The sequence below is a fragment of the Thalassotalea sp. PLHSN55 genome (assembly GCF_052030545.1).
In the GTDB taxonomy this organism is placed as follows: Bacteria; Pseudomonadota; Gammaproteobacteria; order Enterobacterales; family Alteromonadaceae; genus CANMXU01.
Map to the genome: position 1 here is coordinate 1 of NZ_JBPDIH010000007.1, position 57671 is coordinate 57671.

Here is a 57671-nt window from a genome sequence, read left to right on the forward strand (position 1 = left end):
GACGCGTAGCTCAGCTGGATAGAGTACCTGGCTACGAACCAGGCGGTCGCAGGTTCGACTCCTGCCGCGTCCGCCACATATATCTTGGTGTTATATACACTGAGAGTAATTAAACCTAGCTTCGGCTAGGTTTTTTTATACCTGAAATATAGTGATAGCTATGATCATTGCTGTAATACTACTTCTTTATAGTCGAGTGGTTGTTATTTCACCGCTTGTTTAAATTCCTCTCATTTACATATCGTATTAAATAAGTACAAACTGTGCTAATAGTGGTGCTTTATTTACCGCGAACATTCCCATAAGCGACACATCCGTTTGATTTAATATTGCACTTAGCTCATCGGCTTTTATATGTTGAAAACCCGTTATAACTTTACTTACTATTCGGTTATGTTTTGCAACTTTGAGCATTAAATCTGATAGTTTTCATTCGTTGTTTTTATATTGAGTAAACGGCCATATATTTTCATGCTATGCAATAACGCCATCTTTGTGATGCATATAAATATTCACTAAATGTGCATAATTAACTGGTTATGGATATTGTATGCAAAATAATATATTTGGCTTGAGATGCTTATTTTTAGTGTATTTAATATTGTATACAATAATTTTGTATACAAAAATCATTTAAAATAGTGCGTAAAAGTCTGCATATTTTGAAAAATAAGGGTTTTTAGGTATTGACTGTATTTTTTTTTTCTGAAACGCAAAGAAATTGATTGATCTTTGACTATTGGAGTGATTATTCTAATTACATAATTTTAAGGTTGAGAATAACAATGGAAAATTTAGGACAATCATTTGTTGAAGCTGGAACTCTAATGTTAGCGGGTATGGTTTTCGTATTTGCTTTTTTAGGGTTATTAATTGTATTTGTTAATACCGTTTTAGCACCACTGGCAAAAAAGTATCCTGACCCAGTTATTCAAACAACTCCATCACGAGCTAGTAACTCAAAACAAAAACAAGTATCAGGGCTTTCTCCTAATATTGTTGCAGCGATTTCGTCTGCAGTTACTAAATATCGTCAACAGCACAACCAAAAATAAGGGCCCCCCATGACAAAGCAATTAGGCATTACCGAGGTCGTCTTACGAGACGGACATCAGTCTTTACTAGCGACACGACTTCGTTTAGAAGACATGTTACCTATTGCATCAAAACTTGATGAAATAGGTTATTGGTCAATCGAATCGTGGGGTGGAGCGACATTTGACTCGTGTATTCGTTACTTAGGTGAAGATCCTTGGGAAAGAATTCGCGCATTAAAACAAGCGATGCCAAAGACTAAGCAACAAATGCTATTTCGTGGTCAAAATATTTTAGGCTACCGTCACTATGCTGACGATGTTGTTGAGAAATTTGTTGAACGTGCTCATATCAACGGTATTGATGTGTTCCGTATTTTTGATGCAATGAATGATGTTCGTAACCTACAAACGTCAATTAAAGCGGCTGTTAAAGTTGGCGCACATGCACAAGGCACATTAAGCTACACTGAAAGCCCAGTACATACGCTTGAAGGCTGGTTAACGATGGCTAAGCAACTTGAAGATATGGGTGCACATTCACTGTGTATCAAAGATATGTCTGGTTTACTTAAGCCTTATGATGCTGCTGAATTAGTTGGTAAGCTCAAAGAAACCGTTTCATTACCAATTGCGCTTCATTGTCATGCAACAACTGGTTTAAGTATTGCCACTCAAATGAAAGCAATTGACTCAGGCGTTGATGTAATTGATACGTCTATTTCCTCAATGAGTATGACCTACGGCCATTCACCAACAGAAACCTTAGTTTCTATGGTTGAAGGTCAAGAGCGTGATACTGGTTTAGATATGGTTAAGCTTGCTGAAGTTGCTGCTTACTTTAGAGATGTGCGTGCTAAATACGCAAAATTTGAAGGTAGCTTAAAAGGTGTTGATGCGCGAATTTTATTAGCACAAGTACCTGGTGGCATGTTAACTAACATGGAAAACCAATTAAAAGAGCAAGGCGCTGCAGACAAATTTGATGAAGTATTAACTGAAATTCCAAAAGTGCGTAAAGACTTAGGTTATATTCCTTTAGTTACACCAACATCACAAATTGTTGGTACACAAGCAGTATTAAACGTATTAACGGGCGAGCGTTATAAGTCGATCACCAAAGAAACGGCTGGTGTATTAAAAGGTGAATACGGCGCAACGGCTGATAAAGTAAATGAGGAATTACAAGCGCGTGTACTAGATGGCGCTGAAGCAATCACTTGTCGTCCAGCTGATTTATTAGATCCTGAAGTTGAAAAATTATCAGCGGAACTAGAAGGTTTAGCGGCTGAGAAAAATATTTCGCTTGCGGATGAAAAAATTGATGATGTATTAACATATGCATTATTCCCGCAAATAGGTTTGAAATTCTTAGAAAATAGAAACAACCCTGAAGCGTTTGAGCCAGTACCTACTGCAGAGCCAGCTAAAGAAGCACCAGTAGCACAGCAAGCAACAGCAACTGAAAACTACGCAGTAAGTGTTGATGGCAAAGTCTACGACGTTGTCGTTGCACCAGGTGGCTCAATCGATAGTGTTACACCAGCCGCGGGTGACGAAGCAATTAAACAATCTGCCACGGTTTCTGCTGAAGAAACCTTAAACGCACCATTAGCCGGTAATATTTTCAAAGTATTGGTAAGCGAAGGTGATGTAGTCGAAGCGGGTGAAGTGGTCATTGTGATGGAAGCAATGAAAATGGAAACTGAGATCCGTGCTGTTAAAGGTGGTGAAATAGTTGCTATTCATACTAAAGAAGGTGACTCAATTGCAGTTGGCGCACCACTACTTAGCTTGTCGTAGGTGAAATAATGGAATCATTACATACTTTATGGCTCTCTACTGGCTTAGCTAACTTCACGGTTGGTCAAGTCGTTATGATGCTAGTTGGCTGTGGCTTATTGTATTTAGCCATAGCACGCAATTTTGAGCCATTATTATTATTACCTATGGGCTTTGGTGCGATATTAACAAATATCCCAATTGCAGGGCTTTCTGAAGTTGGTGGCATGCTGCATTATATTTATTATGCAGGTATCGATACTGGGATCTTTCCATTAGTGATATTTATGGGTGTTGGTGCCATGACCGATTTTGGCGCCTTAATTGCTAACCCTAAAATGTTGTTATTAGGGGCAGCCGCTCAGTTTGGTATTTTTGCTACCTTGTTTGGTGCTATTGCGCTTAATGCGATCCCTGGCATTGAATTTACCTTAAAAGATGCGTCAGCCATCGCTATTATTGGTGGTGCTGATGGCCCTACAGCAATCTTCTTAGCGTCTAAACTTGCACCTGAGTTATTAGGGGCGATTGCGGTAGCTGCCTATTCATACATGGCGTTAGTACCAATTATTCAGCCGCCAATTATGCGTGCGTTAACTAACGAAAATGAACGTAAAATTGAAATGGCACAGTTACGTAGCGTAACGAAAATTGAAAAAGTGATGTTCCCATTAGGTGTATTGCTGATGACGATTTTCTTCTTACCAGCGGCAACACCGTTAGTTGGTATGTTCTGTTTAGGTAACTTAATGCGTGAGTCGGGCGTAGTTGACCGTTTAAGCTCTACGGCACAAAATGAACTGATTAACATTACGACTATTTTCTTAGGGTTAGGTGTTGGTTCAAAACTAAGTGCAGATGCTTTCTTAAATGTGGAAACATTAGGTATTTTAGGTTTAGGTGCGGTTGCCTTCTCAATTGGTACAGCGTCAGGCGTACTAATGGCGAAATTAATGGGTAAATTCTCATCTACGCCAATTAACCCATTAATTGGTGCGGCGGGTGTTTCAGCGGTACCAATGGCAGCTCGCGTAGCAAATAAAGTTGGTTTAGAGTCTAACCCACATAACTTCTTGCTAATGCATGCAATGGGGCCAAACGTTGCAGGTGTACTTGGTTCAGCGGTTGCAGCAGGTATACTACTAGCGCTTGTTGGCTAATCTATTAGTAAATAACTACCAATAAGTTGTAAACAAAAAAAGGGACAATGAATTGTCCCTTTTTTATTGCGTCTTTAAAATTGGTGGTAATATGCTTCTAGCTTCTAGCTTGGTTATGGGTGCAATTTAAACTGTTGCCAACTGTCATCTTGTTTTTCAAAACAAATACGATCGTGTAGGCGACTTGCACGACCTTGCCAAAACTCAATATAACGAGGCTTTACCCGCCAGCCACCCCAGAACTCAGGTAAGGGGACTTCTCCTTGTGAAAACTTTGTTTTGAAGTGTTTTACTCGCTCTTTTAACTCGTCTGGGTAGGCAAGTTTTTCTGATTGCTTGGATGCCCAAGCACCCACTTGGCTGCCATGATCACGACTATGAAAGTATTGCTCTGCCTGAGCTTGGCTTACGCGCTCAACTTTGCCTTCAATACGAATTTGGCGTTGTAATACATTCCAATGAAAAAGTAATGATATTTTATTGTTGTACTCAAGCTCTTGGCTTTTTCGACTACCAAAATTGGTATAAAAAACAAAACCGTCTTGATCATATTCCTTTAGTAACACCATGCGAGAACTTGGTTGCCCGTCTGCAGAGCAAGTACTAACCGACATTGATTCGGGCAATAAAATACCTGATTGGTTGGCTTCTTTAAACCACTGTTCGAATAATGCTAACGGTTGAGTTTCTGGTGATATTTCTGGAAGCGGTAACGCGACCCCTTGGCCAAATGTTAATAGGCAGCGCAGTTTTTCGTAAAGAGTCATAATATCGTAATTGTGAATACTAAAGGTCTATTGTAGCAGTTTTACATGGCTAGCAAAGTGGCATTCGCTAAGAATTGATGATTTTATTACAACACAGAAAGTCCATTTTCTCTGTAAAAAATTAGGTGCTGTATTAATACTTATAAGGTGATGAAGTGGGCGTTAAATAATTAACTAATTAACTAATTGATCGTTAATATATAGCGATTTAGGACTAAAGATCCCAATCGTCGTCTGTGCCTTCTAATAGCTTTTTAAGTCTTTTCTCTTCCATTAAGTCATCAAGACGTTTATGCAATTTGGCGTTTTTTATGGCAACTTCACCATCAGGTAAGTCTTTCTCATAATCCAAAGGATCATTATTTTTGCGGATATCATCGGTTGAATTGATGCTCATACATGTCCTCTTTTAAGTTGTAGTTTTTACCTTTATATTTGCTCATTTTAAAAGGTTAAAATCAACGTGAACATTGTTATTTTATTCTTGATATAGCAATCAGTTAGTAAAATAATATTGTTCTTATCATTCACTTTAACCGAATTGGAGATGATTTTATTTGTCTCCGCTAAGGTAAAAAATAGAAGCCGTTTATTCTTTGAACATAGGCAATGTTTATATTTTTTTCAATGAAATTTTAACAAATTTTTTATCAATTTTAAAAGCTACACCAAAAAAAACACCCCGTTAATACGAGGTGTTTTAGATTGATGTTATTGAGCTAAAAGGTTAATCCCAACCTTCAACACCTTTCATGTCTGGTAACTCATGTGCGATACCTTTATGACAATCGATACAAGTTTTATCGCCACTTGCGAGTGAGGTTGAATGTTGCTTAGAAGCGCGACTACTTTGTTCGGTAAAGTCCATGTAATCGAAATTATGGCAGTTACGACATTCAAGTGAATCGTTCGCTTTTAAGCGGGTCCATTCATTTTGCGCGAGTCGTTTACGATGCGCTAAGAATTTTTCACGCGTATCAATCGTGCCAAATATCTTACCCCAAACTTCTTTAGACGCTTGCATTTTACGTGCAATTTTATCGGTCCATTTATGTGGAACGTGACAATCAGGACATGTCGCTCTAACACCTGAACGGTTTGAAAAGTGAATGGTTGTTTTCATCTCTTCATACACGTTGTTTTCCATTTCATGACATGAAATACAAAACTCTTCAGTGTTAGTGACTTCTAGTGCGGTGTTAAAACCACCCCAGAAAATAATACCTGAGATGAAACCACCAATCACTAAAGCACCTAAGCTATAATAACCACTTGGTCTTCTTAGTGTTTGCCAGCCAATTTTTAATAAGTTTTTCATCTCGGCTCCTATTTTTTAGTCGCTGATTTTTGCTTCATTAAACTGTGCATATCAATAAATTCATTCTCAACTAGAGGCTTAGCATCAAGCTGAGTAACGTGGCATTGGTCACAGAAATAACGACGAGGTGAAATTTCCGCTAAGAAATTACCATCACGGTCCATGTAGTGAGTCACACTAACCATAGGAGCTTGTGACTTCTCTGTTTGGTTACGGCTGTGGCACGACATACATTTGTTGGTATTTAAATTAATATAATAATTTCTCGTTGAATGAGGAATTATTGGTGGTTGCATCGGGTAGTTACGACCTTGTTTGATATCCTTATTATTCACTTTAGGAATAATGTCTGGAGTATTCTGTACATCAAGCGCAGTGTTATCACGTAACGTTGCAATATCTTTAGCTGTTTCTGCACTTGCCGCAAGAGGTGAAAGAAGTACCGTTAAAATCAAACCGCTCTTTACTAATGTTTTGCATTTATTAATTAGATTGCTCATGGTTCTTCTCCTAAACTTTCACAACTTTAACAGCACATTTCTTAAAGTCAGTTTCTTTAGATAGAGGATCTGTTGCATCTAAAGTTACTTTGTTGACTAAGCGACTAGCATCAAACCAAGGCATAAATACTAAACCTTTTGGTGGCTTATTACGGCCTCGAGTTTCAACACGAGTTTGAACTTCACCACGACGTGAAACAATTTTCACTAAATCGCCACGGCGCATTTGTCGTGCTTTTGCATCGTCTGGATGCATGTAAACCAATGCATCTGGTACAGCTTTGTATAGCTCAGGAACACGTTGAGTCATCGAGCCTGAATGCCAATGCTCTAATACTCGACCTGTTGATAACCATAAGTCGTATTCTTCGTCAGGAGACTCAGCAGCAGGCTCATACGGAAGTGCAAAAATTACAGCACGACCATCAGGCTTACCGTAGAAGTCAAAATCACTGCCTGGTTTAACGTACGGATCTTGTCCTTCTTTAAAGCGCCATAACGTTTCTTTACCATCAACTACTGGCCAACGTAAACCACGGGTTTTATGGTAAGTATCGTAAGGTGCTAAATCATGTGCTTTACCACGACCGAATTCGGCGTATTCTTCAAATAGACCTTTTTGAATGTAGAAACCGAAGTCGCGAGATTCATAATTTAGACGATCTTCAGGGATCTCATCTAACTTATATTTGTCAACTTTACCGTTGGCGTAAAGAATATCGAATAAGGTTTTACCTTTATATTCTGGCTTTTTAGCAAGCAATTCTGCTGGCCATGTTTCTTCTACTTTAAAGCGTTTAGAAAATTCAACTAATTGCCATAAATCAGATTTTGCACCTTGTGGTGCTTCAATCATTTGGTACCAAGCTTGGCTGCGACGTTCCGCATTACCGTAAACACCTTCTTTTTCAACCCACATTGCTGTTGGTAAAATCAAATCAGCAGCTTGTGCTGTAACGGTAGGGTAAGGGTCAGAAACAACAATGAAGTTTTCTGGGTTACGGTATCCTGGGTAACCTTCTTCATTCATGTTAGCGGCTGCTTGCATATTGTTATTACATTGCACCCAGTAGAAGTTTAGCTTACCGTCTTTAAGCATACGGTTTTGAAGAACCGCGTGGTAACCTGGTTTTGGCGGAATAGTGCCTTCAGGTAATTGCCATTTTTCTTCAGAAAAATCACGGTGTTTCTTATTCATTACCACCATATCTGCAGGTAGACGGTGAGCAAAAGTACCTACTTCACGCGCTGTACCACAAGCCGAAGGTTGGCCTGTTAATGAGAACGGGCTGTTACCTGGAGTTGAGATTTTACCTGTTAACAAGTGAATGTTATAAATCAGGTTATTTGCCCAAACACCACGTGTATGCTGGTTGAAACCCATGGTCCAGAAAGAACATACTTTACGATTAGGATCTGCATATAATTCAGCTAGTTCTTTCAAGTTAGCTTCTGGCACGCCTGATAACTTTGAGGTGTACTCAGCGGTGTATGTGCTAACGAATTTAGCGTATTCTTTAAAGCTAATTTCGCTTGAACCACCTGCTTTATCATTGTTTTTAGCTTTTTGCTCTAATGGATGCTCAGGGCGTAAACCGTAACCAATATCAGTATTACCTTGTCTGAAATTAGTGTGCTTGTTAACAAAATCTTTGTTTACACGGTCGGTTTGAATAATATAGTTAGCAATGTAGTTTAAGATTGCTAAATCGGTTTGTGGCGTGAAAATCATGCTGTTATCAGCAAGTTCAGAGCTACGGTGTTCAAAAGTTGATAATACAGCAACTTTTACATGAGGTGCACTTAAGCGACGGTCAGTAATACGCGTCCATAAAATAGGGTGCATTTCTGCCATGTTTGAACCCCATAATACCATCGCATCAGTGGCTTCAATATCATCGTAACAACCCATTGGCTCATCAATACCGAAAGTACGCATAAAGCCTACCACCGCTGATGCCATACAATGGCGAGCGTTAGGATCAATGTTATTACTTCGAAAACCCGCTTTGTATAATTTAGCTGCAGCGTAACCTTCTTGAACAGTCCATTGGCCTGAACCGAACATACCTAAACCAGTTGGGCCTTTGTCTTTTAATGTTGCTTTGGCTTTTTCTTCCATCACATCAAAAGCTTGTTCCCAAGAAATTGGCGTGAATTCACCATTTTTGTCATATTTGCCATTGCTCATTCTTAATAATGGCGTGGTTAAGCGGTCTTTTCCGTACATGATCTTAGATAGGAAGTAACCTTTAACACAGTTTAGGCCTTTGTTGACTGGTGATTTAATATCACCGTGGGTAGCAACAACTTTGCCATCCATTACACCAACATTAACACTACAGCCAGTACCACAAAAGCGACAAGGGGCTTTGTCCCACTTGAGCTTAGTCATGTCACTGCTAGTAATTAAATTTGAAGCAGCAACAGGTACTGAAACACCTGCGACGGCTGCGGCGGCAGCTACTGCGTTAGCTTTGATAAATTCTCGGCGATTGATCGTCATAGTCTCACCTTCTATTAGTTTTAGTTTGATTATTCATTTAAAAATTGATGGTACACCGGAGCAAGGTTTAGCAAACCTTTATGGTGTCGTATTGTGTCGATTAAGTTGGCAATTTTTTTTTGGTTTGTTGCCTCAAGTGTGAAAACGATTTTGCCGATATCGCTTGTTGCATGAATTTCAGCACCTTCAAGCTGATTGATTTCATGCTGAATTAATTCGATTTGGTCAGGCATAGCATGAGCGACATAGCTCGCCACATGATACTCTTCATCGTTTACAATTTGTTCAGACATATGGGGTTTCCATTTCGTCAATAAAGTTAATTGCATCTTGTGGGCAAGTTGTAATACAAGCGCCACAGGAGGTGCAATCAGTTAAGTTGAGCTCCGGTTGGGGAATGCTGCTATTTACAAACTTAAAGCGTATTGCTCTAGTTTCACAAACATCTTGGCAACTTTGACAATAAATATTGTTGGTCGCTAAGCATTTGTTTGAAATATTAATGTGTGCAGGCCATGGCGCAGAATTTTTTTCTTCTTTAAAAAGAGGTTGTTCGCAGGCTTCAACACACGCATTACAAAAAGTGCATTCTCCACGATTAAAATCAATTTTCGGAAATCCTTGTTTATCACGAACAATAATATTGGTTTCACAAACACTTAGACAGTCTTGGCATTGATTACAATGCTGAGTAAAGACATCTTCGCTTACTACCCATGGTAACCTTAGTGCATGTTCTTGCTTAATTTTGCCGCGAAATAGGTTTCGTCTTGATGGATTTTTAATCGTTTCCATTTGAAATTAGCCTAGGCTGTAGGTGGACCGAATAGTATTTGGCTAATCCAAACCAAAAAGCCAAATCCGCCAACGATAATCACGGATAAGATTGGGGCTAAAAATACTGCAAGAAACATGAAAGTATTACGTTCATGTTTGCGTTGAGTTTCATCATTTTGTGCTTCGCTCATAATATTCTCGCAAACGTGTTAATAATTGTGTGCAATTGTGACAGTAATTGTTCAAATTCAGTTGATCAAGATCAATATCACATTCATTTCCACATTATTTATGTGGGATAATTTACTTTATTTTTGGGTTTAATAGAGTTTAGTTCAGATTTTTGGCTTTGCTTGCTAAACTGTTTTTTTTTATAGACTTAGTTATTTTTATGCATCAGTCCTTTTTAGTATGGCTTAACCATCTTACAGATTTGTTACAAATAAGAAAACACCGAAGTTTAGTGATTTTAAAAGGTGACAATTTATGGTTGAAAAATCAGCTATTGTCAGCCAAGTTGATTACTGAAAAAGGGCATGCAAATGGGCAGGGTATTGGCATATTTTCTGACCATAAAGATATTGTCGGCAATATTACGCGTCAAACTTATCGTTCTTTACTCGGTACCGAACAAAACCAGCTTGTTTATTGTGATAGTCAATTTGATATTGATGCTTTGGCGGCTTTGTCGGGCACCTTAGTTGCCGGTGGTGTGATGTTAGTTGTGCTTTCTGAGGCGCAATGTAGCTCGCGATTTGTTGATCGATTTTTAAACTTGTTAGCTGCCGAAGACACTAATTTTTTAATTGAGCAAGGCAAACCTTTACCGTCATTAGATGAACTGGATAATAAAAAGCTGAAGCAAGGTGACGATAATTCGAGCGAGCAATTAAAGCCTTCACACCCACTTTGTTATTCAAACGAACAAGAAAATGCGGTTAAATTGGTATTGAATGTCGTCACCGGACATAGGGATCGTCCGTTAGTATTAACCGCAGATCGCGGTAGGGGAAAGTCAACAACTCTCGCTATTGCATGTATCGACATTTTAGCGCAAGCAAAACAATTTCAACATATTGTGGTAACCAGTGGCAATATTTCAGCCTTGTCGGTGTTTTTCCGTTTCATAAAGCAACATTTAGCGGATGCGGAAATTACCAATAATAAAGTTGAGCACAAAAATGGCATTATTGAATTCTTGCCGATTGATCAGTTGCTAGAGCATCCACAAGCCATTGCTTTATTGTTAGTCGACGAAGCCGCGGGAATTCCTGTTTATTTATTAGAAAAGCTACTACTTAAATATCACCGCACAGTCTTTGCCTCAACGGTTCATGGGTACGAAGGTGCAGGGCGTGGATTTACCTTAAAATTTGCCAAAATTTTAGCTAGCTTGCGCCCACAGTGGAGAAAAACGAGTTTAACATCGCCTATTCGATGGGCTGCTAACGATCCCCTTGAAGGTTTCATTTTTAAAAGCTGTTTACTCAATGCTGAACTTGGCGCATTGAATAACAGCGAAGTCGTTACTGAGTCATTAACCTCTTTAAGCTTTCGGATCGTCGGTGCTGATGAACTTGCCACTAAACCGGCTTTGCTGAGTGAAATTTTTGCAACCTTAGTAACTGCTCACTATCAAACAAGCCCGAGTGATTTAAAACAATTGCTGGATAATGACAAGGTTAGTATTGCCGTATTAACATCAAATGAAAAGGTGGTTGCTGTTGCGATGTTAATGGCAGAAGGCTTATGTTGCGGCGAAGATGTATTAGCGGTTAAAAATAGTCAAAGGCGATTAAAAAACCAGTTTTTACCGCAGTCGTTATTTAGTCATTGCGGTATAGAAAACGCCTTTGATTTCCATTATTTAAGGGTGATGCGCATTGCCGTTCATCCGCAGCTGCAAGCACAAGGCATTGGCAGCCATTTTATTAGGCACATTGTCGACTACGCTAAAATTCATCATGTTGATTTTGTTGGCTCAAGCTTTGGTGTTAATAAAAGCTTATTGAATTTTTGGCTTCAAAACCACTTTTCATTAGCGCGTATCGGCTTTACTAAAGATAAAGCCAGTGGTGAACATTCGGCACTTGTGCTTAACGCGTGTTCAGCAAAAGCTCAGGCTATTTTTACTGAAATCACGACACTGTTTTATCGCCAGTTCGACTATTTGTTAACTGACGAGTATCAACAATTAGATGCCGAGTTAGTTTGGCAAATTCTCCATGCCATGCCGAAATCTGATCAGCGCATTTTAACGAACTTTGATATCAACACAGTGCAAGATTTTTCTGAGTGCACTCGTCTATATAGCGCCTGTGTATATTCACTGCACTTGTGGTTAGTTAACCATTGCCAAGACGAATTTTCGGTTGATGTTCTGCCCTTAATTACACGTATTTTGCAAAAAGAGTCAATCAAGCATACCTGCCAGTTATACGGATTTACCGGTAAAAAAGCGCTCAACCAACACTTAGTTAGCTATATTGGCAATGACATCGATAAATCACTCAATCGCTAGATTATTGGCAACCCAGCGCCAGTATTTTTGCATACGTAAATACTGATAATAATTATCGGGATCGCTCTCTAGTGCCAAGTGAGTTAAACGCTCGGTGTAATAACAAATGACATGTGCTGAACGTTTACAAGGCGCTTTGCGAAAGCTATTCATTAAAATAGTTAACCAAGCTTCAATATGTTGAAAGTTATGATGGGCTGTTACATGCATGACTTTTGCTCCGCTGACAGACTAGTGGTTAATAATGATTGCCATAATACTCGTTTAGTATTTGCGTCTAGGCATTTGCACTCAGCGACTTTTAACAGTCCTGAATTTAACAAGCTCGCTAACACCGTTGATGAGATCTCAAGTTTGACTTTATTTGAGCCATTATCAGCTCGATTTTCGGTATTCATCTACGACTCCAATTACTATTTGTTTGTATAAAGTAGAAGAAAAAAACACCAATTGCAAATGATAATTATTATCATTTGTGTTTTTTTGTTACAGCTCAATAAAAAGTTTATCGGACATTGATAGTGCAGCGCATTTCCTTGTCAGTAGAGACTCGTTACAATAGTGCATAATACAAAGTAAAATTACCTAAAGGATACTGCATGCAACCTGTTATCACGGTTGAAGCTCTCGTTAAAACCTATAAAGATGTTGTTGCGGTAAACAACATTAGTTTTAACATTGAAAAAGGTCACTGTTTTGGTTTGTTAGGGCCAAATGGTGCAGGTAAAACCACTACCATAGAAATGCTTGAAGGGATTATTTCGCCAACAAAAGGGCAAATTTATTACCAAGGCAAAGTATTAGATAAAGCCATGTTGGCTAAAATTGGCATTCAGTTTCAACATACTGCGCTGCAAGACTTTCTTACTGTAAAAGAAACCCTAAAGTTATTTTCATCGTTTTACGATAATGCGCTGCCATTGTCTGAATTAATTAACTTGTGTGACCTAGGTGACTTTCTTGACCGAGATAACCGCAAATTATCGGGCGGTCAACGACAACGTTTGTTGCTAGCTATCGCCTTAATCAATGATCCTGAAATTGTCTTTCTTGATGAACCAACAACTGGGCTTGACCCACAAGCGCGCCGTAACTTTTGGCAGCTAATCAAAAATATCAAAGCCAAGAATAAAACCGTTATTCTGACCACGCATTATATGGATGAAGCTGAGCAGCTGTGCGATGATATTGTGATCATGGACAAAGGTGAAATTATCGCATCAGGTACACCACGTCAGTTACTCGATAAGCACTTTGACGATGTCTTTATTTATTTACCCGTCACACAAGTTAGCGATGAATTGATAACGCAATATCAGTGGCAAGTGCAAGACGATCGGGTTGAAATAGCGACCAAAAACGTTGAACAAACCTTGCAAACGTTAATGTCGCACAATATTTCATTGCAAGGTTTACATGTAAAGTCGGCTAATTTAGATGATTTGTTTTTAAAATTAACCGGTCATTCGTTAAGGGAATAGTTTTGATAAATTTCACTCGTTTTTTTGCTGTTGTTAAAGCACGTAACCTTGAATTTTTCCGTGACAAGTCGTCGTTAGGCTGGAATTTATTTTTCCCTGTGCTGTTACTAGCAGGGTTTTCGTTAGTATTTTCTGGCGAAGGTAAGCCGGCTTATCAAGTTGGCGTAATAAACCTTGAGCAAGTTGAATCGCCATTTATCCAAACGCGTTATATCGACTTTATTAATTATGATGTACTTGAGCAGGCGAAAACAAAACTCGAACAACACAAAATAGATTTAGCAATCGATTTTAGTCAGCAAACCTATTGGTTAAATGAAAATTCACCGAGTAGTTATTTAGTTGAAAAAATCTTTTTAGGCGAGCATAACAATTTTACCCGCGAAGTGACTCAAGGTCGGCAAATTCGCTATGTTGATTGGGTATTGCCGGGCATACTTGGCATGAACATGATGTTCAGCTGCTTATTTGGTGTTGGTTACGTGATTGTTCGTTATCGTAAAAACCACGTACTAAAACGCTTAAAAGCGACGCCGCTAACAGCACTAGAATTTGTCTCTGCGCAGCTAGTCTCGCGTATGTTCATTGTTATTTTTATGTCGAGCGTTGTTTATACGGGCTGTAATTTTATGTTCGACTTTTATATGTTGGGCAGTTACTTCGATTTACTGGTAGTGGGAATGCTTGGCGCATTTAGTTTACTGTCGATGGGGCTATTAGTGGCGAGTCGCAGTAAAAGTGAAGAGCTAATTGGTGGTTTGTTAAACCTTACTTCATGGCCGATGATGGTGTTGTCAGGTGTTTGGTTTAGCTTAGAAAGTGCGCCGGATTTTGTTAAAACCCTCGCTGACTTTCTTCCGCTTACCCATATAGTGACAGGGGCGAGAAAAATCATCACCGAAGGTGCAAGCCTAGCGGATATTAGTTATCACCTATCGGTACTTGGCATTATGAGCACGATATTCCTATTATTAGGGGCTTATTTTTTCAGTTGGAATACCGAGCGTTAAGCGTCGGTATTTAAGCTTTTGTTTGGCGCTTTACCAATTTTTAGTGCTCTAGCAATATTTAACGCTCTAGCAATATTTAACGCTCTAGCAATATTTAACGCTCTACCAATATTTTGGATCATCAAGGGCGCTAACACATTTTGCTGGTTCGTTAATTTTAGCAATCGGCTCATGGTTAAGTGATTGCGCTAGCCAGCCATGCGGAAAGCTTAATGGTTGCGGCGCTTTAATGATGCTTTCATCAATCGGCTCAAAACCTACTTTATTGTAGTAATTAGGGTCGCCATAGGTAAATAAAATTTCAACACCGTCCTGAGTTAATTGCTCAATTCCAAAGCGAATTAACTGTTGCGCAATACCTTGTTTTTGATGGTTTGTGGCTACAGCAACCGGCGATAAAATAAAGGCACTTTTCTGGTTTGCTAACGTTATTTTGCTAAAGAATATCGCGCCAACCAGCTCACTTTGCGGATGTGCGGTAAACCTATTGATACCAATTTGGTTAAATAAATGATCACTCAGCTTGAGATAAAACGCTTTAATGCAAGGCGCTTGTTTTTAGGAAGGGTTATTCCCTTTCAAAAATAAGTAACAAGGCAGTAAAGTGTTTTTGCCAAGCCGTTTCGGAGCTTTTCAGCGGCCCGATAACAACACTAAATTTATCTGATATAGAAATGACTATACCTGCAAAAATTTAGCGAGTTCTAGCACAGCTGAAATAGCTCTGAGTTGATCATGTTATTAATCAGATTGGTATAAGTCATCGGCCTTGGTGGTTTGAATTAACTCGCTAACAAGTTCACCGATTAACCTTCCTTCTGTCTCACCTTCTGAATCTGAAAATACTTGCTGAAAGTGTGCAATAACCACTGGTGATTGTCCTGAATCAAATTGTGCTAACTGCACAATAAACCTCTTTAGCTTAAGGCCGTTGATGAATAAATAATGCACTTTAGCACAAAGTTTCCGTGCGTGTTTTTACAAAATGTTCGCAAAAAGCGAGTGGTAACTGATAGTTATTTGGGGTTATTCATCTGTTGTTGGCTGTAGTGACAACATGCTAGTAAATAGCGGCTGTTTTCTGTTTAAATGATGCAAAGTCGGCAAAAAATAGTGCGAATTATTGGGAGCAAAGTAGATACTGCTTGTTTGAAAGCTCCAAGCGTAGAAATTGTTATTTATATGCGTGGGTGCTATAGAAACTGCTGAATGTTTATCGTTAGTATCTGCCGTTTGTGATTGTTCATAAAAGTAGCCGTAGGTGAATACAATCGTTAATACAATAAGGTAATGAGGAATAAAATCTTTCCACGTACGTTGCATGTTTTTTAAAATATGTTGCTGCCCTGCAGGCATTTTTGCTAACGGTGTGTGTTGCGTATTTTCAGCAATAGCATGGTCGTCATCTAACTGAGAGTTTGGGCTATTTTTCATTAAAAAGTCGTTTATATACGGGATAAGATGGCTGAGCGATTGTAGCAAAGCTGACTTTGAAAGGTGAGCTTTTTTATTTGCGAAGTGCTAGGTTTGTGTTCATGACAACGACTGTAATGAAAGCCGGCTAAGTTTAATTCTTAACCAGCTCTAAGTAATTACCTGTTAAAACTGATAAGAAATATTCGCAGAAATAGAACGTCCTGCTTCAGTAACATCTTCCAAGGTTGAGCTGTCAGCGTGACCTGCGCCATTGACATAACGCACATATTTTTTGTCGGTTAAGTTGGTGGCGGCAAAATTGACTTTTAACTGATCGTTAAACGCATAACTTACTAATAAATCGACTGCGCCGTAACCCGGTAGAGCAACATTGCCATCGTTAACTTTATTCATGCTAGCTGCCCAATTGAGGATCAAATCAGCTGATAAACTTTCTTGTTCAAAGCTAATGCCCGTTACGCCAGATAAAGGTGAAATGCTTTCTAAATAGTCACCCGTTTCCTTATTTTCACCGTCTTGATAGGAAGCATTGGTAAATACTGAAAAGTTATCGTTTACATGGTAGCGCAACGACGCTTCAATGCCTTTAATGGTAACCGCATCAATGTTTTGATATTGATAAACCAATACTTGCGACTCTTGTCCGGTATAAGGGTTCATTTGGCTTTCAATATCAATAAGCTGTGTTGCTAAGAAGTTATCGTATTTACTATAAAATACTGCGGCACTGAAAAAGAAGTCGTCAACATGACCACGTAAACCCAGCTCAAAGGTATTGCTTTCTTCAGGTGCTAAATCATCACTTGGCACAATTTTATAGCCATAGAGTGAATTGTCATGATTAATGTAAGCTAGGTCATACGCGGGCACTTTAAAACCTTGGCCGTATTGGGCAAACGCGGCAACAGTATCGCTAAATTTGTAAAGTGCGCCAATGTTTAATGAAATATTGCTTTCATCAAACTTTTTATAAGCTTCACCGTCTTCTTTTAGTGCGCCGTTAGGGTCCATTTCATATTGGTCAAAACGTGCGCCTGGCGTCACGATTAAGGTATCGTTGAGTAATGAAATTTCATCATTAATGAAAAAGCCAGCACGAAAAACATCAGTGGTTGGGAATTTCTCGCTTTCTTGCGGGTAACCAGGTTTTGGCTCGCCTTCTACTGCGTACAGTTTCATTTCTGTACGAGTTGAGGTTGAGTCTTCCACGTCTAATCCATAACCTAAGGTATGGTGTTGATTTAAGGTTTTACTGGCGTGTGATAAAAAGCCTTGGGTTTCTTGCTTATAAATCGAACTTTTCCACATATCGCGTATTTCGACAATTGGGAAACCAAAGTTTGCATCTATGTCTAACTGGCCATATTCAACATCGTTTTGCTCAGTATCATTGCTGTAAATCGACACTGATAATAAATCGTAAAACGCGGTTTTTGTTTCGCTGTGGTAACGAAGCTGTATCGAGCGGTTGTCTTGTTCGCTTTTGCTGCTTTCATCTAAAATGGTGTAACCTTCTAAATCGCGAAAATATTCAAGTAAACCATAAGCGATATCACCTTTAACGTCTTGATTCCATTGATCAACTGTTAGACTAAGATAGTCATTATCATTAATGTTATATTTGCCTTTGTAGAAAAAGCTTTTAGATTCAATATCTAAACTTGGCTTGGTATTGTCGTAGCTTTGCGCTTCTTCACCATCACGTAGTGAAATATTCAGTAAGTGTTCGATAGCACCAGTTTCAAGGGCTAATGTACCGGCGACACTGCTTTGTTTGCCTTGATCGTCGTAACCGAATTTGATTTTACCACCAACTTTGTCACCTTCACTTAGATAGTCGCTGGCATCTTTGGTGGTAAATACCACAATGCCGCCAAGCGCATCTGAACCATATAATGACGACGCAGCTCCTTTTGCCACTTCAACTTGTTTTAAGATATCGGTTTCAATAAAACCACGGCCAACAATATCGTTTAAGCCGTCAGCGCCATAACCTTCATTCATGCGCATGCCGTCTTTGATCATTAAAACACGATCTCCGCCCATACCACGGACTATAAAGTTCTGTGCGCCGCCAACACTGCCGCTAACTTGAATACTCGGGTCATATTTAAACAATTGGTTCATGCTATTAACCGCTTGTTTTTCGATATCTTCTTCGCTAATTACAGAGATACTACCAGCAACATCTTTTAAGGCTTTTTCGGTTTTTGTACCGCTAATAACAATGACTTCTAAGTCACTATTAACGATATCGTCAGAAAGTGAACCGTCGGGTAGGGTTTGGGCAAAACTTAATGGGCTAAGCACGCTAACAGAAGCCATCGCTGTGGCTAGGAGTGTGCGCTTGAATGTGAACATCTTTTTTCCTATCAAAATTTATATCGCTCGCAAGCCGTTTATTTTCGCGAAGGAATCGCGACTACTAACACTTAAGCGAGTGGATATTTGGGCTGCATTTTCAAATCTTTTTTACCATACATAGATCAAATATAAATGTAAACACAAATGATAATAATTATCATTTGAATTCTGGTTTGTGTGGTTGTACAATCTCAGCGCTTAAAATAAATGAGGTATTTAGCAAGGTGACAATTCAATTTTTAGAACTAACCATGGCTCAGGCGTCTGAGCTACTTATGGCGCCAGTCATTATTTTAATTTGTGCATTAGCCGTGTATGCGCTTTACATGGTTGGGCGTTTTTGCTCGCAGTGGGTGTTGCGTAAAAAAGCGCGTTTAGATTACAGCAGGCAAATACATCAGCTAGATAAAGTGCAGATAACCACACACGCGGGTTACCCCATTCATAACTATTTTATCAATAACCCGAGCGCTAGCGACGACGAGCTAGAAGTGGTTGCCTTAAAGCAGTTAGAAAACCTGCGCATAGTGACGCGTATTGCGCCAATGCTGGGCTTAATTGCCACCATGATCCCAATGGGGCCAGCTCTGCAAGCCTTAGCCGATGGCAATATTCAAGGCATTAGTGAAAACTTAATTATTGCCTTTGCTGCGGTCATTTGGGGCTTAGCTATTTCAACCGTAACCTTTTGGCCGGCGTCGGTTAAAAAGCGTTGGTGTGCTAACGAATTGATTAATATTAGAAAAATCAAAGAGGCGATGTAATGCGTTTTTTAGATGAAGATGAAGAGTTAAATCCGATCGTCAGTGCCGTGAATTTAGTGGATGTATTTTTGGTGATTATTGCAGCACTGCTGATTGCGCTTGCGCAAAATCCATTAAATACCTTTTCCAGTGATGACGTTACCGTGGTGAAAAATGCCGGTAAACCGAATATGGAAGTTATCGTTAAAAAAGGTAAAGAAATCAAACAGTATAAATCAACCGGCGAAGTTGGCTCTGGCGAGGGCATGCGCGCTGGTGTCGCTTATACCATGGCTGATGGCAGTTTTGTTTATGTGCCAGAAGACGGTACATCTTCATCAAAGCAAAACAGTACGAGTAAATAAACATGTTAAAAAATATAATCTTAGTAGTGGCAACGCTAATAACACTAGTAGGTTTTAGTGTCTCGGCGAATGACAAACCGACCGTATTGTTGATGATGTCGTCGCACGCATCAAAACCTAAAGGTGAGTTACTGCTTAAACTTGCCAGTGAGCAACCGTTTAATTTGGTGAACTTTGTTGCAACCGGAAAATCTGACGAGGAAATTAATCAAGCATGGTCACAGGCCAAGTTAGTGATGTTAGATGGCATCAACCCTGAGCTGTCAAAATTTATGTTTGCTAAATATCAAAGCAAACTGAGTCAATTTCCAAAGGTTGCAGTGATCTCACTAGGCGATCTAAAAAATAGCGCAATGAATCAAGGCTTAACCGCCGCGCAAAGTAGGCAATTAGGTGGCTATTTCAATAATGCTGGCAGTGATAACTATGCCAATATGATGCAGTTTATTGCCAGCGACTTTTTGGCTTTATCATCAGTTAACGCGCCAGCACCGATAGACGTACCAGAGGTAGGTTTATATCACTATAACTATGCGGGCAAAGTGACTGCCAATGCCGATGATTTTTTTAATTTTATTAGCGCTGGAAAAAATCAACCGGTGATCGCAATCGGCATGCATCGCAGTGTGGTTGATTATCAGCAAAGCCAAATTGTTGATGCACTAATTAAAGGGCTAGAAGAAAAAGGCGCTAAAGCGTTTGGTTACTTTTTTGAAGGTGAAGACAAAGCGCTTAATTACACTGATTTATTAATGACTGAAACCGACAATGGCTTATCTTCTCGGGTTGATTTAGTGATTAATTACCGCTCGCTGCATTATGTTGAAAAACGCAGACAAGAGTTTGAAAAACTGGGTGTACCGGTTTTGCATGCCCTTAATTACACTGAAGGTGATCAAGCTGCGTTTGAGCAAGACCATGCCGGTGTTTCGCCATCGCTTACGCCATTTTTTTTAGTGATGCCAGAAGACACCGGTAGCGCCGATCCAACCATTATTGCTGCCAATGATAAAGGCACTAAAGTGGCGATAGATTATCAATTGAATGCTTTAGTTGAGCGTGCATACAATCACGCCAATTTAATTCATATTGCAAATAATGAAAAAAAAGTTGCTACCTTTATTTGGAATTATCCTCCGGGTGAGAAAAACATCGGCGCCGCGTTTTTAGATGTGCCGTCATCAATTGAAAACATTAGCCAAGCGATGCAAGCGCAAGGTTACAACGTTGAAGTGCAATCTCATCAAACCTTAATTGAAAATGCCGGCAAATTATTACGCCCTTATTATCGCGGTGAAGATGCTGAAGCCTTGATCGCTCAAGACTTAGCAGAGTACATGCCGTTATCAACTTATTTGAACTGGTTTAATGCGCTGCCAGCATCGGTTACCGCACCTATTGTTGAGCGTTGGGGCAAACCTGAAGAAAGCGGCATGTTACGTAGCGCCACGATTAATGGCGAAACCGCACCAGCTTTTGTGATTCCGCGGATGAATTTAGGCAATATGGTGGTCTTGCCGCAAGGCGTACGTGGTGAAAATGCTAAAGAGCATGCGAATTTATATCACAGCACCAAAACACCCATTAATCACAGCTATTTGGCGATTTATTTATTTGCCCGAGAAACCTTTGGCGCTGATGCTTACATTCATTTAGGCACCCATGGTTCACAAGAGTGGTTAACGGGGAAAGAACGTGGTTTATCTGTTTATGATGCGCCAAGTTTAGCACTTGGCAACTTACCGGTATTTTACCCCTACATTATCGATAATGTGGGTGAAGCGATGCAGGCAAAACGCCGCGGCCGAGCGACTATGATCAGTCACTTAACGCCTGGGTTTGCCAAAGCCGGTTTATATACCGAAGTTGCTGAGCTAAATGAAAAAATCACCAACTATTTAATGTTATCTGACGGACAAACGCGCGCTAATACCCAAGCTGAAATTATCGACATGGCCGAGCAGCTAAATATGCTTAATGATTTAGCGATTGAAAAAAGCGAGTTAGCGGCTAACTTCGAACAACATATTGCGAAAATACAAGATCATTTAAATGCATTGGCGCAAATGAGCCAGCCGTTAGGTGTGCATATTTTTGGTGACTTGCCGCAAGAGTCTCACTTGTTTAGCACCATGTTGCAAATGTTGGGTGACGATTTTACCGAGCGAGCAGCAACTTACGAGCAAGCGCATCAATTAGCGGTGCCAGCGGCTCAGCAGTTTGACCAGCGCAATGTTAAAAACTTAGCAGCGCTTGACGGTTTTCAGTTGCTTAAAACCTACATTAATGCGCCAGAGTCGCTAACCGATTTAGATGAAAGCTTACAGCAAGACCTACAAACGGCTCAGCAATATTGGCAAAATTTTCAAGCCATTGCTGAAACACAAAACTTGCTTGGTGCATTGTCCGGTCAGTACATTCCGGTCAGTTATGGTAACGATCCTATTCGTAACCCAGAGGCTGCGCCAACAGGGCGAAACTTGATCGGCTTTAATCCGGCGAAAGTACCATCAAAAGAAGCTTATGATGCGGGTGTAACTTTAATGGAGCAAACCATTGCTGCCTACCAAGAAAAACATGGTAAATACCCAGAGAAACTCGCGTTTTCGTTATGGTCACTTGAAACCATGCGTCACCAAGGCGCGTTAGAGGCGCAAATATTACATGCGCTCGGTTTAAAGCCTAAATGGAACCGCCAAGGCAATGTGGTTGATGTTGAAGTTATCCCGTATAGCGAGCTAAAACGCCCACGCATTGATGTGGTAATTTCAGCAACGGGTTTGTATCGCGACGCGTTTCCGAATGTGATGTTATGGCTGGCTAAAGCCATCGATAAAGTGGCTAAAATGAAAGAAGATAATAACTTTGTTTATCGCCATGCTAACGCCTTAAAGTCGGAATTATTGGAAAAAGGTAAATCTGAAGCTGATGCAGATTACTTATCATCTATTCGTATTTTTTCAAATGAAACCGGTAATTACGGTACAGGCTTAGCGAGTAGCTCGCTCGCCTCTGATACTTGGGAAACCGATGATAAGCTTGCTAATTTATACCTAGATCGCATGGGCTACGCCTTTGGTCATGACGAAAAACGTTGGAGTGAAAATGTTGGCGATGCCTTTGGCGACGGTGAAGGTTTATATAGTAAGGTGCTCTCAGGTACTGACGGGGTGATATTTTCTCGCTCGACTAACCTTTATGCCTTGATGACCAATGACGATCCGTTTCAATATTTTGGCGGTATAGGCTTAGCGGTCAGGCATTTAGATGGCGCAACGCCAGAAATGTATGTGTCAAACCTGCGTAAAAAAGATCAGCTAAAAACGCAAACCTTAGATGAATTTGTGAATCAAGAAATGCGCAGCCGTTATTTTCATCCACGTTGGATAAAAGCGATGCAAGACTCAGGTTATGCAGGTGCAACCGCGATTTTAGATCGCATGAATAACATGTGGGGCTGGGAAGTGATGGCACCAGAAGCGATTCGTGATGATCAATGGCAGGAGTTTTTTGAGGTCTATGTTGATGACAAATACCAAATGGATATGCGTGAGTTTTTTGAGCAGCATAACGCTGAAAGCTTAGCGCAAATACTTGAGCGTATGCTCGAAGCAGTGCGCAAAGGTTATTGGCAAGCCGATGAAGAAACCATCAAAAAAATGGTTGAAACCTATAGCGAATTGGCAACCGAATTTGATGTTGCTACCGACAATGAAAAGTTCAATGAATATATGGACGAAGCGGCAGCGGGCTTTGGTTTAGCGCCGCTGTCACAAGCGTTAGCACAAGCATTAGCTCAGCCGACAGCATTAGAACAGCCAAATAATTCCGCAACTCAAGCGGCTGAACAAGTCACCGGACAAAAGCTGGAAGAGCAAGCTAAAGCCGAGCCAGTTGAAACCGACTACACCATTGTTTATTGGTTAATGCTGATTTTTGTGGTTGGCTTCTCGAGCCAATGGTTTCAATCTAAGCAAAAAGTCAGTTTGTTATTACCATTACCTGAAAAGCCGAAAAATAATCGTGATATAAAACAGGCAGCTTAAAAGCATAGCTCATACCTTAAGTGATGATTTGTTTAGGGTCTCTTGAGCTTTGTTCAATAATTCAGCTGAGAGATAAAATCGTCTTAATCAAGGCGAAAATTATGCAATTTAGTCATCTAAATCAATGATTTTCAACGCTGAGTAAGGCGATTTTAGCCTTCAGCCCTACGGGCAATGGTTCTTTTTAATGCTAGCGGCATTAGCATTCATTAAAAATAACCTATTGCTGAAAATATAAACAAAGATCAACAGACCCTAAGGTATGAGCAGTAATTTTGCTGATATTCAGTTATTATTAAGGTGATGACTACGACGATTAGGTTTTTATTTTGCTGTTAAAAATTGCGGGTTTATTTTTTGTCGCGCTTGCGATGTTAGGTGCAGTTTTACCTTTACTGCCCACAACACCTTTTGTTTTGGTGGCGGCTTGTTTTGCAAAATCGTCTCCTAGACTCCATAAAATGTTGTTAGAAAATAAAGTTTTTGGTCCGCTAATTTATCACTGGCAAGCTTCTCGCAGCATTCCTAAACGAGCTAAAGTGATTGCCTTACTTTCTATGGTACTTGCTGGGGCGTGGTCGTGTTATATCTTGCCAAGTCTATGGCTGAAGGTTTTAGTGGTGGTATTAATTGCTGGGCCATTTATCTTTTTATGGCGCTTGCCTATTTCTGATGGCAACTATAACCCTTAAAATTAAGTTTTAAGGGTTATCGATTAATCAGCGCATTATGCTAGCTTCTAGCTTCTAACTTGCAGCTTCTAACTTGTTGCTTGTTGCTTCTAACTTTTAACTTGCCGCTTCAAGCTTGTCACTTTTAACTATTTCTAAATCAAGCTAAAGCTTTACCAACTAGCGCGGCAAGATGATCTGGCAGAGTTAATGATAAGGCAATTTCGTGACCTTTATCTGACATTTTTCGCCAAGTTAACTGCACAATTCTGACAATCTTTTCTTCGGTGTGTTTGGCGGCAAAGGCGTCAAAGTAATGCATTAAAAATACTAAACAAGCGACATCTTCGAGGGTTTGTGTATCGCTGTTAGTTTTTAGTTTTTCTTTACGAAGAATACAGGCGGTTTGTTCGGCTTGTTCTTCACTGTAACCATGTTCTAACATCAATTCTTTAGTTAATTGGGCATGGTATTTACCTTGTTCTTTACGCCACGTTAAATAACCTGCTTTGCCGGCGGGAAATTCTGTGCGTTTTAAATGCCAGCGCTTAATATGCTGGGCACGAACGGCAATTTGTAATAGCTCATTGGCTTGCGGCCAATATTGATCTAAACAAGCACTCATATAATGACCATAAAGTAATTCGTTGGCTTGTTCTTCGTTGTCAATTAGCGTTTTATTTGGATCTTGGGCATTAACCGCATCGATAGCTGAAAAAATGTGTTGTAGCTCAGAGGTCGACATTATGGATTCTCATACCGGAAAAAATAGCAGTATAACACTGCTCAAAAATTTGTCTTATGCAATGTTTTGCTATTTTATCGCATAAAAAACGATGTTTATTTATTGATACTTGAAAATTTCATCGCCGATAAGGCGTGGTTAACAAAAATAAGCTACTTTTCTAAACAATGATCCATAGATCATATTGTCGAACTGACGCCTTTTACGTATAATGCGTTCCCGTCCTGTTAAATTAGTTTATTGGCTTTCAATCAATAGCCCACGTTCATTGAACCCTAAACGATTTTAACGAAAAATTTCTGTTTATCCTGACTTTTGGTATCACATGACAACTAGATATATTTTTGTAACTGGCGGCGTTGTATCGTCTCTTGGTAAAGGCATTGCAGCAGCTTCTTTAGCGGCGATCCTTGAAGCGCGTGGCTTAAAAGTTACCATGCTTAAACTTGATCCTTATATCAATGTTGATCCTGGTACTATGAGCCCAATTCAACATGGTGAAGTTTTTGTTACCGAAGACGGTGCTGAAACTGATTTAGATTTAGGTCACTACGAGCGTTTTATTCGTACCAAGATGACCAAGCGTAATAACTTTACCACTGGTCGTATTTACCAAGATATTCTTGCGCGTGAGCGTAAAGGTGAATTCTTAGGTGCAACAATTCAGGTTATCCCTCATATTACCAACGACATTAAACGTCGAGTGATTGAAGGTGCCGAAGGTTACGATATAGCCATGGTTGAAATTGGTGGTACGGTAGGTGATATTGAATCACAACCTTTCTTAGAAGCGATTCGTCAATTAGGTACTGAACTTGGCCGTGAACGCGCTATGTTTATGCACTTAACGTTAGTGCCTTACATTGCTGCCGCAGGTGAAATTAAAACCAAACCTACACAACACTCAGTAAAAGAGTTACGTTCAATTGGTATTTTCCCAGATATCTTAGTATGTCGTAGCGAATGTGCTATTCCTGCGAATGAACGAGCGAAGATCGCTTTATTTACCAATGTTGAAGAGCGTGCTGTTGTGTCAATGCGCGACGTAGACAGTATCTATAAAGTACCTGCGTTATTAAAATCACAAGGCACAGATGAACTTGTGGTTAAACGTTTTGGTTTAGAAGCACCAGAAGCTGACTTAACTGAATGGGAACAAGTACTTTATCAAGAAGCCAACCCAGTCGGCGAAGTAAACATTGGCATGGTAGGTAAGTACATTGAATTGCCAGATGCTTATAAATCAGTAAATGAAGCATTAAAACATGCCGGTATTAAAAACCAAGTTAAAGTAAAAATTAACTATGTAGATTCACAAGATGTCGAAGCTAAAGGTGTTGATATTTTAAAAGATCTCGATGCGATTTTAGTACCGGGTGGTTTTGGTGAGCGTGGTGTTGAGGGTAAAATTTTAGCAGCACAGTATGCGCGTGAAAACAAAGTACCTTATTTAGGTATTTGTTTGGGCATGCAAGTGGCGTTAATTGAATTTGCCCGTAACGTGGCGGGTTTAACTGATGCGCACAGCACAGAGTTCCACCCTGAAACAACTGCACCTGTGGTTGGTTTAATCAATGAATGGTTAGACGAAGAAGGTAAAGTTGAGTACCGCAGTGAAGACTCAGATTTGGGCGGTACTATGCGTTTAGGTTCACAATTGTGCCACCTTGTGAAAGGTACCAAGGTGTGTGACGTATATGGTAGTGAAACAATTTATGAAAGACACCGTCACCGTTTTGAGGTAAATAATAACTTCCGAGAGCAATTAAGCAAAGCTGGTTTAGTCTTCTCGGGTTTATCTACTGATAAAAGTTTAGTTGAAGTGATCGAGATACCTGATCACCCTTGGTTTATTGCTGGACAGTTCCACCCAGAGTTTAATTCAACTCCGCGTGATGGACATCCGTTATTTGAAAGTTTTGTTGCTGCCTCATTTGAGCACCAGAAACAACTCAATAGCTAAAACAAGTATTAACTAAAACCGTGGCCTATGCCGCGGTTTTGTTTTCAAGGATGAAAGCACGTGATTTTTGCTCCAGACAAATCACAAGTACATACATCCGTGTATGCAAGGCACGCAGACAGGATGTCGCCAGGCGTGTTTATGTTCAGGAAGAACGGTGTGATTTTTGTTTCGATAAAATCACAACAGCCAATACAGTGTCGAGAAGACACTTAACTAGAACGTTATTGGTCAAAAGTAAAAATTTTTCTTGATAACAGGATTTATCAACGGGTCGTAAAGGAGTTAACGACAAAAAATAGCACAAGTGCATCACAATCAATCAGGGCAAGCTTGGCTTGCTAGAAGTTATGTTAATTTTATTCGTTTTTCGCTTTCATTTAGTGGGCTAAAAGAAAGCTAAACGGTGTTTAAATCAAGTAGGAAATATAATGTCGAATATTAGTAAGATCATCGCACGTGAAATCATGGACTCTCGTGGTAACCCAACAGTTGAAGCTGATGTATATTTAGAATCAGGCGCATGGGGCCGCGCTGCAGCACCATCTGGTGCATCTACAGGTTCACGTGAAGCATTAGAGCTTCGTGATGGTGATAAAGCGCGTTATTTAGGTAAAGGTGTTTTAAAAGCTGTTGCTGCAGTAAATGATAGCATTGCGCCTGCACTTGTGGGTCAATGTTCACTTGAGCAAGCAAAAGTTGACCAAATCATGATCGACTTAGACGGCACAGAAAACAAAGAAAACTTTGGTGCTAACGCTATTCTTGCAGTTTCTTTAGCGGTAGCAAAAGCTGCAGCAAACGAAAAGAAAGTTCAATTATTCGAACACATTGCTGACTTAAACGGCACTCCGGGTCAGTACTCTTTACCTTTGCCTATGATGAACATCATCAATGGCGGTGAGCACGCAGACAACAACGTTGATATTCAAGAATTCATGGTTCAACCAGTAGGTGCTGACAGCTTCCGTGAAGCATTACGTATGGGCGCTGAAATCTTCCACGCACTTAAAAAAGTATTATCTGGCAAAGGTTTAAATACTGCTGTTGGTGATGAAGGTGGTTTTGCACCTGACTTAGCGTCAAATGCTGATGCATTAGCAGTAATTAAAGAAGCGGTTGCCGCGGCAGGTTATGAGTTAGGTAAAGACGTAACCTTAGCAATGGATTGTGCTGCATCAGAATTTTACGATGCTGACAAAGGTATTTATGACCTTAAAGGTGAAGGCAAGCAATTTACTGCTAACCAATTCTCTGACTTTTTAGCAAGCCTTTGTGAAGAATACCCAATTGTTTCAATTGAAGATGGCTTAGACGAATCAGACTGGGACGGTTTTGCTTACCAAACTAAATTAATTGGTGACAAAGTTCAGATCGTTGGTGATGACTTATTCGTAACAAATACTAAAATCTTAGCACGTGGTATCGAGCAAGGTATTGGTAACTCTATCTTAATTAAGTTCAACCAAATCGGTTCATTAACTGAAACCTTAGCAGCGATTAAAATGGCGAAAGACGCTGGTTTTACTGCCGTTATCTCTCATCGCTCTGGTGAAACTGAAGATGCAACTATCGCTGATTTAGCCGTTGGTACAGCAGCTGGTCAAATCAAAACGGGTTCTTTATGTCGTTCTGACCGTGTTTCTAAGTACAACCAATTGTTACGTATTGAAGAATTTTTAGGTGATAAAGCGGTATTTAACGGTTTATCTGAAGTTAAAGGTCAAGGTTAATTCCTTTACTTTGAAGCCCTAGAAAGCTGATGAATAATCCGATGGTATTTACCATCGGATTTTTTTTGCCTGAAAAATTTTATCTGATTGGCGTTACTGCTGGCAAACTGGCTTTTTTTTATTTTGTTTTGCGCTGTAAATACTGGTAAAACAGCATGTTTTGCTCTAATTAATTGGCGAGCGTTTAATACAGCCAGAAAATAATGAAGCTCCAAGTGCTTAATTGGTTTTTTGTACAGTTCCTCTTTTACTTATTGCTCGCTTGTGCTTAAGCAAAGATTTTTCCCTTTAGTATGCTAATCTACAAGTAAGGTGTTAACTTCTGGGGTGTTGCTGCAACGGTGAGCTTTTTTAAAAGTCTTTTGTTGGTATGTGTCGTCTGTGCTAGCTCGTTAGCTCGCAGCGAGACGGTTTACCTTGCAACACTGCATTGGCCGCCTTATTCGGGCGACAATCTCTCTCAGCAAGGGGCGAGTGTTATGGTGGCAAAAGCTGCCTTTGCTGCCATGGGACATGAATTAATTGTTGATGTTTTTCCATGGAGCCGTGCGGTGAAAATGGTTAAGCAGGGGCAGTCTAAATACGCGGGCTATTTTCCAGAATATTATCATCAAAGTGATAGTTTTATCTTTTCAGCACCTGCTGGCAGCGGCCCACTTGGTTTAATTGAACACGCCCAAGCGCCGATTGAATTTTTTGAAATAGACGATCTTCGTCGCTATAAAATTGGCATTGTGCAAGATTATGTTAATACCCAAGCTTTTGATCAGTTAGTTGCCGAAGGTGAAATTTCAGTGCAACGGGTAATGACCGACGAAATGAATATCTTTAAGCTCGCCAATCAACGCATTGATGCTGCGGTGATTGATATAAATGTATTTAACTACCTCATCACTCATGATAAAAAGTATCATCACATCAAAGATCAAATTAAAGTTCACCGTAACTTATTGGAGAATAAAGCGCTTTATATTGCTTTTAATGCTGACGATAGAGGAAAAAAGTGGTTAGATATATATAACAAAGGCTTAGCCAAAATACAGGTTGAGTCATTATTTAAAAATTATTTTACCCACTTACATGAAATGGGATCTGGCACGAATAAGCCAATGAGTAAATAACGTGCCATTGTTAAGAAAAATAATCGGTATCGGCTAAGTAATAAAATCATTATTAAAATATCTAAAACAGGCACTTACTACTATAATTAACATAAATCTATAAGATAAAATTTCATTGCTGTTAACGCTAGCTTATCTTTTGGCATCGCGATCAGGTTAACGGGTATTGTGCTAAAAACAAAAAAGGGCGTTATTTGATTTATATAAAACACCTTGTTCGAATAAATTGCTTCTTAGTTTTAAGTGGCATATTTTTTTTATTTGGCATGCTTTTAGCGAGTGCTAAAGCAAATGTCGCTCCTCAATCTTCAACATATCAACGTCAAACACCTGAAACTGTTATCAATGGCGAACTCTCACTAACATGCACTTTGCCCTATGATGCGATTGAGTTTAACGCTAACCCTATTTTTAATGAAAACGAAGAAGGCATTATTTGGTTTCATCGACTTGCCAATAAATTACACATAACCACCAAGGAAATGACGCTTGAAAATGAATCGGCATTTTTCCTCGAAAAATGTGAAAAAAAACCAGAAGATTTAGCTGAGTTAGAGCGACATTTACGGGCAAGAAAATTTTTACGAGATGCACGAGTTTCATTAGATGAACAGCAAAACGTTATTAGCATTGAAACTTGGGATAACTGGTCGTTATTACCAACAATAAGCTTTGGACGAAAGGGCGGAGAAAGTACCTATAGCTTAGGCATAAAAGAGCGAAACTTGCTTGGCCTTGGCATAGATACTGAAATCGAAACCTATAGCAATGTTCAGCGTTCAGGGTATCGATTAGTCAGCAATATTCCGCTATTTCAGAAAAAAAATACCCATTTAGCGCTTAGGTTTGCCGACAATGATGACGGCATTCAACATGCAATATCGCTAAATAAAAGCTTTGCTGGTTTTCATACTAAATACGCCTACCGTCTTGGTTATAATGAAGAAATGCGTGATGATACTATTTATCAAAATGGTGATGAGCAATCAGTTTTCCAGCATGATATGGAACATAAAGAGCTAAGTTACGGCTGGTTAGTTACCAATACTAAAGACTACGTTTTGCGTTATCGAGCCGGATTTACACAAGATCAACACCTGTTTTCATCGATTAGTGATTATGAAGAAGCACTGCCGGTAACCGAACTACCGCGTGACCGAGATTTTCTCTATCCGTGGTTTGACGTGCAGTACATTGAAAAAGACTTTAAGAAAAAAAATAATATCCATCTTATTTCACAAATTGAAGACTTTAATACTGGCTGGCAAGTGCACTCTCGTATTGGTGTTGGCGATGGCAGCAATGAAGATTCAGCATGGCTGTTTTGGCAGTCGCAAATTCACAAAGGGTTTTCATTATATCAAGATGATTTGTTATTGATGAAGGTTGCACTGGCAGGCGATATTTACCAACAAGGTAACAATCGTTTGTTAGCTAATATTTCAACCGAATATTTTTACCAACTGTCTGAAAAGTGGGGTTTTTACTTACACAACGCCAATACCTTTAGCGAAAACCAATATTTAGATCGTCCAGTAACTATGGGCGGTAATACCGGTCTTCGTGGTTTTCCTTTGCAATATCAACACGGTAAGAAAAGTGTAAAATTTAGCTCTGAAATACGCTATTACCCAAATATTAATATCTATAAATTATTTGATTTAGCAGGTACGGTGTTTGCTGACGCTGGTCGTGCATTTGGTGGTTCAATCGCTGAAAATACTGACTCGGGTTGGCTGCACTCATTTGGTGTTGGCGCTCGAATATACTCTCCTCATGCGGGAGGCAATAATCATGTTATTCATATCGATTTTGCTTTTCCACAAAGCAGTGATCCAGACATCGATAGTTTTGAAATTCGCGTTGAAGCCAAACATGCCTTTTAATAACACTTACATTTTTTGATACAAATCAGCGCTATTGGTTTTCTCTCGCCTCGTTACACTAATCAGATAAAAGACTCATTCCACAATAAAAATATGCTTAAAGGACTAATCAATTTATGAAGTTGTTGTCACTATTATTATTGACGTTATTCACCTTACCCAGTCTCGCTCAAGACACTTTGAGGACAATAAATACCGAATATACGCGCATTCATTTTCATCAAGATTATCGTCAGTTTGCTGAGCAAGTTGCACTAAAAATTGACCCGATATATCAAGACGTTGGTCAACGTATTGGCTTTACCAATAAGCATAAAGTTGACGTACTAATTTCAGATAAATACCATCAAGCCAATGGCTCGGCGATGCCGCTTGCTTCTGGGCCAATACTGAATATTTATACCAGCTCACCTCGCTCTGAACAGTCGTTAGGGCATTACAGTGATTGGTTAGATTTGGTGCTAAGCCATGAATTGGCCCATCATATTCACCTTATTGAGCCATCGAGAAGTTGGCGCGCTATTTTTGATAAATTTATTCTTGAAGCAGACTTTGCTAATTTATCGCGTTATCCGCGTTGGGCAATTGAAGGTTATGCCACTGTAATTGAAACGGAATTTACCCAACAAGGACGCGTTAACAGCGACTATGTTAATGCATTGCTTGCTCAGTGGGCGGTTGAAGGGCAACTGCCAAGCTACAATGCCATGAACGGGCGCGAGCGCTATCAAGGTAATCGCATGGCATACATGCAAGGTAGTGCGTTTTTAATTTGGTTGCAGCAAAATTACAGCCAAGGTGAGGATGATAAAATTGGCACTTTAGCCAAGCTTTGGCGACGAAGCACGGCTAAAGAATATCGAAACTTTGAAAAAGCCTTTACCGGATTATTTTTAGAACATCCTGAGGTCTTATATAAACGCTTTGTTGCCGAGCAAATTTATCTCGCCAAACAAGGACAGGCGACAGATGTGTCAGGTAAGTTGTGGCTGAAAAATCGCGAACAAATTTTAGCAAGTGAACCTTCGCCCGATGAAAAGCACATTTTGCAATTAGAATATGATCATAAAAATGGTCAACAGCTCTCGGTTTATTCATTAGCTGAAAATAGCAAAGCCAAAACAAGATTTGTTGAAAAAAATAGCAAACTCATTGCACAAGACCCTCAAGATATTGCCGATACCATGCCAGCGGTATTTAACCGCACGGCAAAGTTTACTTTCTACCCAGAGCGTGGCAAAAGCTGGCGACATGCTCGATGGTTAGATAAAGACAATGTGCTGTTGTTACAGCGTCAGCTGCAACAAAATCGTGAGCTGGGTTTTGAGCTCGCCAAACTTAATTTAGCCAGTGGTGAAGTGACTCTCATCAGTCGTGGCTTACGCATTCAAGATTTTGCTTTAACGCCAGATAAACAATCAGTTTTGGCGGTTCGCCACTATGCAGGCTTAAATCAACTGGTTAAAGTTGCCTTAAATGATGGCAGTTGGCAAGCACTTACACATGAGCTGTTAAATACACCAATGGATAACCTGAGTATTTCAGCTGATGGCAAGCAGCTTGCGTTAATGGCAATTGCAGATAAACGCTGGCATATTCATTTACTTGATTTAGCGGATAATGTTTGGCAAAAAATTGCTTTACCGATTTCTGGTAATTATGTTTCGCATTTACGTTGGCAAGGTAATTCGCTGTATATTAGCCACAGCAGCAAGGATAAAAATAACAATGCGCGCGTTAATGTTTATCGCTTAAACTTGGTTGATCAAACATGGCAGCAACTGACTTTTGGTCATCAATTGGCAACCGATGCATTTGTCATCGATGACAAGCTGCTGTTTACTGTGACGCAAAGTCGTGGTCAAAGCACTTTTGCACAACCTCTGCCTGCCAATTCTGACGTCAGTGTTAGTGTCAAAGCCAGTGCTAACAACAACTTGGCGAAAGGAAAGTTTGAATTACAACCTAGCAATTTGTTGGCGGCATCATCAACAAGTCATGCAGGTAACCCCGCACAAACTCAAGTACAAACTCAGGTTCAAAATAAAGTACAAAGCCAAAATTATGGCCTAGGTCCGCAAGCATTTACCAGTGCGGTATTATCAGGTTATGTCAGTAATGACGATTCAGGTGGTGATTTATTATTGCGCGGCGGTGATCCTTTAGGTCGGCTGCAATGGCAAGGCGTGATTAACCAAAGTGATTTACAAAGCAATCAAGCGATACAAGTAAAAAGTCGCTGGCAGTCAATCACGGCATACGGTGAATGGGTGAATAATGATTTTGATGTCGATTATTTTCAGCGGCAAAACCAGGCCTTAAACATAGAAGTTGCTTATCAATACCCATTTTTTGAACATGTTAACTGGCAAGGGAAAATGGGCTTAGGCCGTGAAAAAATAACCACTGCGACAATTGACGACACGCTTGATTCTTATCGCTTCGAAAGTGAACTTGATTTTTTAGCTTCGTATAAAAAAGCATTTTATGGGGCAAGTTTTGACGCTGCATTAATTGACTATCAAGGAGATACTAGCGCATGGCAGCGAAATGATTTATTGCTTGGCGCTTTTGTTGGTTATAGCGATTATGCGCTGCGTTATCAGTATCAACAATTTCGATTAGATGACGATGCGCCCGAGCACGCTTTATTAAGTTATGGTGGCCAGCAAAGTTCGGCCGCGAGCCAAGTGAAAAATGCACAACTATTAGATCCGCGTTTACCGCTTGCTTGGCAAACAGGGCATGAATTTAGCCAACATAGCGCTAGTTTAGGCAGTGGTGCTAGCCAACTTTTTTATTTGCAACACCAAAGCGACCAACAAGAAACACTTGATGCCTATGGTATTGAGTTTGCTGAAAAGCTATCAGACGTTGGTCCTTTATTAAATGGCTTAACGGTTAAAGCGGGTTTAACTTGGTATCAAACTCCAGCGCAAAGCGACGAGCAGCAGTTTTATTTTGCTTTAAGCTATTTATTGAAATAGCTTGGCAAAACTATCCGCTAATCTTTGAAGTTGCCGAGCGTTAGGTATACCAAAACGTAGTGCGTTTTGTTCATCGCATAAACGCACATACACACCTTGTTGGCATAGACGCTCAAATATTTCAGCAGCTTTTGGGTGCGCTAAGGTGATAAATAACGAACAACAACGCAAACCTTGATGCCCAAAATATTGGGATAGTAGTTGTGCAAGTTTTTCAGACTGATGTTTTAATTGGTGTTTTTGCTGCTGTTGCCAAGGGTTATTTTTAAAAGCGTGCTCAGCAATATACAACGCGACACCATTGACTTGCCAAGGGCCAACGCTATCTTTAATCAGCGCTAACCACTGCTTGTTGGTACAAACAAAACCAATTCTAAGCCCTGCTAACCCAAAAAACTTACCAAACGATCTTAAAATGATGATGTTTTCATCGAGATTATTTGAAAGCCTTGGCACAAAAGATTGCTCAGGTTCAAGCATATCGACAAACGCTTCATCAATAACTAATAGTCCTTTGGCCTTTTTGACGTTTTTGGCAAGTTGCGAAAGTGCATTAGGTTCAAAATAATCGGTGGTTGGGTTGTTAGGGTTGATCACCACTACCACGGCAAAATCAGCTACTGTTGTTGGCAGTTGCTGTTGGTAGAACTGGCAAATGTAACCTGCATCTTGCCATGCTTTTTGGTGTTCTTTATAGCCTACTTTAGGTAGATAAACTGTGCGTTTTTGCTGAACTTTTAATGTGTTTACTTGCTCACTTGATGACTGCTTTTCTACAGGAACATCAATTGAGCTTAGTTTTTGATGCCAGAGCTGAGGAAGGCGCTCAATTAAACTTTGGCTACCGGCAATCGGCCAACAATGCTCGCTTTGATAATAGCGATTAGCTTGTTTTATCAGTGACGCCGGCACAGTCGGTAAATCTTGCCAATAGCTTGTTGGAATTTCTGGCAGCGGATACGAAAAAGGCGCGATGCCGGTTGAAAGATCAAGCCAGTTGGCGGGCTCAATTTCATATTGTTTGGCTATGCGGTCGAGTTGTCCGCCATGTGTTAGGCTCATTTAGTTCTGACTCATGTGATTCGGGCTCATGTGTGCTGACTCTTTTTTAACGGCTGTAGAGCCATTCGCCGAAAAAACAAAATATTAACATTAAAACAATAACGTGCTTTAAAGCATTTAAACTGTCTTTAATATGCCTTGCTTGGGGCATATCACCTTCACCCAATAAAGGTGAGTGTACAACTTTGCCATGATAAATCGCATTCGCATTGCCTAAGCGTACTTGTAGCAAGGTTGCACCGGCGGCCATGACCCAACCGCCATTATGACTTTTGTAAGCTTTTGCTTGCTCAGCGGCATTGATGATAATTCGGGTAAATAGTGCTTTGCGAAGGCCTAATATAGCGTAAGCAAAACTGGTAATTTTGGCAGGAATAAAGGCTAACACATCATCGGCACGTGCTGCGCAGCGGCCAAAATAATAAAATTGAGTATTTTTATAACCCCACATCGCATCTAAGGTATTGGCTAAGCGGTGTAATATCACCAAAGGTGCGCCGCCAAGTATAAATAAAATCAGCGTTGCGGTAACCGCATCATTGCTATTTTCTAGCATAGATTCGGTGGTGCAGCGGCTAATCGCTTGTTCATCAAGCTGAGCTGTTTCTCTACTAACAATGTAACCGCAATACTTGCGGGCATCGGCTAGGTTTTGCTGCACTAATGCTTGATATATTTGCATGCCATGTTGTTTTAAGCTGTTATAACCTAAAGCCCAATATACAATCACCGCTTCAAGGAAAAATACCATCACAGTTTGATGATTAGCAAAAGCGCCGGTAAATAGTGTGTTGGTTTGTAAGGCATTTATAAAGTAATAACACAGTACCGGCAAGGGCATCACTAATAAAACCCAAGATAAAGCCCCTTTGATGATTGCCGACTTGTTTGCTTGAGAAGCACTCACGTTTACCTTGCCCGCTAAGCGGTTGGCCAAGTGACCAAAGCCAACTAGGGGATGATACTTTTTAGGCTCTCCGAGCCAATAATCAAGCAGCAGGGCAAATAGCAAGGTAAGTGATAACAGTGGCATGGTCATGAGGTTATTGGCTGCTTTTTAGATGTGAAATGCTGTGGTTAATGGCGTTGTATTGTAGCGTGATTTGTTCGCCATTTTTGATGATATTTTCTTTGGTAGTAAGTTTATCACTAAAGCGAGCATCATGGTGAAATACAGCAAGGTAATGCTTGATAATATCGCCATGGCTGATAATTAAAATGTCGCCGCTTTGCTCTTGTTGTCCAATGGTTAATAAAGCTTGATGAAAGCGCTGCAAGGCGTTTTTCAGACTTTCTCCGCAAGGTGGTTTAGCGCATAAATTAGTGACGGATGATTGTTGATGATAAATGCGCTGAAAGCGATTTTGCCGTGCCAGTTTTTTTATTGCCTGACCTTGCCATAAACCTAAATGCCTTTCTTGTAAGTGCGGTAGTACGTGCGCTTTTATCTTTAGTATTTGCGCGCAAAGGGCGGCGGTTTTGTTGGCGCGACCAAGGGACGAGCAGTATAGGGCGGTTATTGGCCGGTTCAATTGGCAACCTTGCTTGTCTAGGTTTAAGGCAAGTGCTCGAACTTGCTGGCGACCTTTTACCGTTAAGTTGCTGTCGCGTTGTCCTTGTAGCTTTGCTTCTACATTCCACTGGGTTTGACCATGGCGAGCTAAATGAAGGTAACAATTATGGCGCATAGACAGTTGCGCCCATCTTCATGCGCGTTTGTGCAAAATTTGAAAAATATGCGTAAGCTGTTTTGTTCATCATGCAGGTAAAAATTTCGTATTCAGGCCTAGTCGGCGCAACTTTACTAAAGCGCTACTTGTTGTTCAATCATTGTTTAAAGTTCAGGAAAAATCTTTTCGGCTAAGCTATTTTATCTTTTGCTGTCAATGCAGTATGCTTATTTACTAAGCAGTAATAACAACCTTAAGCACATGAATCAGCAAACTTCACTTTGGCAAGAGCAGCATCAGTCTTCAGATTTTTCTGAACTGTGCAATGCGCTATATGAGCGAGAACTACGCTTACTTGCCGATGCTGATATTAGCTCAGTGCAAGCGATACAAGCACGTATCAAAAGCCTTCCTTATTACATAAAACGTACCGCGCATTTAATGACTCAGGCGAATACGCCATTAGCATTAGATACACAAAATGCCAGTTGGAGTGCCAAACAAAGTGCGCATATTCCCTTGGCTGGCCAAGAACATCAAGCGGTTTGGCAATGGCTCAATAATACGAATTTAGTACCTGGACTGGTGCTGCCAATTGCTTTGTCAGATCGCATTGTTTTAGACTGTGTCGATAAAGTCGACCAAGCTGGGCAGCGTTTTCGTACCAACTTATTTGGCTGGTGTAGCCAAACCCAAGATATTAATGAACACGCACCACGTATATTAAAGCCTAACAAAAAGGTGATGAGCGCCGCATGTGCAGGGCATTGCTGGCGTGATAATCAAAAAGTGAGACCGAATATTCCTACCTTACGAGAGCTGTTGTTATCTTGCCAAATAAACTGGAAAAACTTCAAACAACCTTTATCAATATAAGGTAAGCAATTGCTTGCTTAACCAAGCTCGCATTTCAAGGCTTTTTCAGTATAATACTGGTCATTCAGCGATTTATTTTTCTTTGGCATGCGCGCATTTACCGTACTTTTAGTGATTTTGTTGCTAGCACTTCAATACCGACTTTGGTTTGGTAAAAACAGTGTGCCTGACTATTTATCTTTAGAGCAAGAACTTGCTCGCCAACAACAAGATAACGACAAACTTCGCCAACGTAATAAATTATTATATGCAGATACCGATGATCTAAAGTCAGGTATTGAAGCAATAGAAGAACGTGCCCGAAATGAATTAGGCATGATCAAATCAAACGAAACCTTTTTCCGTATTATTCCCAGTGAAGATAAAAATGAATTCAAAGCGCGCACGCGATCTCAAGGTAACATTGAATAATGGCTGAGCCATTTGGGCAGTTTGTTGCAGTTGTGCCCGCTGCCGGAGTGGGCAAACGCATGAAAAGCCAATGCCCCAAACAGTATTTAAAGATTGGCCAATTAACGGTATTAGAGCATACCGTGCAGCGTTTATTGGCCCACCCGCTGATTAACCACGTAGTGATAGCGTTAGGCGCAGAAGATGAATATTTTAGAGATACTTCATTAGCCAAGAATGCCCAAGTTAGTACCGTTATTGGCGGAAAAGACCGTGTTGACTCGGTACTCGCGGGCTTAAAAAGCCTTGAGCCGAATCGTTATCAATGGGCACTGGTGCATGATGCGGCCAGACCTTGTTTAAGTTTGACCGATATTGAGTCGTTAATAAGTACCTGTGTTGATAAAAACCTTGGCGGCTTATTAGCTTCACCCGTGCGCGATACCATGAAAAGAAGCGATCAAAGTCAAACGGTGTTACATACCGAAGAGCGTAATCATTTATGGCACGCACTTACGCCGCAATTGTTTCCGATTGAACAACTCATTTTGGCGATTGAATCAGGCTTAGCAAATAACGCCAATATTACCGATGAGTCTTCTGCAATAGAGCTGGCTGGTTATACCAGCATTATTGTTGAAGGCAGTAGCAAAAATATCAAAATTACTCAGCCTGATGATTTGGCCTTTGCCGAATTTATACTGAGCCAGCAACATCAAGCAAGCTCTCCTTTTACTGAACAGACAAGAGAATCAAAATGCGAATAGGTCATGGTTTTGACGTACACAAGTTTGGCGGTGAAGGGCCAATTGTTTTAGCCGGCATTGAAATAGCACACCCGCAAGGGTTTATTGCACACTCTGATGGCGATGTGGCTATTCATGCCTTATGTGATGCGATTTTAGGCGCACTTTGTTTGGCCGATATTGGCAATCATTTCCCTGATACCGATGGTCAATACGAAAATATTTCCTCTCGTATTTTATTGCGCCATGTTGTTGGCTTAATGACGGAAAAGGGATATCAACTAGGTAATGCTGATATCACCATTGTTGCTCAGGCACCTAAAATTGCTCCGCATTTACTCGCCATGCGTGAATGTTTAGCTAAGGACTTAGTCGCTGATATTGATCAAGTGAATGTAAAAGCGACTACCACTGAAAAGTTAGGCTATGCCGGCAGAAAAGAAGGCATCGCTGTACATGCCGTGGTGCTACTTGCGCCCATCACCAAACCGAGTGAATCATAAATGACCACTTCATATCATTATTTATTTGGACAACCTGCCTCGACAGGTCTTCTGCGCAGCACCATGGCAGATTTTAAGGTATTTGAACAATTACCGTTTGAACCTTGCGGTGAAGGTGAGCACTTATTAATTCACATTCGAAAAACAGGTGCCAATACCGTTTATGTGGCTAGAGAGCTAGCAAAGTACTTTTCTGTCAAAGAAAACTTGGTTTCGTATGCTGGCTTAAAAGATCGTTTTGCGGTAACTGAGCAGTGGTTTGGTGTACATGTGCCGGGTAAACAAGTTTTTGATTTAAGTGATTTGACTATCGAGGGTGTTGAGGTTTTATCTTATGCCCGCCATAACAAAAAACTGCGTATTGGTTCCCTTTCTGGCAATCGCTTTGAACTGACCTTAAAAGAAGTCACTGATATTGACGATTTAACCCGCCGCTGGCATGCCGTGGTTGAACATGGTGTGCCCAATTACTTTGGCGAGCAACGATTTGGCATTAATGGCGGCAATATAGACCATGCCTTGGCTTTATTTGGCGGTAAAAAAGTTAAAGACAAGAAAAAGCGCGGTATGTATTTATCGGCAGCCCGTTCAGCTATTTTTAATAAAATGGTGAGCGAGCGCATTGCAAATAACAGCTTTGAGCAATTACTTGCAGGCGACGTTATGATGCTTGCCGGCACACAATCTGTTTTTGTTGCTGACACAATTGATGAGACACTCAATAAACGTTTTGCTGAAAAAGACATTGATATTACCGCACCCATGTGGGGCGCAGGTGAATTAATGACGCAATTAAATGCCAAAGAATTTGAAGAGAATATCGCGCAGCAATATCCTGAATTTTGTGCTGGCTTGCCAAAGTTTGGCTTAAAACAAGAGCGCCGGAAAATACGTTTGTCGATAGCACAACCTAATATCGAGACCAATGGTAATACTGTCACAATCAGTTTTGTATTATCAGCTGGCTGTTATGCAACAACAGTATTGCGAGAGTTGCTAAACTACACCGACATGACTGAGCGTGTTAGATCTGATAAAAGCGAATAAATAAAAATGAATATTTTATTAAGTAATGACGATGGTGTGCACGCCTTAGGCATTAAAGTGCTTTATCAAGAGTTAAGCAAATTTGCCAATGTGACAGTCGTTGCGCCAGATAGAAACTGCAGTGGCGCGAGTAATTCGTTAACACTATTAAATCCGCTGCGCGCCGAGGTACTTGATAACGGTTTTATCTCTGTTAATGGTACGCCGACTGACTCAGTGCATTTAGGTATCAGTCAGTTAATGACATCGCCACCTGATTTAGTCGTTGCTGGTATCAATAAAGGTGCAAACCTTGGTGATGACACTTTGTATTCTGGTACGGTTGCTGCTGCGACAGAAGGTCGTCATATGGGCTTGCCAGCCGTTGCCGTGTCTTTAGTTGGCCATAAAGAAGCGCATTATCAAACCGCTGCGGTTGTTGCCGCACAATTAATCAAACGTTTAAAAGATCATCCGTTAAAAAGCGATCAAATACTTAATTTGAATGTGCCTGATGTTGAACTGGCAAAGCTTGAGGGGATTAAAGTTACACGTTTAGGGCATCGTCATAAAGCAGAAACGATGAAGAAAATGCAAGACCCTTGGCAACGTGATATCTATTGGTATGGGCTACTTGGCAAAGAGCTTGATGCTGGACCCGGTACAGACTTTGAAGCAATTTCACAAAATTATGCGTCGGTCACACCGTTAACTGTTGATATGACTGCGTATGCAAGTTTAGAAAAAATGACCGAATGGATCACCGATCTTTCACTATAAGAGTTGTAAAATGAACCTAAAACAAGGAACAAGAGCGGGCGGAAAGTCAAACCGTAGTGGTGAGCTTTTGGCGCAAAAATTACATGCAGAAGGCATCAAGAACCCTTATGTGCTTCAAGCGATAGCCCAAAGCCCACGCCACATATTTTTACCTGAAATATTAGCGCACAAAGCTTATGAAAATACAGCGTTGCCAATTGGGCAAGGGCAGACAATTTCACAGCCTTATATTGTCGCTAAAATGTCTGAGTTACTGCTTGAGAAAGGCATTCCTGAAAGTATTCTAGAAATTGGCACTGGCTCTGGTTATCAAACCTCAATTTTAGCGCAGCTCGTGCCTAAAGTATTTTCTGTTGAACGCATTAAATCGTTGCAATGGCAAGCCAAGCGCAGGCTACAAGCGATGGACTTACATAACGTTTCGATGAAGCATGGCGACGGTTGGCAAGGATGGAAAAGCAAAGCGCCTTTTGAAGCGATTATTGTCACCGCCGCGCCAACGTCTGTACCGCAAGCACTATTAGAGCAATTGGCTGACGGTGGTCGATTGGTTATTCCTGTTGGTGAAGAAACACAGGTATTAAAAATTATTACACGCAATGGCGACAGTTTTGACGAGCAACAAGTTGAAGCGGTTAAATTTGTACCACTAGTACCTGGAGCCTTGCTGTGAAAATATTTTCGGCATTATATGACTGGACCCTACGTTGGGCTGAACACAAGTTTGCGCCCAGAATGCTGGCGCTATTAACATTTGCGGAGTCAGTATTTTTTCCTATTCCACCCGACGTATTATTAGCCCCTATGGTATTAGCTAAGCCGCATCGTGCGTGGTCATTAGCGGCGTTAACAACTATCTCATCGGTGATTGGTGGAGCCGTCGGCTATGCGCTGGGTTATTTCATGTTTGAACCTTGGATCGAGCCCATTATTATTGAAACGGGCTACCAAGCTAAGTTCGATAAAATAATGACATGGTTTACCGAATGGGGTGTTTGGGTTGTGTTTATCGCAGGCTTTACGCCAGTGCCATATAAGTTATTTACCGTTACAGCGGGTTTGTTACAAATGGCATTTTTACCGTTTCTACTCGTATCGGCAGTTGGCCGCGGTATGCGCTTTTTCCTAGTCGCTGGTTTGATCAAATTAGGCGGTGACGCAATGGAGAAAAAATTACGCCAATGGGTTGATGTATTAGGCTGGTTAGTAGTAGGTTTAATTATTCTTGCTTATTTTTTAACGCGTTAACGCTTAATTATTGATGACCTATACCTGGCTACATAAAAATATTGGTAAATATTGGCTGGTGACTTTAGTCACATTGTTGTCTGCTTGTAGTAGCAGACATGCACCTGCGCCAGTTGTTGAAGGCCAAGGAAGTGTGCCCTTAAGTCAGCGTGTGAAAAGCAGTATCACAGGCACTGAGTACTTTGTTAAAAAAGGCGAAACCCTGTTCTCAATTGCGTGGCGCTCAAATACTGACATTCGTCACATAGCCTCGTTAAATAACCTTGCTCCTCCTTATCGTATATTCCCCGGTCAAAAATTAATTTTGGCTAAAAAAACGTCGCAGCCAAGTAAAAATAAGCGCTCTAGTGAAAGTTTACAAATAGAGCAACAAAAAGTGGTGAAAAAACCTGTTGCACAGAATAAAAAGCAGGCGTATGGTGGAAATGTAAGCGAACAAAAAACGAGCGATAAATCACCAACTAAGAGCAATTCGTCAACGAATTTTTCACAAAAAATTTCACGTTGGCAATGGCCGGTAAAAGGTAGAGTAATCGCCAATTTTTCTAGCTCACAGCAAGGCAATAAAGGAATTGATATCGCAGGTAATCGCGGTGATAGTATTCGAGCAGCAGCAAGTGGTAAGGTTGTATACGCTGGTAGCGCATTAAGAGGTTACGGTAAGTTAATTATAATTAAACATAATGACGACTACCTAAGTGCATATGCACATAACGATGCCCTATTAGTAAAAGAGCAACAAACAATTAAAGCTGGTCAAGTAATTGCAAAAATGGGAGATACAGGTGCTCAAAGAGTCATGCTTCATTTTGAAGTTCGCTTTCGAGGAAAACCAGTAAATCCACGGAAATATTTACCAAAATAATATAATAATTATAACAACATAATAATAAAAACGGAGTTAACGTGAACATTTAGTCGAATTGGTGCTTTTGCTTATAACGGGAGAAATAGCATGGGAATTGTAAAACAACAAAAAAAAACTGAAGCTAAAACCGCTTCGAAAAAGGCAACGGAAACTGCCACTAAAGCTCAGGATGAGAGCCCATCAAATTTAGATGCAACACAGTTGTATTTGAGCGAAATTGGTTTTTCACCACTACTAAGTGCCGAAGAGGAAGTCTACTTTTCTCGACTTGCATTAAAAGGTGACGAGCCCTCACGTAAAAGAATGATAGAAAGTAATTTACGCTTAGTCGTTAAAATTGCTCGACGTTACAATAACCGCGGCCTACCTTTACTTGACCTAATTGAAGAAGGCAATTTAGGCTTGATCAGAGCGGTAGAAAAGTTCGACCCAGAACGAGGCTTTCGTTTTTCAACATACGCGACATGGTGGATACGTCAAACTATTGAACGTGCCATTATGAATCAAACCCGTACCATACGCTTACCTATTCATGTTGTTAAAGAATTAAACATTTATTTACGCGCGGCACGTGAATTAATTCAAAAACTTGATCACGAACCAACCGCAGAAGATATCGCTGAAGCACTTGATAAGCCAGTAAAAGATGTCAGTAAAATGCTGCGCTTAAATGAAAAAATCACCTCTGTTGATAGCCCGTTTGCTGGTGATACTGAAAAAGCACTGCTAGATGTGATCCCTGATGAGAAAAGTGGCGGTCCAGAAAGCAAGTTGCAAAATGAAGATATTAAAAACAATATCGTGCACTGGCTAAATGAGCTAAATTCGAAACAACGCGAAGTATTAGCAAGACGTTTTGGTTTATTAGGTTATGAAGCGGCAACACTTGAATGTGTGGGTGTTGAAATTGGTTTAACAAGAGAGCGTGTTCGCCAAATTCAAGTTGAAGCGTTAAAACGCTTACGCGATATTCTTAAGCAACAAGATTTATCGATTGAAGCTATTTTTCAGGAATAGCCTTTAGTTGGGTTAGCTGGGTTAGTTGAGTTAGTTAAGGTGAATACCTTAAATAGACATTTAATTAACCCTAACAAAACAACGAAAATCAACGCAAAACAAAGCCAGCATAGTTGCTGGCTTTTTTAATGGTGCGATGCTTAGAGCGTGAATTAGTGCTAGTTAAACTTGGTCTTTTAATTGGTACAGTAAATCAAGCGCTTGTCTTGGGCTTAAATCGTTGATATCTGTACCTTGCAACGTTTCTACTACAGGGTGTGGTGCATCAATTAATGATAATTGCTGGCACGCTTGTTGTTGAAAGATATTATTATCTTCAGGTAATAGTGACGGTGCTTGTTGAGTTTCTAATTCACTTAATCGCTGTTTAGCACGTTGAATAACGGCTTTTGGCACACCAGCCAGCTGGGCAACTTGTAGGCCAAAGCTTTTACTGGCTGCGCCTTCTTGTACCGCATGCATAAAGATTATTTTGTCTTGATGCTCTATTGCGTCTAAATGCACATTCGCTAAATTATCGATATTATCGGCAAGTAAGGTTAACTCAAAATAGTGACTGGCAAACAAAGTAAATGCTTTGGTTTGGGTTGCCAACATTTCAGCACAGGCCCAAGCTAGTGATAACCCGTCATATGTGCTGGTGCCGCGACCAATTTCATCTAGTAAGACTAAACTTTCACTGGTGGCATTATGCAAAATATTGGCGGTTTCGGTCATCTCAACCATAAAGGTTGATCGCCCGCTAGCTAAATCATCAGAGGCGCCAATTCGAGTAAATATACGGTCAACAATGCCAATTGTTGCACTAGTTGCTGGCACGTAACAGCCAATATGCGCCAATAATACAATAAGCGCTGTTTGACGCATGTAGGTTGATTTACCGCCCATGTTTGGACCCGTAATGATCAGCATTTTACGTTGATCGGTTAATAACACCGGGTTGGCGATAAATGCTTCTGTGGTCATTTGTTCAACCACAGGGTGTCGACCACCGCTGATATCAATACCCGGCTCACGACATAGCTCAGGTTTAACATAATTTAAGCTTTCAGCGCGCTCGGCAAAATTATTTAACACATCAAGCTCTGCAAAGCTTACGGCTAGCTGTTGTAGCGTGACTAGTTCTGGCAAAATTAAGTCGAACAGTTCATCGTAAAGGCGTTTCTCTAGTGCTAAGAATTTACTTTGTGCGCTGAGTACGGTTTCTTCATGCTGCTTTAATTCTTCGGTAATAAAGCGTTCGTTGTTTTTCAGTGTTTGCCTGCGAATATAATGTTCGGGAACTTCATTAGCGGCACTGCGGCTAATTTCAATAAAGAAGCCATGAACTTTATTGTAACCAACTTTAAGCGTGTGAATACCGGTACGTTCTTTTTCACGTGCTTCTAGCTCTTCTAAAAACTGTGTTGCACCTTGGCTAAGATCTCTTAGTTTATCAAGCTCTGGATGATAACCAGGTGCGATAACGCCACCGTCACGGATCAGCACGGGTGGGTTATCAACTAAGGCACGCTCTAAAAGTTGCTGCATTTCGCCCATAGGCTGCATTTTTTGTGCAAAATTTTGCAATGTTAGCGCTGACTGCTCAGCTAATAGTTGTTGAAAAGAAGGCAGTTGTTGTATGGCGTTACGTAATCGAGCAAAGTCGCGCGGGCGGGCTGAACGCAGCGCGATACGAGCAACTATACGCTCGATATCGCCAAGCGGTTTTAATAGCTGTTCAAGCTCGGTAAATAAATCGGCGTCTAAAATGTCGCTAATGGTGTTTTGTCTTGCTGAAAGTAACTCAATATTACGTAGCGGAAAATGCAGCCATCGTTTGAGTAAACGAGAGCCCATGGGTGTCGATGTTTTATCTAACACCGATGCAAGGGTATTTTCTAAGCCGCCTTGTAAGTTTTGGGTTAGTTCTAAGTTTCGTCTGGTCGCTGCATCTAAGATCACTCCGGCATTAGCAGACTCTGCAATAATGGAGCGAATATGAGGCATGGCAGTACGTTGACTGTCTTTAACGTACTGAAATAAGCAACCAGCGGCTGACAAACCTAATGGGTGGTCGGTAACGCCAAAACCAGTCAATTCTTTGGTTTCAAACTGGGTATTTAATAGCTTATTGGCGGTGTCTAAATCAAACTCCCAATCAGAGCGGCGTCTTAAACCTTTATAGCCTTGAAACAATTCAGTATCGGTAAATGACTCATTATATAATAACTCAGCTGGGCTAAGGCGTTGTAGCTCTGCTTGTAGTTGCTCTTTGCTGCGCGGTTCAACGATGACAAAACGGCCACTGGTCATATCTAAGTACGATAAGCCAAAATTTTGTTTGTGTTGATAAATGGCAACAATTAAGTTGTCTTGTTTATCGGCTAATAATGCTTCGTCACTTACTGTGCCAGGAGTAACAATGCGAACGACCTTGCGCTCAACAGGACCTTTACTGGTAGCAGGATCGCCGATTTGTTCACAAATCGCGACCGACTCACCAAGTTGCACGAGTTTAACCAAATAATTGTCAACCGCATGATAAGGCACGCCAGCCATCGGAATGGCATTACCACCTGTTTTGCCGCGTGCGGTAAGGGAGATATCTAATAAGTCTGCTGCTTTTTTAGCATCATCAAAAAATAACTCGTAAAAATCGCCCATGCGATAAAAAACAAGAATGTTGGGAAATTCAGCCTTAATCGTTAAGTACTGACGCATCATAGGTGTGTGTGAAGATAAATCTGTCATGATAATATTGCACTTTTTAATCTTGGAGTGCTTGGTTATATTGGCTTTCATGCGTCATGTGCATTCTTATGAAAACTAATGTAGTACCTTGCAATCACGTGTAATTACATAAATTAGTGTAGGTGTTAATGTGGTTTTTAATTGTTATACTTATTTTGATAATAAAACCTACATAAATTTAATGTTAAAAATATTTCCGCAATGATACTTGGGATAAAAGGATAGAGCCAGTTATGAATTATCAGAATAAACCGTTAAATTCTGCAGTGATCAATAATATGAAACCTTCTGATAAAGATATTTCAGATACAGGAGAAAATAGGGGATTAAGAGTGACCTGTGGTAACGCAGGCACAAAGTCTTTCTTTTATCGATATACCAGTCCAATCACGAAAAAGTTAACCCAAATACAAATAGGGAGATTCCCGTCTACTTCACTAGCTGAAGCTCGGGTGAAACTTCAGGAGCTTAAGGTTATTCGTAAAGCAGAACGCTGTCCTGCTTTAGAGCTTAAGCAAGCTAAACAAGAGATAGAAAATAAGAAAAATAAAGAAGCATATAAAATGACGGTTAAAGCTGTTGTCGACCTTTATTTGAAACAATACATAGAAGATAGATTTATAGACGGTAAGCGCATTGAAGGAGCAAGAAAAAAGAAAGGGCAGTCAGAAACTAGACGAACCCTTTATGGTGATGCTGTTTTAGTCCTTGGTGATAGGTTTGCCGATGAAGTTACTCGAAAAGAGATTGTTAAGATGATTATGGCTATTGTTGAACGAGGCTCAAACGTTCAAGCGGGAAATGTACTGAGAGAACTGACAGCCGCTTATGAGTATTGTATTGGTTTGGAAAAGTTTGATGATGAATTTGCAAATCCGGCATTGTTAGCTAAAAACAGTTTGCGACAAGCCAAAGTTCGTTTAACGTCAAAAAAAGGGCAGCGGGTTTTATCAGATAAAGAATTGAGTAAGTTTTTACAATGGTTGCCAGGATGTTCCTTTACGCCTACTCAGAAGAATATCCTTAGGTTTACTCTCTGGACGGCTTGCCGAACAGGTGAAATATGCGATGCAGAGTGGGAAGATATCGATCTTGATAAAGGTATTTGGCATTTAAAAGCAACCAAAACAGAAATTGAGCGTTATGTTCAATTACCTCAACAAGCTGTAGATTTCTTGAAACAGTTAAAACTAGTCACTGGAAAATACCTATTCCCTTCTATTAAAACAGGGTTACCTATTCAACAAAAGTCGCTAACTGAGCAAGCGTGGCATATGAGGCGTGCTGAACGAATGATTGATATAGACCACTGGGTACCACATGATCTTCGTCGAACAGTTCGTACTGGTTTATCTCGTTTAGGTTGTCCTAGTGAAGTAGCCGAAGCGGCATTAGGGCATGCTCGAACGGGTATAGAAGGTACATATGATCTTCATAAATATGAGAGTGAATGTAAAGTCTGGCTTCAAAAATGGGCTGATTATATGGATCATATGCTAATAAAGTAGTTTATTAAAATTAAAGCCACTTGAGCGTGGCTATAGGTAGTGTTTAGAAATCTGTGTCATTTCAGTATTATTAAGAAAACAGGAATGACACATGACTCAATCTTTCGACTTCAACAAAGCATTAGCTGAACTACAATCCGGCAAAGGTTTAACTGGCAAAGATGGTGTTTTAACGCCACTCATTAAACAGTTAACCGAAGCAGCACTTAAAGCAGAGCTAGAACAACACCTAGAATCAGACCCTGAGCCTAATCGTAAGAACGGCTCTAGCAAGAAAACGGTTAAATCACCTGTAGGTCAGTTTGAACTTGAAACGCCAAGAGACCGCGCAGGTTCGTTTGAACCTCAGCTCGTTAAAAAAAATCAAACCAAGCTAACCGCTGAAATTGACCAGAAAATTCTATCCATGTTTGCGCTTGGCATGAGCTATCGTGATATTCGAAGTCACGTACAAGATATGTACGGCATAGAAGTATCAGAAGCTACCATCACAGGTGTAACTGACCAGTTAATACCGGAGCTTAAAGCTTGGCAATCTCGAAGCCTTGATACGCTGTACCCATTTATCTGGCTCGATGCTATTCATTATAAAATAAAGGAAAGTGGTCGTTATGTTAGCAAGGCAGTTTATACCGTACTCGGCATAAATATCGAAGGCCGCAAGGAATTACTTGGCCTGTACGTATCAGAAAGCGAAGGTGCTAATTACTGGTTGTCGGTATTAACTGATTTACACAATCGCGGTGTATCCGATATTTTAATCGCTTGCGTTGATGGGCTTAAAGGCTTCCCAGAGGCGATAGGCACTATCTACCCTGAAACAGAGGTTCAGCAGTGCATAATCCATCAAATTCGTAACTCGATGAAATACGTTGCTTCAAAGCACCAGAAAGCATTTATGGCTGATTTAAAGCCAGTTTACCGTGCCGCCACCAAAGATGGTGCAGAAGCAGCATTAGACGAGTTAGACGATAAATGGGGAAAGCTATATCCCATCGTTATCGCTTCTTGGCGTCGTAAATGGACAAATCTATCAGTTTACTTCAAGTACCCGGATTACGTGCGCAAAGCCATTTACACCACCAACGCTATCGAGGCCGTTCACCGCCAATTTAGAAAATTAACCAAGACCAAAGGTGCATTCCCTAATGAAAATAGCTTGATGAAATTGTTGTATGCGGGCATATTGAACGCTTCGAAGAAATGGACAATGCCAATCCATAGCTGGAATCTGACATTGTCGCAATTAGCCATCCACTTCGAAGGTAGGTTAGATGGCGTGCTAGATATTTAGCAATTTAGGCTGACACAGAATTCTGAACGCTCTCTGGCTATAGTTTTAAAGGAGGTTGTCAATTACCTTTTTTGATATTTGGTAATATTCAGAAATTTCTTTTGAATTTATATTTCCAGACCAAATTAAATCGCCTTCTTTGCTTAAATAAACTCTTCTTAATAAACGATTATATATAGCTAATCCTAGCCCTTTAGGAATATGTTCAAGCCACCTAGTTTTGTTAATAACGTGACCCCAAGTGCCTCTTTTTTTTAAGTAAAAAAACTTTAATATTCTGAAGAATATTTGGTTTGGCTTTTTGTAAAACTCTTGTGAAATTGGGCACCAATGTTCGTAGATTGTATTTTCGATGATAGCTTCAGCATGAGTAGTTAAGCATAAGTAACTTTTGTTTTTAGGTGGACTGCAAATAATAGTTGGCTGCTTTTTTCTTTGTTGAATAATTGTAATTTCATAAGACAAGTTGCTTAGTTTAATGATGTTTACTTCTTCCACTCTTACATTCCTAAAGTTGTTTTTTTAATGGAGTAAATCTAATTGTTATTTCAATCTATTTATACAAAAAGCAGGGAGTTAGTAAATAAAAGCAATGAATTAAAAATTGGGAGTTTGTAAAAAAATAACTTGATAAATTCATATGTAATACAATGCAATAACTAATTTTACTAACACCCACCTTTTTATATCTTTTCCATTTTTAAGCCTTTACTTTCGAGTTTGTTCAATATTGAGCGTACATTTAAAAGGTAAATTCTATGGAAAAAAATCAACTTATTCGCCCCCGTCAACTTGCAAAAAAATTAGGAATCAACTTGGTTACCCTATGGCGTTGGCGCAAACAAAATAAAATTCCTCAGCCTATCCAATTAGGTAGTCATTTAATTGCTTGGCGAGAATCGACAATAGAAGAGTGGTTGGCTGAGAAAGAGAAAACAGCATGATGACCTTTAAACCCTACGCACCGCTTGTGTTTCAACACTGCGTGTTGGGTGATTAAAAGTGATCAAGAATTTGCGCTAACACTGAAACCAGAAAAGGTGCAAATAATAACAAAACTTACTTTGAGCCCTTTAATTATAAGGATTTCAAAGATTCCTAATTAGGTAATTTAAAATGAAATATAAAAGCTTAACCCAAAAAGCGATAACGGCAAGGTTTTCAATATCTGAATACCAAAAAATAGAAGAGTTGGCAGAGCAAAACGGTAGCAACCTTGCTGAAGTAATTCGTGAGGCATGGAGAAGTTATAAAAAGAAAAATGACATAGCCAAAGAACTAGAAAGTTTAAAAGCTACTTTGTTAAAGCAAACGTTTGAAGTTTGTTCGGCAGTAGCTGGTTTAAGTGAAGACGAAAGAGTTGAAGCTATTTCTGAGCTGAAAGAACGTTTAGGAGGACTAGATCATGAGAGAGCTTAAAAATACACATCAGTTATGGCATTCAATAGCATTATTAACCTTCGTTCTAACGTTAATAAAGAGTTACTTTCTCATTAAATTCACATGGGAATTAGGTGCTGACTGGGGGGCTTTTGAAAATCATATAGAAGTTTTGGTTGTTGTTATACAAGAATTTTTTAAGTTGCAACTTACTAGCTTTCATCAGTACAAAGAATACATTACAGATAATAATTATGCTTTGAAATGGCTATTGCACATCTTAATACCTTTTATTATTTGTTTTGTGTCGTCCTTGTATATCTCATTTAAACTTTATTGGGTTGAAGGAGGGCTAGACTCGGCAATTCATATAAGTGGCAGTCGATTATACAAAGGTAAGTTTGCAATAAAACATGCGCGAAAATCATTGAAAAAGGATCTTAAAAAAAATAGAGATATTGGAGTTAGCCTACATCCTGAAATACTAGTAACTGAGGCCCAAGAAATTGGAAATATCTTAGTTGAAGGTGCGCAAGGCTCAGGTAAAAGTAACTTCGTAAAACCGGTGGTTAGGGAGATTTCAGACTCAGGCAATTGGATGCTTATCTACGATGCCAAAAGAGAGTATACGCCTTTGTTTTTCCAACAAGGGCATATGTTGCTTAGTCCTACAGATAAACGCTCAGTGTGTTGGGATATTGCAGCTGATGTAACAACTCCTGAAATAGCGTACGAAATAGCATCATGCTTTATTGCTAAATCAGATAAAGAACCTATTTGGGGCAATGGTGCACGGCTGCTTTTAACAGGTTGTATGGTTTCTCTTAATCATCTAAAAGAAAATTGGTCGTGGAATGATTTAAATACAATGCTTGATAAGCCTGTAGGTGAGCTTGAAGAGCTATTTACTAAGTATTACCCAAAGGCATCAAAACTAATTTCTGAAAATTCTAAAACCACTGATAGCTTTATTATGGAGTTAACAACACAATTAAGCTGGCTTGATGTTGTTGCTAAAGTTTGGACAAAAGACAGCAAGCCAAAGTTTAGCATTACCAAGTGGGTACAAGGACAATACAACGTCCAATCACTAATAATTGCTAATGATCCGAAATACTCAGCTGTATCTGCGCCACTTTGTTCGGCTGTTCTATCTTTAGTTGTTCGAGAAGTATTGTCTTTAGCAGATTGTGATAAACGTAAATTATGGTTTGTTTTGGATGAGCTTGCGGACTTGCCTAAAGCTAAAGCGCTTGAGAAATGGCTGTCTTTAGGACGTTCTAAGGGAGCTAGAACAATAGCAGGCACACAAAATATCAGTCAAATCCAAGATATTTATGGTGATAAAAATACTGAAACGTTAACTAGCTTATTTTCAAATATCATTACATTAAAAGTTGGTTCTTCAGCGGAAACGGCTAAAAAGGTAGCGGATAACTTGGGTAAGAGACTTGTTAAAAGGGCGACCATTAACTTTGATAAAGAGGGGAATAAAACGACCAGTTATCAACAAAGTGAGGAATATATTGTCCGCCCCGAGCAGCTTATGCAGTTGCCATCACCTGATAAAAAGGGCATTACTGGCTACTTGTCTGTGAGTGGTTGGAATGCAGTATATGAATTAGTTTGGCCTTACCCTGAATTAGAAAAAATAGCTGAAGCACATGTTCCCGTTGAGTTGAATGACTACAGTTTGGAAACTCTGGCGCGTGGGAGCCGAGGGAGAAAAAGGAAGTGTTAACCATTTCTCCAATCCGTAACATTAAATACTATTCCGATTTAGCTAAGGAAGATTATTATCTTGATGGCGGCGAGCCCAATGGTATATGGGCAGGCAAAGCCAGTAAATTACTTGATTTGTCGGGTGATGTAGAAACTGAAAGTTATATCAATGTTATGCATGGTTTTACACCAGACAAGCAATATAAGCTTTGTCAAAATGCAGGGAATGATAGACGTTATGGTTGGGACTTAACCTTTAGTGCGCCCAAGTCGGTTTCCGCTGCTTGGGCAAGAGCTAATAATGATTTGAAGCTGAAAATTCAACAAGCACACTTTAAGGGGGCTAAAGCTGCAATAGGCTTTATTGAAAATAATGCCGCAGTAACAAGGCGAAATAAACTAGGTCTTTTACGTGAAAAAGTAACAGGCTTAGTTTCTGCAACCTTTGAACATGCGACTAGTCGAGCACAAGATCCTCAACTCCATTCACATTGCTTAGTGGCTAATGCGGCACCGCGTGAGGATGGTAGTTGGGGAACCCTTGAAAGCCGAGATTTGTACCTGTGGCATAAAGCCGCAGGTACACTTTATCGTGCTGAATTGGCCGCACAACTTAGAGAGTTAGGTTTTGAAATAGAAAAAGATGGTGATGCTTTTAAGTTGCCAATTGTGCCTGATGAGATTTGTACTCATTACTCAAAGCGTGGAGAAATGATTAAAGCAGAGCTAGCAAAACGAGGTAATGCTAAAAGTTGCAGTAAAAGCGGTGATATTGCCGCTTTATCGACAAGAGTTAAAAAAGAGGATGTAAATCGTCCTGCTTTATATCAACAATGGCACCAAGAACTTGAGGAACTTGGCTTTACTGAAAACGACATACTAAAAGAGTTAACACAAGAAAAAACGCTTACTTGGCTAGATGAAATTGAAAAGCCAAATCTTGAATTAACGCTAGATACATTAGAAGAATATGTATCAAAACAAAAGTCAGTTTTCCGCATGCAAGACATTTACAAGTCGGCTGCGGAAATTGCTCAAACTTCAGGTGGTGGTGCTGAAAAAGCACAAGCTGTTGCTCAAAAGTTTATTGAGCAAAAATTTTGTATTTCATTAGGCTTAGATGAAAAGCATAACGCTTTATTTACGACTCAAGCGGTTATTGATAATGAAAAAGCTATGATTGCAGGAGCTAAACAGCTTCGTAAGCAAAGTAAATTTATGATCGATCATCATGCTATCGATACTGCTATTTTAGCTAAGTCATTTCCTTTATCTGAAGAGCAAAAAGAAGCGGTTTTTTCAGCGTGTCAAAACAATGCTTTTGATATTATTCAGGGCAGTGCAGGGGCAGGTAAATCAGCTCTTATGGACTGCGTTGGAAATGCTTATAAAAGCTCAGGGTATAAGGTTATAGGTTGTGCTATTGCCAAATCTGCTGCAAATAATTTAGCAGACGAAGCAAATATTGAAACCTTTACTATTGCCAAGTTATTAAAAGATAAATCACTAGCTGAAAACTCAATACTCATTGTTGATGAAGCAGGGCAGGTAAGCACTAAAGACTTACGCAAACTTATTGACCTTGTTAATAGAAAGAATAGCAAGTTAATTTTAGTTGGTGAAGACAAACAGCTTGATGCTATTGAACATGGTGGAGCATTAAAGTATTTATCACAACCTGAAATATTAGGTACCACAAGGGTAGAAACTATAAAGCGCCAACGTGAGACGTGGGCAAGGGAAGTTGTTGCTGATTTTCGTGATGGTAAAGCAGAGAAAGCCTTAAGAGTATTAGATGAAAAAGGTTTGCTGAACTTTTCTGAGGATGCAGAACAAACTAAAAATTTGTTAATTGAAAAGTGGAATCATTATCGAGTTAATAACCCTGACAAAAAGTCATTAATATTAGCGCAACGTTGGCAAGACGTGACGCAACTAAATGATAAGGTGCGTTCAATACTGCAAGCTGAAGGTAAAATTCATAGCAAGGAATTATCAATTAAATGCTCTGTTAGCGGTAAAGCTTTTACTAATAAGTTTGCCATTGGTGAGCGTATACGCCTGACAAAAAATGATTACTCTAAAAACTTATCAAATGGTGATTTGGGCAATATTGTTGATATTCAAGCTCAAATTGATGGCAGCTATAATTTTAAAGTGAAACTAGATAACGGTAATAAAGTAATCATTAACACTGATGAATATTGTAATGACGATGGTCATTTATATATGGCCCAAGCTTATGCGATGACTGTCTACTCAAGCCAAGGGCTAACAATTGATGGTGATGTTTTTGTTTATTACACGAGTGGCATGGATAGAGCTAACACGTATGTAGCTTGCTCGAGACAAAAAGATAATTGTCACTTGTTTGTGACCGCAAAAGAGTTAATCAATTTATCGAATGGTAAAACTAAGCAGAGTCAATTATCTCAATTTATAGGAACTACTAATATAAATAAATTGGCAACAGAATATTTAAACGAAAAGGTCAATAAAGTAGTAATAGGGTTAGAAGTTGAATATTAACAGGAAGCTTAAAATACATTGATATGAATATACCCTAATTGGCTAAATTGGTTCAGCTGCTGTGGTCAACACAATGCATTAGAGGGACGAGTAAAAATGTTGTTACATGCTGTAATGTGTGATTAATTTTCTATGTGCATTTGTAATTGCAATAGTGTAATCTTCTTGTCGTTATTCCATGCAGTAAGTATATAGAATATTTTCTCTTTTTTATCATGATGTTGAAAGTGATTTCTTTGGATTATTAGTTCGAAATAAGCTGTTGGAAGTTTTTCATATTTACATAGGGTAGTGTAATTAATGCCATTAGAATTTCATCTTGAACGCTTACTCGTTAAGCGTATTAAAAATCACAAAAACGGAACTACGTTTCTGTTTGGTGCAGCTCTTAGCCAAGCTCACAATGGTGGCGCTGGTATTCCCAATGTAGATGGTGTACTTAATTTCATAGAGGGGTATGTGCAAAAGCAAGATGACCCTGAGGATTTGTCTGATTATCAAGAAGAGCTAAAAGCTGCAGTACCCCAAGAAAAATACCAACAGGCTTTCAAGTTTATTGCTGGTTCTTATGGCCAAAGTGCTGTCAATGAAATTGTCCGAAGTGTTGTAGAAAGCAATATAGATGACAATGGAAATCATTGTATTCCGCAAGCGGTTAAAGACTTCGTTTCAGGTGTCAAAAATAAAAATTTTCGCGTTGATAACATCGTAACAACGAACTTTGACACCTTACTGGAAGAAGAATTTAACAACCAAGGTATCCCATACAATTCATTCAGTGTTGTTGCTGATACCCAATTACCAAATAAGATTAATGGGAACATCAATATTTATCACCTGCATGGGATCTGGAATCAAGGTGATACTATGCATACGACCAGTCAATTGCAGCAGAGTAGAGCACGTATTGAAATGTCTCTACAGAACCTTGTGGGCGATGACCTTGTTGTTATCATGGCATATGGTGGTTGGGAAGATAGTTTCACCCGTTCATTAGCAACAGTTGTCACTAACTCCAATGCCGATTATGACCTACTTTGGAGTTTCTATGAATCTGAACCTGCTAAGATCGAGTATGAAAGACAAGATTTATTTACCACCCTTGAAGATGCAATTTCTCGTGGTCGTGTACAGTTCTATAGCGGAATAGATTGCAATACTACGTTTGATAAGCTTTGTCAGGTCAACGGGCTTAAAAAAAAAGAGCTGAAAAGCACGAGTTAGAGCGTCAGCTCCAAGAAACGGTAAACTTCTATGATATAGAGGACAGGGGCTACAATCGCAATGTTCGAAAACAAACATTTCAAGACTCATTAACCTTCCTCCATGCTAGCAACGCTTTGTCTATTAGTGCTCCACTAGGTTATGGGGTTTATGACTTTATTTCATCATTTAGACATAG

The 57671-nt window shown here is 39.9% G+C and carries 54 protein-coding genes (1 of these 54 running past the window's edge); 33 read left to right on the top strand and 21 right to left on the bottom strand.

From position 1 onward, the window contains the following. Nucleotides 1-785: 785 nt before the first annotated feature. Genes ACRRSQ_RS14085 through ACRRSQ_RS14095 form a run of 3 tightly spaced genes read left to right on the top strand, consistent with a single transcriptional unit; the run spans nt 786 to nt 3976 of the window. Entirely contained in the window at nt 786-1055 is a 270-nt protein-coding gene (locus ACRRSQ_RS14085; RefSeq protein WP_440876396.1) for an OadG family protein, read from the top strand. A 9-nt stretch (nt 1056-1064) separates the two neighbouring features. Further along, a complete protein-coding gene (gene oadA, locus ACRRSQ_RS14090; RefSeq protein ID WP_440876397.1) occupies nt 1065-2837 on the top strand; it encodes a sodium-extruding oxaloacetate decarboxylase subunit alpha in 1773 nt (590 codons plus the stop codon). An 8-nt stretch (nt 2838-2845) separates the two neighbouring features. Beyond that, the gene (locus ACRRSQ_RS14095) at nt 2846-3976 is read left to right on the top strand and encodes a sodium ion-translocating decarboxylase subunit beta (RefSeq protein ID WP_440876398.1); all 1131 of its coding nucleotides are present in this window, start codon (nt 2846-2848) and stop codon (nt 3974-3976) included. Between the two features lie 113 nt (nt 3977-4089). Here the strand turns inward: ACRRSQ_RS14095 and pdxH are convergent, their stop codons facing one another. The 8 genes from pdxH to napE form a co-directional block, all read right to left on the bottom strand. Next, complete coding sequence (pdxH, locus tag ACRRSQ_RS14100) at nt 4090-4743, bottom strand: pyridoxamine 5'-phosphate oxidase (RefSeq protein ID WP_440876399.1); 654 nt, start codon at nt 4741-4743, stop codon at nt 4090-4092. 214 nt (nt 4744-4957) lie between these two features. Next, the gene (locus tag ACRRSQ_RS14105) at nt 4958-5140 is read right to left on the bottom strand and encodes a PA3496 family putative envelope integrity protein (protein ID WP_440876400.1); all 183 of its coding nucleotides are present in this window, start codon (nt 5138-5140) and stop codon (nt 4958-4960) included. Nucleotides 5141-5470: 330 nt separating this feature from the next. Further along, on the bottom strand, nt 5471-6061 hold the full coding sequence (locus tag ACRRSQ_RS14110; RefSeq protein WP_440876401.1) for a cytochrome c3 family protein: 591 nt from the start codon (nt 6059-6061) through the stop codon (nt 5471-5473). Between the two features lie 8 nt (nt 6062-6069). Then, entirely contained in the window at nt 6070-6561 is a 492-nt protein-coding gene (locus tag ACRRSQ_RS14115) for a nitrate reductase cytochrome c-type subunit (protein ID WP_440876402.1), read from the bottom strand. Nucleotides 6562-6571: 10 nt separating this feature from the next. Then, nucleotides 6572-9067, bottom strand: coding sequence for a nitrate reductase catalytic subunit NapA (napA, locus tag ACRRSQ_RS14120; RefSeq protein WP_440876403.1), 2496 nt, complete (start codon nt 9065-9067; stop codon nt 6572-6574). Nucleotides 9068-9096: 29 nt separating this feature from the next. Beyond that, nucleotides 9097-9360, bottom strand: coding sequence for a chaperone NapD (locus ACRRSQ_RS14125; RefSeq protein WP_440876404.1), 264 nt, complete (start codon nt 9358-9360; stop codon nt 9097-9099). Then, nucleotides 9353-9862 (bottom strand): ferredoxin-type protein NapF, encoded by a 510-nt coding sequence (napF, locus tag ACRRSQ_RS14130; protein ID WP_440876405.1) that lies wholly within the window; start codon nt 9860-9862, stop codon nt 9353-9355. Before napF ends, ACRRSQ_RS14125 begins: the two co-directional genes overlap by 8 nt. An 11-nt stretch (nt 9863-9873) precedes the next feature. Then, on the bottom strand, nt 9874-10035 hold the full coding sequence (gene napE / locus ACRRSQ_RS14135) for a periplasmic nitrate reductase, NapE protein (protein ID WP_440876406.1): 162 nt from the start codon (nt 10033-10035) through the stop codon (nt 9874-9876). A 299-nt stretch (nt 10036-10334) separates the two neighbouring features. Here napE and ACRRSQ_RS14140 point away from each other — a divergent pair, with 299 nt between their 5' ends. Then, nucleotides 10335-12365: a GNAT family N-acetyltransferase gene (locus ACRRSQ_RS14140; protein WP_440876407.1), complete on the top strand. Its 2031-nt coding sequence runs from the start codon at nt 10335-10337 to the stop codon at nt 12363-12365. Here the strand turns inward: ACRRSQ_RS14140 and ACRRSQ_RS14145 are convergent. Together ACRRSQ_RS14145 and ACRRSQ_RS14150 are read right to left on the bottom strand one after the other, a co-directional pair. Continuing rightward, the gene (locus ACRRSQ_RS14145) at nt 12351-12575 is read right to left on the bottom strand and encodes a hypothetical protein (RefSeq protein ID WP_440876408.1); all 225 of its coding nucleotides are present in this window, start codon (nt 12573-12575) and stop codon (nt 12351-12353) included. The two genes, ACRRSQ_RS14140 and ACRRSQ_RS14145, sit on opposite strands and share 15 nt — an antisense overlap. After that, nucleotides 12566-12763, bottom strand: coding sequence for a hypothetical protein (locus tag ACRRSQ_RS14150; protein WP_440876409.1), 198 nt, complete (start codon nt 12761-12763; stop codon nt 12566-12568). Before ACRRSQ_RS14150 ends, ACRRSQ_RS14145 begins: the two co-directional genes overlap by 10 nt. Before the next feature lie 201 nt (nt 12764-12964). Between ACRRSQ_RS14150 and ACRRSQ_RS14155 the strand changes: the two genes are divergently transcribed. Together ACRRSQ_RS14155 and ACRRSQ_RS14160 are read left to right on the top strand one after the other, a co-directional pair. Then, nucleotides 12965-13846 (top strand): ABC transporter ATP-binding protein, encoded by an 882-nt coding sequence (locus ACRRSQ_RS14155; protein ID WP_440876410.1) that lies wholly within the window; start codon nt 12965-12967, stop codon nt 13844-13846. 2 nt (nt 13847-13848) lie between these two features. Further along, the gene (locus ACRRSQ_RS14160; RefSeq protein ID WP_440876411.1) at nt 13849-14856 is read left to right on the top strand and encodes an ABC transporter permease; all 1008 of its coding nucleotides are present in this window, start codon (nt 13849-13851) and stop codon (nt 14854-14856) included. Here the strand turns inward: ACRRSQ_RS14160 and ACRRSQ_RS14165 are convergent. The 5 genes from ACRRSQ_RS14165 to ACRRSQ_RS14185 form a co-directional block, all read right to left on the bottom strand. Further along, the gene (locus ACRRSQ_RS14165) at nt 14853-14978 is read right to left on the bottom strand and encodes a hypothetical protein (protein WP_440876412.1); all 126 of its coding nucleotides are present in this window, start codon (nt 14976-14978) and stop codon (nt 14853-14855) included. The genes ACRRSQ_RS14160 and ACRRSQ_RS14165 overlap by 4 nt on opposite strands. Then, nucleotides 14959-15399 carry a GNAT family N-acetyltransferase gene (locus ACRRSQ_RS14170; protein ID WP_440876652.1) on the bottom strand — a complete coding sequence of 147 codons (441 nt, stop codon included), beginning with the start codon at nt 15397-15399 and terminating at the stop codon, nt 14959-14961. The genes ACRRSQ_RS14165 and ACRRSQ_RS14170 overlap by 20 nt, the downstream gene beginning before the upstream one ends. Before the next feature lie 198 nt (nt 15400-15597). After that, nucleotides 15598-15762 (bottom strand): hypothetical protein, encoded by a 165-nt coding sequence (locus ACRRSQ_RS14175; protein ID WP_440876413.1) that lies wholly within the window; start codon nt 15760-15762, stop codon nt 15598-15600. A 120-nt stretch (nt 15763-15882) separates the two neighbouring features. Beyond that, nucleotides 15883-16290 carry a hypothetical protein gene (locus ACRRSQ_RS14180; RefSeq protein ID WP_440876414.1) on the bottom strand — a complete coding sequence of 136 codons (408 nt, stop codon included), beginning with the start codon at nt 16288-16290 and terminating at the stop codon, nt 15883-15885. Nucleotides 16291-16455: 165 nt separating this feature from the next. Beyond that, complete coding sequence (locus tag ACRRSQ_RS14185) at nt 16456-18654, bottom strand: TonB-dependent hemoglobin/transferrin/lactoferrin family receptor (protein ID WP_440876415.1); 2199 nt, start codon at nt 18652-18654, stop codon at nt 16456-16458. 227 nt (nt 18655-18881) lie between these two features. Between ACRRSQ_RS14185 and ACRRSQ_RS14190 the strand changes: the two genes are divergently transcribed. The 4 genes from ACRRSQ_RS14190 (at nt 18882) to ACRRSQ_RS14205 (ending at nt 24503) form a co-directional block, all read left to right on the top strand. Beyond that, complete coding sequence (locus ACRRSQ_RS14190; RefSeq protein WP_440876416.1) at nt 18882-19421, top strand: MotA/TolQ/ExbB proton channel family protein; 540 nt, start codon at nt 18882-18884, stop codon at nt 19419-19421. After that, nucleotides 19421-19765, top strand: a complete 345-nt coding sequence (locus tag ACRRSQ_RS14195; protein WP_440876417.1) for a DUF2149 domain-containing protein — start codon at nt 19421-19423, stop codon at nt 19763-19765. Before ACRRSQ_RS14190 ends, ACRRSQ_RS14195 begins: the two co-directional genes overlap by 1 nt. 2 nt (nt 19766-19767) lie before the next feature. Beyond that, nucleotides 19768-23811: a cobaltochelatase subunit CobN gene (gene cobN / locus ACRRSQ_RS14200; protein WP_440876418.1), complete on the top strand. Its 4044-nt coding sequence runs from the start codon at nt 19768-19770 to the stop codon at nt 23809-23811. Nucleotides 23812-24140: 329 nt separating this feature from the next. Continuing rightward, nucleotides 24141-24503, top strand: a complete 363-nt coding sequence (locus ACRRSQ_RS14205; protein WP_440876419.1) for a YbaN family protein — start codon at nt 24141-24143, stop codon at nt 24501-24503. A 139-nt stretch (nt 24504-24642) separates the two neighbouring features. On the opposite strand, the gene ACRRSQ_RS14210 is transcribed toward ACRRSQ_RS14205, so the two are convergent. Next, nucleotides 24643-25227, bottom strand: a complete 585-nt coding sequence (locus ACRRSQ_RS14210) for a DUF4202 domain-containing protein (protein ID WP_440876420.1) — start codon at nt 25225-25227, stop codon at nt 24643-24645. A gap of 325 nt (nt 25228-25552) precedes the next feature. Between ACRRSQ_RS14210 and ACRRSQ_RS14215 the strand changes: the two genes are divergently transcribed. The 5 genes from ACRRSQ_RS14215 (at nt 25553) to ACRRSQ_RS14235 (ending at nt 34917) form a co-directional block, all read left to right on the top strand. Next, a complete protein-coding gene (locus ACRRSQ_RS14215; RefSeq protein WP_440876421.1) occupies nt 25553-27190 on the top strand; it encodes a CTP synthase in 1638 nt (545 codons plus the stop codon). 431 nt (nt 27191-27621) lie between these two features. Beyond that, a complete protein-coding gene (eno, locus tag ACRRSQ_RS14220; RefSeq protein WP_440876422.1) occupies nt 27622-28923 on the top strand; it encodes a phosphopyruvate hydratase in 1302 nt (433 codons plus the stop codon). A 341-nt stretch (nt 28924-29264) separates the two neighbouring features. Next, entirely contained in the window at nt 29265-30044 is a 780-nt protein-coding gene (locus ACRRSQ_RS14225) for a substrate-binding periplasmic protein (RefSeq protein ID WP_440876423.1), read from the top strand. Nucleotides 30045-30238: 194 nt separating this feature from the next. Continuing rightward, nucleotides 30239-31930 (top strand): hypothetical protein, encoded by a 1692-nt coding sequence (locus ACRRSQ_RS14230; RefSeq protein WP_440876424.1) that lies wholly within the window; start codon nt 30239-30241, stop codon nt 31928-31930. Between the two features lie 116 nt (nt 31931-32046). After that, the gene (locus ACRRSQ_RS14235; protein WP_440876425.1) at nt 32047-34917 is read left to right on the top strand and encodes a TolB family protein; all 2871 of its coding nucleotides are present in this window, start codon (nt 32047-32049) and stop codon (nt 34915-34917) included. Here the strand turns inward: ACRRSQ_RS14235 and ACRRSQ_RS14240 are convergent. Genes ACRRSQ_RS14240 through ACRRSQ_RS14250 form a run of 3 tightly spaced genes read right to left on the bottom strand, consistent with a single transcriptional unit; the run spans nt 34906 to nt 37667 of the window. Continuing rightward, nucleotides 34906-35979 (bottom strand): threonine-phosphate decarboxylase, encoded by a 1074-nt coding sequence (locus tag ACRRSQ_RS14240; protein WP_440876426.1) that lies wholly within the window; start codon nt 35977-35979, stop codon nt 34906-34908. The genes ACRRSQ_RS14235 and ACRRSQ_RS14240 overlap by 12 nt on opposite strands. 46 nt (nt 35980-36025) lie before the next feature. Next, on the bottom strand, nt 36026-37018 hold the full coding sequence (locus ACRRSQ_RS14245) for a cobalamin biosynthesis protein CobD/CbiB (RefSeq protein WP_440876427.1): 993 nt from the start codon (nt 37016-37018) through the stop codon (nt 36026-36028). A gap of 4 nt (nt 37019-37022) precedes the next feature. Beyond that, nucleotides 37023-37667 (bottom strand): histidine phosphatase family protein, encoded by a 645-nt coding sequence (locus ACRRSQ_RS14250; protein ID WP_440876428.1) that lies wholly within the window; start codon nt 37665-37667, stop codon nt 37023-37025. A 243-nt stretch (nt 37668-37910) separates the two neighbouring features. Between ACRRSQ_RS14250 and ACRRSQ_RS14255 the strand changes: the two genes are divergently transcribed. The 10 genes from ACRRSQ_RS14255 (at nt 37911) to rpoS (ending at nt 45103) form a co-directional block, all read left to right on the top strand. Next, nucleotides 37911-38525, top strand: a complete 615-nt coding sequence (locus ACRRSQ_RS14255) for a hypothetical protein (RefSeq protein ID WP_440876429.1) — start codon at nt 37911-37913, stop codon at nt 38523-38525. 87 nt (nt 38526-38612) lie between these two features. Beyond that, a complete protein-coding gene (ftsB, locus tag ACRRSQ_RS14260; RefSeq protein WP_440876430.1) occupies nt 38613-38936 on the top strand; it encodes a cell division protein FtsB in 324 nt (107 codons plus the stop codon). Further along, nucleotides 38936-39682, top strand: a complete 747-nt coding sequence (gene ispD / locus ACRRSQ_RS14265) for a 2-C-methyl-D-erythritol 4-phosphate cytidylyltransferase (protein ID WP_440876431.1) — start codon at nt 38936-38938, stop codon at nt 39680-39682. The genes ftsB and ispD overlap by 1 nt, the downstream gene beginning before the upstream one ends. Next, nucleotides 39673-40164, top strand: a complete 492-nt coding sequence (ispF, locus tag ACRRSQ_RS14270; protein WP_440876432.1) for a 2-C-methyl-D-erythritol 2,4-cyclodiphosphate synthase — start codon at nt 39673-39675, stop codon at nt 40162-40164. Before ispD ends, ispF begins: the two co-directional genes overlap by 10 nt. After that, entirely contained in the window at nt 40165-41211 is a 1047-nt protein-coding gene (gene truD / locus ACRRSQ_RS14275) for a tRNA pseudouridine(13) synthase TruD (RefSeq protein ID WP_440876433.1), read from the top strand. A gap of 6 nt (nt 41212-41217) precedes the next feature. Beyond that, complete coding sequence (surE, locus tag ACRRSQ_RS14280) at nt 41218-41970, top strand: 5'/3'-nucleotidase SurE (protein WP_440876434.1); 753 nt, start codon at nt 41218-41220, stop codon at nt 41968-41970. A gap of 10 nt (nt 41971-41980) precedes the next feature. Beyond that, a complete protein-coding gene (locus tag ACRRSQ_RS14285) occupies nt 41981-42643 on the top strand; it encodes a protein-L-isoaspartate(D-aspartate) O-methyltransferase (protein ID WP_440876435.1) in 663 nt (220 codons plus the stop codon). After that, nucleotides 42640-43218: a YqaA family protein gene (locus tag ACRRSQ_RS14290; RefSeq protein WP_440876436.1), complete on the top strand. Its 579-nt coding sequence runs from the start codon at nt 42640-42642 to the stop codon at nt 43216-43218. The genes ACRRSQ_RS14285 and ACRRSQ_RS14290 overlap by 4 nt, the downstream gene beginning before the upstream one ends. A 13-nt stretch (nt 43219-43231) precedes the next feature. After that, on the top strand, nt 43232-44083 hold the full coding sequence (locus ACRRSQ_RS14295; RefSeq protein ID WP_440876653.1) for a peptidoglycan DD-metalloendopeptidase family protein: 852 nt from the start codon (nt 43232-43234) through the stop codon (nt 44081-44083). Between the two features lie 90 nt (nt 44084-44173). Continuing rightward, the gene (rpoS, locus tag ACRRSQ_RS14300) at nt 44174-45103 is read left to right on the top strand and encodes an RNA polymerase sigma factor RpoS (protein ID WP_440876437.1); all 930 of its coding nucleotides are present in this window, start codon (nt 44174-44176) and stop codon (nt 45101-45103) included. A 162-nt stretch (nt 45104-45265) separates the two neighbouring features. Here the strand turns inward: rpoS and mutS are convergent, their stop codons facing one another. After that, nucleotides 45266-47836 carry a DNA mismatch repair protein MutS gene (gene mutS, locus ACRRSQ_RS14305; RefSeq protein WP_440876438.1) on the bottom strand — a complete coding sequence of 857 codons (2571 nt, stop codon included), beginning with the start codon at nt 47834-47836 and terminating at the stop codon, nt 45266-45268. Between the two features lie 233 nt (nt 47837-48069). Here mutS and ACRRSQ_RS14310 point away from each other — a divergent pair, with 233 nt between their 5' ends. Then, nucleotides 48070-49344: a tyrosine-type recombinase/integrase gene (locus tag ACRRSQ_RS14310; RefSeq protein ID WP_440876439.1), complete on the top strand. Its 1275-nt coding sequence runs from the start codon at nt 48070-48072 to the stop codon at nt 49342-49344. A gap of 91 nt (nt 49345-49435) precedes the next feature. Continuing rightward, complete coding sequence (locus ACRRSQ_RS14315) at nt 49436-50638, top strand: IS256 family transposase (RefSeq protein ID WP_440876440.1); 1203 nt, start codon at nt 49436-49438, stop codon at nt 50636-50638. A gap of 45 nt (nt 50639-50683) precedes the next feature. Here ACRRSQ_RS14315 and ACRRSQ_RS14320 read toward each other — a convergent pair whose 3' ends face one another. Next, the gene (locus ACRRSQ_RS14320) at nt 50684-51136 is read right to left on the bottom strand and encodes a hypothetical protein (protein WP_440876441.1); all 453 of its coding nucleotides are present in this window, start codon (nt 51134-51136) and stop codon (nt 50684-50686) included. A 260-nt stretch (nt 51137-51396) separates the two neighbouring features. Here ACRRSQ_RS14320 and ACRRSQ_RS14325 point away from each other — a divergent pair, with 260 nt between their 5' ends. The 6 genes from ACRRSQ_RS14325 to ACRRSQ_RS14350 all read left to right on the top strand — a co-directional run. Further along, the gene (locus ACRRSQ_RS14325; protein ID WP_440876442.1) at nt 51397-51582 is read left to right on the top strand and encodes a helix-turn-helix transcriptional regulator; all 186 of its coding nucleotides are present in this window, start codon (nt 51397-51399) and stop codon (nt 51580-51582) included. Nucleotides 51583-51754: 172 nt separating this feature from the next. Beyond that, nucleotides 51755-52057, top strand: coding sequence for a hypothetical protein (locus ACRRSQ_RS14330; RefSeq protein ID WP_440876443.1), 303 nt, complete (start codon nt 51755-51757; stop codon nt 52055-52057). Continuing rightward, on the top strand, nt 52044-53759 hold the full coding sequence (locus ACRRSQ_RS14335; protein WP_440876444.1) for a type IV secretion system DNA-binding domain-containing protein: 1716 nt from the start codon (nt 52044-52046) through the stop codon (nt 53757-53759). Before ACRRSQ_RS14330 ends, ACRRSQ_RS14335 begins: the two co-directional genes overlap by 14 nt. Next, nucleotides 53753-56269, top strand: coding sequence for a MobF family relaxase (gene mobF, locus ACRRSQ_RS14340; protein ID WP_440876445.1), 2517 nt, complete (start codon nt 53753-53755; stop codon nt 56267-56269). The genes ACRRSQ_RS14335 and mobF overlap by 7 nt, the downstream gene beginning before the upstream one ends. Nucleotides 56270-56569: 300 nt before the next feature. After that, entirely contained in the window at nt 56570-57493 is a 924-nt protein-coding gene (locus ACRRSQ_RS14345) for an SIR2 family protein (protein ID WP_440876446.1), read from the top strand. A 116-nt stretch (nt 57494-57609) separates the two neighbouring features. After that, nucleotides 57610-57671: the 5' end (the start) of a hypothetical protein gene (locus tag ACRRSQ_RS14350; RefSeq protein WP_440876447.1), read on the top strand. Its footprint extends 1906 nt past the window's final position; 62 of the gene's 1968 nt are visible here — the first part of the coding sequence; its start codon is at nt 57610-57612; the stop codon falls past the right edge of the window.

Bases quoted from the DNA above. Each gene is read 5' to 3' on its own strand.
- ACRRSQ_RS14085 (WP_440876396.1), top strand. From the start codon at position 786: ATGGAAAATTTAGGACAATCATTTGTTGAAGCTGGAACTCTAATGTTA.
- oadA (WP_440876397.1), top strand. From the start codon at position 1,065: ATGACAAAGCAATTAGGCATTACCGAGGTCGTCTTACGAGACGGACAT.
- ACRRSQ_RS14095 (WP_440876398.1), top strand. From the start codon at position 2,846: ATGGAATCATTACATACTTTATGGCTCTCTACTGGCTTAGCTAACTTC.
- pdxH (WP_440876399.1), bottom strand. From the start codon at position 4,743: ATGACTCTTTACGAAAAACTGCGCTGCCTATTAACATTTGGCCAAGGG.
- ACRRSQ_RS14105 (WP_440876400.1), bottom strand. From the start codon at position 5,140: ATGAGCATCAATTCAACCGATGATATCCGCAAAAATAATGATCCTTTG.
- ACRRSQ_RS14110 (WP_440876401.1), bottom strand. From the start codon at position 6,061: ATGAAAAACTTATTAAAAATTGGCTGGCAAACACTAAGAAGACCAAGT.
- ACRRSQ_RS14115 (WP_440876402.1), bottom strand. From the start codon at position 6,561: ATGAGCAATCTAATTAATAAATGCAAAACATTAGTAAAGAGCGGTTTG.
- napA (WP_440876403.1), bottom strand. From the start codon at position 9,067: ATGACGATCAATCGCCGAGAATTTATCAAAGCTAACGCAGTAGCTGCC.
- ACRRSQ_RS14125 (WP_440876404.1), bottom strand. From the start codon at position 9,360: ATGTCTGAACAAATTGTAAACGATGAAGAGTATCATGTGGCGAGCTAT.
- napF (WP_440876405.1), bottom strand. From the start codon at position 9,862: ATGGAAACGATTAAAAATCCATCAAGACGAAACCTATTTCGCGGCAAA.
- napE (WP_440876406.1), bottom strand. From the start codon at position 10,035: ATGAGCGAAGCACAAAATGATGAAACTCAACGCAAACATGAACGTAAT.
- ACRRSQ_RS14145 (WP_440876408.1), bottom strand. From the start codon at position 12,575: ATGCATGTAACAGCCCATCATAACTTTCAACATATTGAAGCTTGGTTA.
- ACRRSQ_RS14150 (WP_440876409.1), bottom strand. From the start codon at position 12,763: ATGAATACCGAAAATCGAGCTGATAATGGCTCAAATAAAGTCAAACTT.
- ACRRSQ_RS14155 (WP_440876410.1), top strand. From the start codon at position 12,965: ATGCAACCTGTTATCACGGTTGAAGCTCTCGTTAAAACCTATAAAGAT.
- ACRRSQ_RS14165 (WP_440876412.1), bottom strand. From the start codon at position 14,978: ATGATCCAAAATATTGGTAGAGCGTTAAATATTGCTAGAGCGTTAAAT.
- ACRRSQ_RS14180 (WP_440876414.1), bottom strand. From the start codon at position 16,290: ATGAAAAATAGCCCAAACTCTCAGTTAGATGACGACCATGCTATTGCT.
- ACRRSQ_RS14185 (WP_440876415.1), bottom strand. From the start codon at position 18,654: ATGTTCACATTCAAGCGCACACTCCTAGCCACAGCGATGGCTTCTGTT.
- ACRRSQ_RS14195 (WP_440876417.1), top strand. From the start codon at position 19,421: ATGCGTTTTTTAGATGAAGATGAAGAGTTAAATCCGATCGTCAGTGCC.
- cobN (WP_440876418.1), top strand. From the start codon at position 19,768: ATGTTAAAAAATATAATCTTAGTAGTGGCAACGCTAATAACACTAGTA.
- ACRRSQ_RS14210 (WP_440876420.1), bottom strand. From the start codon at position 25,227: ATGTCGACCTCTGAGCTACAACACATTTTTTCAGCTATCGATGCGGTT.
- ACRRSQ_RS14215 (WP_440876421.1), top strand. From the start codon at position 25,553: ATGACAACTAGATATATTTTTGTAACTGGCGGCGTTGTATCGTCTCTT.
- eno (WP_440876422.1), top strand. From the start codon at position 27,622: ATGTCGAATATTAGTAAGATCATCGCACGTGAAATCATGGACTCTCGT.
- ACRRSQ_RS14235 (WP_440876425.1), top strand. From the start codon at position 32,047: ATGAAGTTGTTGTCACTATTATTATTGACGTTATTCACCTTACCCAGT.
- ACRRSQ_RS14240 (WP_440876426.1), bottom strand. From the start codon at position 35,979: ATGAGCCTAACACATGGCGGACAACTCGACCGCATAGCCAAACAATAT.
- ACRRSQ_RS14245 (WP_440876427.1), bottom strand. From the start codon at position 37,018: ATGACCATGCCACTGTTATCACTTACCTTGCTATTTGCCCTGCTGCTT.
- ACRRSQ_RS14250 (WP_440876428.1), bottom strand. From the start codon at position 37,667: ATGCGCCATAATTGTTACCTTCATTTAGCTCGCCATGGTCAAACCCAG.
- ACRRSQ_RS14255 (WP_440876429.1), top strand. From the start codon at position 37,911: ATGAATCAGCAAACTTCACTTTGGCAAGAGCAGCATCAGTCTTCAGAT.
- ftsB (WP_440876430.1), top strand. From the start codon at position 38,613: ATGCGCGCATTTACCGTACTTTTAGTGATTTTGTTGCTAGCACTTCAA.
- ispD (WP_440876431.1), top strand. From the start codon at position 38,936: ATGGCTGAGCCATTTGGGCAGTTTGTTGCAGTTGTGCCCGCTGCCGGA.
- ispF (WP_440876432.1), top strand. From the start codon at position 39,673: ATGCGAATAGGTCATGGTTTTGACGTACACAAGTTTGGCGGTGAAGGG.
- truD (WP_440876433.1), top strand. From the start codon at position 40,165: ATGACCACTTCATATCATTATTTATTTGGACAACCTGCCTCGACAGGT.
- surE (WP_440876434.1), top strand. From the start codon at position 41,218: ATGAATATTTTATTAAGTAATGACGATGGTGTGCACGCCTTAGGCATT.
- ACRRSQ_RS14285 (WP_440876435.1), top strand. From the start codon at position 41,981: ATGAACCTAAAACAAGGAACAAGAGCGGGCGGAAAGTCAAACCGTAGT.
- ACRRSQ_RS14295 (WP_440876653.1), top strand. From the start codon at position 43,232: ATGACCTATACCTGGCTACATAAAAATATTGGTAAATATTGGCTGGTG.
- rpoS (WP_440876437.1), top strand. From the start codon at position 44,174: ATGGGAATTGTAAAACAACAAAAAAAAACTGAAGCTAAAACCGCTTCG.
- mutS (WP_440876438.1), bottom strand. From the start codon at position 47,836: ATGACAGATTTATCTTCACACACACCTATGATGCGTCAGTACTTAACG.
- ACRRSQ_RS14310 (WP_440876439.1), top strand. From the start codon at position 48,070: ATGAATTATCAGAATAAACCGTTAAATTCTGCAGTGATCAATAATATG.
- ACRRSQ_RS14315 (WP_440876440.1), top strand. From the start codon at position 49,436: ATGACTCAATCTTTCGACTTCAACAAAGCATTAGCTGAACTACAATCC.
- ACRRSQ_RS14325 (WP_440876442.1), top strand. From the start codon at position 51,397: ATGGAAAAAAATCAACTTATTCGCCCCCGTCAACTTGCAAAAAAATTA.
- ACRRSQ_RS14330 (WP_440876443.1), top strand. From the start codon at position 51,755: ATGAAATATAAAAGCTTAACCCAAAAAGCGATAACGGCAAGGTTTTCA.
- ACRRSQ_RS14335 (WP_440876444.1), top strand. From the start codon at position 52,044: ATGAGAGAGCTTAAAAATACACATCAGTTATGGCATTCAATAGCATTA.
- ACRRSQ_RS14345 (WP_440876446.1), top strand. From the start codon at position 56,570: ATGCCATTAGAATTTCATCTTGAACGCTTACTCGTTAAGCGTATTAAA.